Origin of the sequence: Mesorhizobium sp. M0410, assembly GCF_040321435.1 — a bacterium.
GTDB lineage: Bacteria > Pseudomonadota > Alphaproteobacteria > Rhizobiales > Rhizobiaceae > Mesorhizobium.
In genome coordinates this window covers 1-54,762 of record NZ_JAMYRN010000005.1, presented here as the reverse complement: position 1 = coordinate 54,762, position 54,762 = coordinate 1, and the positions used below count along the sequence as shown (strand labels likewise).

At 62.9% G+C, this 54,762-nt stretch carries 59 protein-coding genes, 1 tRNA gene, 1 other RNA gene and 2 pseudogenes (1 of these 63 only partly in view); 20 read left to right on the top strand and 43 right to left on the bottom strand.

Annotation, left to right across the window (positions count from 1 at the left end; translation table 11 throughout):
- Positions 1-336, top strand: partial view of a DUF3857 domain-containing protein gene (locus tag NKI63_RS08320; RefSeq protein WP_352821040.1) — the final stretch only. The gene continues 1,692 nt to the left of window position 1, outside the view; only the last 336 of its 2,028 coding nucleotides appear in the window; its start codon lies beyond the left edge, outside the window; the stop codon is at positions 334-336.
- Between the two features lie 25 nt (positions 337-361).
- Here NKI63_RS08320 and NKI63_RS08315 read toward each other — a convergent pair whose 3' ends face one another.
- Positions 362-2,164: an ABC transporter transmembrane domain-containing protein gene (locus NKI63_RS08315; protein ID WP_352737802.1), complete on the bottom strand. Its 1,803-nt coding sequence runs from the start codon at positions 2,162-2,164 to the stop codon at positions 362-364.
- Positions 2,165-2,368: 204 nt separating this feature from the next.
- Between NKI63_RS08315 and rpmE the strand changes: the two genes are divergently transcribed.
- Positions 2,369-2,590 (top strand): 50S ribosomal protein L31, encoded by a 222-nt coding sequence (gene rpmE, locus NKI63_RS08310; RefSeq protein WP_006327661.1) that lies wholly within the window; start codon positions 2,369-2,371, stop codon positions 2,588-2,590.
- Between the two features lie 267 nt (positions 2,591-2,857).
- Here the strand turns inward: rpmE and NKI63_RS08305 are convergent, their stop codons facing one another.
- Positions 2,858-3,499 carry a TetR/AcrR family transcriptional regulator gene (locus NKI63_RS08305; protein ID WP_352504930.1) on the bottom strand — a complete coding sequence of 214 codons (642 nt, stop codon included), beginning with the start codon at positions 3,497-3,499 and terminating at the stop codon, positions 2,858-2,860.
- Positions 3,500-3,610: 111 nt separating this feature from the next.
- On the opposite strand from NKI63_RS08305, the gene NKI63_RS08300 reads away from it, so the two are divergent.
- Positions 3,611-4,444, top strand: coding sequence for an NAD(P)H-binding protein (locus tag NKI63_RS08300; protein ID WP_352504929.1), 834 nt, complete (start codon positions 3,611-3,613; stop codon positions 4,442-4,444).
- Position 4,445: 1 nt separating this feature from the next.
- Complete coding sequence (locus NKI63_RS08295; protein ID WP_254816440.1) at positions 4,446-4,925, top strand: anthrone oxygenase family protein; 480 nt, start codon at positions 4,446-4,448, stop codon at positions 4,923-4,925.
- A 25-nt stretch (positions 4,926-4,950) separates the two neighbouring features.
- Here NKI63_RS08295 and NKI63_RS08290 read toward each other — a convergent pair whose 3' ends face one another.
- The 4 genes from NKI63_RS08290 to NKI63_RS08275 all read right to left on the bottom strand — a co-directional run bounded on the left by NKI63_RS08290 (position 4,951) and on the right by NKI63_RS08275 (position 7,426).
- Positions 4,951-5,262, bottom strand: coding sequence for an Rdx family protein (locus NKI63_RS08290; protein ID WP_352479629.1), 312 nt, complete (start codon positions 5,260-5,262; stop codon positions 4,951-4,953).
- Positions 5,259-6,053 (bottom strand): RDD family protein, encoded by a 795-nt coding sequence (locus NKI63_RS08285; protein ID WP_352504928.1) that lies wholly within the window; start codon positions 6,051-6,053, stop codon positions 5,259-5,261. Before NKI63_RS08285 ends, NKI63_RS08290 begins: the two co-directional genes overlap by 4 nt.
- Before the next feature lie 66 nt (positions 6,054-6,119).
- Positions 6,120-6,869, bottom strand: a complete 750-nt coding sequence (locus tag NKI63_RS08280; RefSeq protein ID WP_352737805.1) for a YebC/PmpR family DNA-binding transcriptional regulator — start codon at positions 6,867-6,869, stop codon at positions 6,120-6,122.
- A gap of 233 nt (positions 6,870-7,102) precedes the next feature.
- Positions 7,103-7,426 (bottom strand): ArsR/SmtB family transcription factor, encoded by a 324-nt coding sequence (locus NKI63_RS08275; protein ID WP_352821034.1) that lies wholly within the window; start codon positions 7,424-7,426, stop codon positions 7,103-7,105.
- A 52-nt stretch (positions 7,427-7,478) separates the two neighbouring features.
- Between NKI63_RS08275 and NKI63_RS08270 the strand changes: the two are divergent.
- The 3 genes and pseudogenes from NKI63_RS08270 to NKI63_RS08260 all read left to right on the top strand — a co-directional run bounded on the left by NKI63_RS08270 (position 7,479) and on the right by NKI63_RS08260 (position 8,836).
- A pseudogene (locus tag NKI63_RS08270) lies at positions 7,479-7,959 on the top strand (SRPBCC domain-containing protein).
- A 17-nt stretch (positions 7,960-7,976) separates the two neighbouring features.
- Positions 7,977-8,339 carry a VOC family protein gene (locus NKI63_RS08265; RefSeq protein ID WP_352737808.1) on the top strand — a complete coding sequence of 121 codons (363 nt, stop codon included), beginning with the start codon at positions 7,977-7,979 and terminating at the stop codon, positions 8,337-8,339.
- 29 nt (positions 8,340-8,368) lie between these two features.
- Positions 8,369-8,836 (top strand): SRPBCC family protein, encoded by a 468-nt coding sequence (locus NKI63_RS08260; RefSeq protein ID WP_352821031.1) that lies wholly within the window; start codon positions 8,369-8,371, stop codon positions 8,834-8,836.
- A 21-nt stretch (positions 8,837-8,857) separates the two neighbouring features.
- On the opposite strand, the gene NKI63_RS08255 is transcribed toward NKI63_RS08260, so the two are convergent.
- From NKI63_RS08255 to ssrS, 4 genes are all read right to left on the bottom strand, one after another.
- Positions 8,858-9,622: a TerC family protein gene (locus tag NKI63_RS08255; protein WP_254816433.1), complete on the bottom strand. Its 765-nt coding sequence runs from the start codon at positions 9,620-9,622 to the stop codon at positions 8,858-8,860.
- Between the two features lie 70 nt (positions 9,623-9,692).
- Positions 9,693-10,517 (bottom strand): TIGR00282 family metallophosphoesterase, encoded by an 825-nt coding sequence (locus tag NKI63_RS08250; protein ID WP_352821028.1) that lies wholly within the window; start codon positions 10,515-10,517, stop codon positions 9,693-9,695.
- An 81-nt stretch (positions 10,518-10,598) separates the two neighbouring features.
- On the bottom strand, positions 10,599-11,186 hold the full coding sequence (locus NKI63_RS08245) for a 5-formyltetrahydrofolate cyclo-ligase (RefSeq protein WP_352504926.1): 588 nt from the start codon (positions 11,184-11,186) through the stop codon (positions 10,599-10,601).
- A 131-nt stretch (positions 11,187-11,317) separates the two neighbouring features.
- A non-coding RNA gene (ssrS, locus tag NKI63_RS08240) (6S RNA) lies at positions 11,318-11,473 on the bottom strand.
- Positions 11,474-11,649: 176 nt separating this feature from the next.
- On the opposite strand from ssrS, the gene NKI63_RS08235 reads away from it, so the two are divergent.
- From NKI63_RS08235 to msrB, 7 genes are all read left to right on the top strand, one after another.
- Positions 11,650-12,489, top strand: coding sequence for an AAA family ATPase (locus tag NKI63_RS08235; RefSeq protein WP_352821025.1), 840 nt, complete (start codon positions 11,650-11,652; stop codon positions 12,487-12,489).
- 105 nt (positions 12,490-12,594) lie between these two features.
- Positions 12,595-13,041, top strand: a complete 447-nt coding sequence (locus NKI63_RS08230) for a GNAT family N-acetyltransferase (protein WP_352821023.1) — start codon at positions 12,595-12,597, stop codon at positions 13,039-13,041.
- Between the two features lie 61 nt (positions 13,042-13,102).
- Complete coding sequence (locus tag NKI63_RS08225) at positions 13,103-13,297, top strand: type II toxin-antitoxin system HicA family toxin (RefSeq protein WP_126104508.1); 195 nt, start codon at positions 13,103-13,105, stop codon at positions 13,295-13,297.
- A gap of 9 nt (positions 13,298-13,306) precedes the next feature.
- The gene (locus NKI63_RS08220; RefSeq protein ID WP_254816428.1) at positions 13,307-13,711 is read left to right on the top strand and encodes a type II toxin-antitoxin system HicB family antitoxin; all 405 of its coding nucleotides are present in this window, start codon (positions 13,307-13,309) and stop codon (positions 13,709-13,711) included.
- Between the two features lie 9 nt (positions 13,712-13,720).
- Positions 13,721-14,911, top strand: coding sequence for a vWA domain-containing protein (locus NKI63_RS08215; RefSeq protein ID WP_352821020.1), 1,191 nt, complete (start codon positions 13,721-13,723; stop codon positions 14,909-14,911).
- Positions 14,912-15,733, top strand: coding sequence for an MBL fold metallo-hydrolase (locus tag NKI63_RS08210; protein WP_352821017.1), 822 nt, complete (start codon positions 14,912-14,914; stop codon positions 15,731-15,733).
- A 109-nt stretch (positions 15,734-15,842) separates the two neighbouring features.
- On the top strand, positions 15,843-16,247 hold the full coding sequence (gene msrB / locus NKI63_RS08205) for a peptide-methionine (R)-S-oxide reductase MsrB (RefSeq protein ID WP_352821014.1): 405 nt from the start codon (positions 15,843-15,845) through the stop codon (positions 16,245-16,247).
- Positions 16,248-16,250: 3 nt separating this feature from the next.
- Here msrB and NKI63_RS08200 read toward each other — a convergent pair whose 3' ends face one another.
- The 13 genes from NKI63_RS08200 to NKI63_RS08140 form a co-directional block, all read right to left on the bottom strand.
- Complete coding sequence (locus NKI63_RS08200) at positions 16,251-16,565, bottom strand: hypothetical protein (RefSeq protein ID WP_352821011.1); 315 nt, start codon at positions 16,563-16,565, stop codon at positions 16,251-16,253.
- 66 nt (positions 16,566-16,631) lie between these two features.
- A complete protein-coding gene (locus NKI63_RS08195; protein ID WP_254816424.1) occupies positions 16,632-17,072 on the bottom strand; it encodes a DUF4268 domain-containing protein in 441 nt (146 codons plus the stop codon).
- A gap of 169 nt (positions 17,073-17,241) precedes the next feature.
- Complete coding sequence (locus NKI63_RS08190; RefSeq protein ID WP_023719653.1) at positions 17,242-17,502, bottom strand: DUF2312 domain-containing protein; 261 nt, start codon at positions 17,500-17,502, stop codon at positions 17,242-17,244.
- Positions 17,503-17,775: 273 nt separating this feature from the next.
- On the bottom strand, positions 17,776-21,234 hold the full coding sequence (gene pyc, locus NKI63_RS08185; protein ID WP_352821007.1) for a pyruvate carboxylase: 3,459 nt from the start codon (positions 21,232-21,234) through the stop codon (positions 17,776-17,778).
- Positions 21,235-21,468: 234 nt separating this feature from the next.
- Positions 21,469-22,599 (bottom strand): branched-chain amino acid ABC transporter substrate-binding protein, encoded by a 1,131-nt coding sequence (locus tag NKI63_RS08180; protein WP_254816422.1) that lies wholly within the window; start codon positions 22,597-22,599, stop codon positions 21,469-21,471.
- Between the two features lie 138 nt (positions 22,600-22,737).
- Positions 22,738-23,085, bottom strand: a complete 348-nt coding sequence (locus tag NKI63_RS08175) for a DUF6867 family protein (protein WP_352821004.1) — start codon at positions 23,083-23,085, stop codon at positions 22,738-22,740.
- Between the two features lie 18 nt (positions 23,086-23,103).
- Positions 23,104-23,832, bottom strand: coding sequence for an ABC transporter ATP-binding protein (locus NKI63_RS08170; protein WP_352504920.1), 729 nt, complete (start codon positions 23,830-23,832; stop codon positions 23,104-23,106).
- Positions 23,832-24,983, bottom strand: a complete 1,152-nt coding sequence (locus NKI63_RS08165; protein WP_352504919.1) for an ABC transporter ATP-binding protein — start codon at positions 24,981-24,983, stop codon at positions 23,832-23,834. Before NKI63_RS08165 ends, NKI63_RS08170 begins: the two co-directional genes overlap by 1 nt.
- Positions 24,983-26,611, bottom strand: a complete 1,629-nt coding sequence (gene livM / locus NKI63_RS08160; RefSeq protein ID WP_352504918.1) for a high-affinity branched-chain amino acid ABC transporter permease LivM — start codon at positions 26,609-26,611, stop codon at positions 24,983-24,985. The genes NKI63_RS08165 and livM overlap by 1 nt, the downstream gene beginning before the upstream one ends.
- Positions 26,612-26,615: 4 nt before the next feature.
- On the bottom strand, positions 26,616-27,518 hold the full coding sequence (locus NKI63_RS08155) for a branched-chain amino acid ABC transporter permease (RefSeq protein ID WP_254816418.1): 903 nt from the start codon (positions 27,516-27,518) through the stop codon (positions 26,616-26,618).
- Between the two features lie 335 nt (positions 27,519-27,853).
- Positions 27,854-28,855 carry a 4-hydroxyproline epimerase gene (locus NKI63_RS08150; RefSeq protein WP_352687140.1) on the bottom strand — a complete coding sequence of 334 codons (1,002 nt, stop codon included), beginning with the start codon at positions 28,853-28,855 and terminating at the stop codon, positions 27,854-27,856.
- Between the two features lie 28 nt (positions 28,856-28,883).
- Entirely contained in the window at positions 28,884-30,134 is a 1,251-nt protein-coding gene (locus tag NKI63_RS08145; RefSeq protein WP_352687137.1) for an NAD(P)/FAD-dependent oxidoreductase, read from the bottom strand.
- 48 nt (positions 30,135-30,182) lie between these two features.
- The gene (locus NKI63_RS08140) at positions 30,183-31,076 is read right to left on the bottom strand and encodes a dihydrodipicolinate synthase family protein (RefSeq protein ID WP_352504915.1); all 894 of its coding nucleotides are present in this window, start codon (positions 31,074-31,076) and stop codon (positions 30,183-30,185) included.
- A gap of 103 nt (positions 31,077-31,179) precedes the next feature.
- Between NKI63_RS08140 and NKI63_RS08135 the strand changes: the two genes are divergently transcribed.
- The gene (locus tag NKI63_RS08135) at positions 31,180-31,833 is read left to right on the top strand and encodes a GntR family transcriptional regulator (RefSeq protein WP_352751243.1); all 654 of its coding nucleotides are present in this window, start codon (positions 31,180-31,182) and stop codon (positions 31,831-31,833) included.
- 13 nt (positions 31,834-31,846) lie between these two features.
- On the opposite strand, the gene NKI63_RS08130 is transcribed toward NKI63_RS08135, so the two are convergent.
- Both NKI63_RS08130 and NKI63_RS08125 read right to left on the bottom strand, forming a co-directional pair.
- Positions 31,847-32,179: a hypothetical protein gene (locus NKI63_RS08130; protein WP_352479613.1), complete on the bottom strand. Its 333-nt coding sequence runs from the start codon at positions 32,177-32,179 to the stop codon at positions 31,847-31,849.
- 292 nt (positions 32,180-32,471) lie between these two features.
- Complete coding sequence (locus NKI63_RS08125) at positions 32,472-32,768, bottom strand: hypothetical protein (protein WP_352751245.1); 297 nt, start codon at positions 32,766-32,768, stop codon at positions 32,472-32,474.
- 136 nt (positions 32,769-32,904) lie between these two features.
- Between NKI63_RS08125 and NKI63_RS08120 the strand changes: the two genes are divergently transcribed.
- Complete coding sequence (locus NKI63_RS08120; RefSeq protein WP_352820998.1) at positions 32,905-33,093, top strand: hypothetical protein; 189 nt, start codon at positions 32,905-32,907, stop codon at positions 33,091-33,093.
- Positions 33,094-33,269: 176 nt separating this feature from the next.
- Here the strand turns inward: NKI63_RS08120 and NKI63_RS08115 are convergent, their stop codons facing one another.
- A complete protein-coding gene (locus NKI63_RS08115; protein WP_352687131.1) occupies positions 33,270-34,766 on the bottom strand; it encodes a CoA-acylating methylmalonate-semialdehyde dehydrogenase in 1,497 nt (498 codons plus the stop codon).
- A 221-nt stretch (positions 34,767-34,987) separates the two neighbouring features.
- Between NKI63_RS08115 and NKI63_RS08110 the strand changes: the two genes are divergently transcribed.
- On the top strand, positions 34,988-35,869 hold the full coding sequence (locus NKI63_RS08110) for a LysR family transcriptional regulator (RefSeq protein ID WP_352820995.1): 882 nt from the start codon (positions 34,988-34,990) through the stop codon (positions 35,867-35,869).
- Between the two features lie 39 nt (positions 35,870-35,908).
- On the opposite strand, the gene NKI63_RS08105 is transcribed toward NKI63_RS08110, so the two are convergent.
- The 8 genes from NKI63_RS08105 to rsfS form a co-directional block, all read right to left on the bottom strand.
- On the bottom strand, positions 35,909-37,237 hold the full coding sequence (locus NKI63_RS08105) for a D-amino acid dehydrogenase (RefSeq protein WP_352751273.1): 1,329 nt from the start codon (positions 37,235-37,237) through the stop codon (positions 35,909-35,911).
- Positions 37,238-37,303: 66 nt separating this feature from the next.
- Positions 37,304-38,473 (bottom strand): alanine racemase, encoded by a 1,170-nt coding sequence (gene alr / locus NKI63_RS08100; protein WP_352687125.1) that lies wholly within the window; start codon positions 38,471-38,473, stop codon positions 37,304-37,306.
- Between the two features lie 29 nt (positions 38,474-38,502).
- Positions 38,503-39,024, bottom strand: a complete 522-nt coding sequence (locus NKI63_RS08095) for an RNA pyrophosphohydrolase (protein WP_352751251.1) — start codon at positions 39,022-39,024, stop codon at positions 38,503-38,505.
- Between the two features lies 1 nt (position 39,025).
- Positions 39,026-40,222 (bottom strand): divergent polysaccharide deacetylase family protein, encoded by a 1,197-nt coding sequence (locus tag NKI63_RS08090; RefSeq protein WP_352751252.1) that lies wholly within the window; start codon positions 40,220-40,222, stop codon positions 39,026-39,028.
- Between the two features lie 202 nt (positions 40,223-40,424).
- Entirely contained in the window at positions 40,425-41,750 is a 1,326-nt protein-coding gene (locus NKI63_RS08085) for a S41 family peptidase (protein ID WP_023719673.1), read from the bottom strand.
- On the bottom strand, positions 41,751-43,094 hold the full coding sequence (locus NKI63_RS08080; protein WP_352696887.1) for a murein hydrolase activator EnvC family protein: 1,344 nt from the start codon (positions 43,092-43,094) through the stop codon (positions 41,751-41,753). It lies immediately after the preceding gene.
- A gap of 151 nt (positions 43,095-43,245) precedes the next feature.
- Positions 43,246-43,728, bottom strand: coding sequence for a 23S rRNA (pseudouridine(1915)-N(3))-methyltransferase RlmH (rlmH, locus tag NKI63_RS08075; RefSeq protein ID WP_023678067.1), 483 nt, complete (start codon positions 43,726-43,728; stop codon positions 43,246-43,248).
- 61 nt (positions 43,729-43,789) lie between these two features.
- Positions 43,790-44,167: a ribosome silencing factor gene (gene rsfS, locus NKI63_RS08070; RefSeq protein WP_023678068.1), complete on the bottom strand. Its 378-nt coding sequence runs from the start codon at positions 44,165-44,167 to the stop codon at positions 43,790-43,792.
- A gap of 239 nt (positions 44,168-44,406) precedes the next feature.
- Here rsfS and NKI63_RS08065 point away from each other — a divergent pair, with 239 nt between their 5' ends.
- Positions 44,407-45,264: a mechanosensitive ion channel family protein gene (locus tag NKI63_RS08065; protein ID WP_352745856.1), complete on the top strand. Its 858-nt coding sequence runs from the start codon at positions 44,407-44,409 to the stop codon at positions 45,262-45,264.
- A 26-nt stretch (positions 45,265-45,290) separates the two neighbouring features.
- Here the strand turns inward: NKI63_RS08065 and NKI63_RS08060 are convergent, their stop codons facing one another.
- The 5 genes from NKI63_RS08060 to obgE form a co-directional block, all read right to left on the bottom strand.
- A complete protein-coding gene (locus NKI63_RS08060) occupies positions 45,291-46,580 on the bottom strand; it encodes an MFS transporter (RefSeq protein WP_352751255.1) in 1,290 nt (429 codons plus the stop codon).
- Positions 46,581-46,836: 256 nt separating this feature from the next.
- Positions 46,837-47,424: a nicotinate-nucleotide adenylyltransferase gene (locus tag NKI63_RS08055; protein WP_352820991.1), complete on the bottom strand. Its 588-nt coding sequence runs from the start codon at positions 47,422-47,424 to the stop codon at positions 46,837-46,839.
- Between the two features lie 163 nt (positions 47,425-47,587).
- Positions 47,588-48,874 carry a glutamate-5-semialdehyde dehydrogenase gene (locus NKI63_RS08050; RefSeq protein ID WP_352504904.1) on the bottom strand — a complete coding sequence of 429 codons (1,287 nt, stop codon included), beginning with the start codon at positions 48,872-48,874 and terminating at the stop codon, positions 47,588-47,590.
- 13 nt (positions 48,875-48,887) lie between these two features.
- Complete coding sequence (gene proB / locus NKI63_RS08045; RefSeq protein ID WP_352504903.1) at positions 48,888-50,042, bottom strand: glutamate 5-kinase; 1,155 nt, start codon at positions 50,040-50,042, stop codon at positions 48,888-48,890.
- A gap of 2 nt (positions 50,043-50,044) precedes the next feature.
- Positions 50,045-51,076 (bottom strand): GTPase ObgE, encoded by a 1,032-nt coding sequence (gene obgE / locus NKI63_RS08040; RefSeq protein WP_352504902.1) that lies wholly within the window; start codon positions 51,074-51,076, stop codon positions 50,045-50,047.
- A 172-nt stretch (positions 51,077-51,248) separates the two neighbouring features.
- Between obgE and NKI63_RS08035 the strand changes: the two genes are divergently transcribed.
- Positions 51,249-52,118 carry an endonuclease/exonuclease/phosphatase family protein gene (locus NKI63_RS08035; protein ID WP_352504901.1) on the top strand — a complete coding sequence of 290 codons (870 nt, stop codon included), beginning with the start codon at positions 51,249-51,251 and terminating at the stop codon, positions 52,116-52,118.
- A 10-nt stretch (positions 52,119-52,128) separates the two neighbouring features.
- On the opposite strand, the gene NKI63_RS08030 is transcribed toward NKI63_RS08035, so the two are convergent.
- From NKI63_RS08030 to NKI63_RS08020, 3 genes are all read right to left on the bottom strand, one after another.
- Complete coding sequence (locus tag NKI63_RS08030) at positions 52,129-52,716, bottom strand: GNAT family N-acetyltransferase (RefSeq protein WP_352504900.1); 588 nt, start codon at positions 52,714-52,716, stop codon at positions 52,129-52,131.
- A gap of 119 nt (positions 52,717-52,835) precedes the next feature.
- Positions 52,836-53,105, bottom strand: coding sequence for a 50S ribosomal protein L27 (gene rpmA / locus NKI63_RS08025; RefSeq protein WP_023678077.1), 270 nt, complete (start codon positions 53,103-53,105; stop codon positions 52,836-52,838).
- Positions 53,106-53,203: 98 nt separating this feature from the next.
- Positions 53,204-53,911 (bottom strand): 50S ribosomal protein L21, encoded by a 708-nt coding sequence (locus NKI63_RS08020; RefSeq protein ID WP_352471261.1) that lies wholly within the window; start codon positions 53,909-53,911, stop codon positions 53,204-53,206.
- A 337-nt stretch (positions 53,912-54,248) separates the two neighbouring features.
- On the opposite strand from NKI63_RS08020, the gene NKI63_RS08015 reads away from it, so the two are divergent.
- Positions 54,249-54,338: transfer RNA gene (locus NKI63_RS08015), tRNA-Ser, on the top strand.
- Positions 54,339-54,382: 44 nt separating this feature from the next.
- On the opposite strand, the pseudogene NKI63_RS08010 reads toward NKI63_RS08015, so the two are convergent.
- Positions 54,383-54,762 (bottom strand): annotated as a pseudogene (locus tag NKI63_RS08010) (IS481 family transposase); the annotation flags it as partial.

The window sequence follows — 54,762 nt, the reverse complement described above, 5'->3', positions numbered from 1 at the left end:
TCGATGAAAAACGTCGTGACGCCCTACCTGTCTCTCAAGGCGTCCTGGTCCAACACGCCCACCGAATTTCAAGTTGAATGGAACTTTCAGACGCTGGCAAGTGAAGTGCCGGCCAAGGCGATTGCCGATTATCTGAAAACCGTCGATGACGTCGCAGACCAAATTCGCTGGCAGTACGATTTTACCTATGAAGAGCCGCCTGCCGATGTGCAGCTCAGCGATCCGGCAAAGGAGCAGCGACAGACCGTCGCCAGCATGCTTTTGTTGTCGTTGCTTGTCGGCGTTCCCCTGTTCATCGCCTATCGACGCGGCAAACGCCGAGCTTTCGGTAGCTGAAGAATCCCGGCCGTCGCGGGCAGACCTACTCGGCCGCGCCCCTGAAAGCATTCGCACCGGTATCGAACTGCAGCTTGGCCAGCCGCGCATAGATGCCGCCCTTGGCGACCAGGCTCTGATGCGTGCCTTCCTCGACGATGCGGCCGCCATCCATAACCAGGATGCGATCGGCCTTCAGCACGGTTGCCAGCCGATGGGCGATGACGATCGTGGTGCGGCCCTGCATCAGCCGGTCCAGCGCCGTCTGCACCAGCGTCTCGCTTTCGGCATCGAGTGCCGAGGTCGCCTCGTCGAGCAGAAGGATCGGCGCATCGCGCAGAATGGCACGGGCGATCGCCACGCGCTGGCGCTGGCCGCCCGACAGCGTCACGCCGCGCTCGCCGACCTGGCTGTCATAGCCTTTTTCGAGCTTCAGGATGAACTCGTCGGCAAGCGCGTCCTTCGCCGCCGCCTCGATCTCGGCCTGGCTAGCACCGGGCCGGCCAAAGCCGATATTGTCGCGCGCGCTCGCCGCAAAAATGGTGACGTCCTGCGGCACGATGGCGATGCGCGCGCGGATCGCGGCCGGATCGGCCTCGCGCAGATCGACCCCGTCGATGACGATCCTGCCGGCCTCCGGATCGTAGAAGCGCAGAAGCAGCGAAAACACCGTGCTCTTGCCGGCGCCGGATGGCCCGACGATCGCCACCGTCTCACCGGGTTTGACCTGAAAGCTCAGGCCATGGACGGCGGCGCGGTCGGGCCGGGCCGGATAGGAGAAGGAGACATCGTCGAAGCTGACCGCGCCTCTCGCCTTTGCCGGCAGCGGCTTCGGATCGGCGGGCGCCTGGATCGCGGGTTTCTCGGCCAGGATCTCGGTCAGCCGTTCGGCGGCGCCCGCTGCCTGGGACAGTTCGCCCCAGACTTCCGACAGGGCGCCGAGCGCGCCGGCGGCGAACACCGAATAGAGCAGGAATTGGCCAAGCGTGCCCGGCGACAGCGTGCCGTCGAGCACGTCGCGCGAACCGAACCACAGCACCGCCACGACCGACGAAAAGATCATGAAGATGGCGAAGAAGGTGAGAAAGGAGCGGGCAAAGATCGAGGCCCGCGCCGCTTCGAACGCTGCTTCCACGGCGGATGAAAAATACCCGGTTACAAGCTTCTCGTTGGTGAAGGCCTGCAGGGTGCGCACCGCGCCGATCTGCTCGCTGGCGTAGGCGGTGGCATTGGCCAGAGTATCCTGCGCCAGCCGTGACTTGCGCCGCACCGAGCGGCCGAAGGCGACCAGCGGCAGCACGATTAGCGGAATGGCCGCGATAACCAGGCCGGACAGTTTTGGGCTGGTGAAGACCATCATCGCCACGGCGCCGAGGCCAAGGATGACGTTGCGCAAAGCCACCGAGGCGGTGGCACCGACGGCCGATTTGACCTGTGTCGTGTCGGCGGCGAGCCGCGAGACGATCTCGCCCGACTGGGCCGTATCGAAGAAGGAGGGCGACAGCGTAGTGACGTGGGCAAAGACATCGCGGCGGATATCGGCAACGACGCGCTCGCCAAGCGTGATGACGAAATAGTAGCGGCTGGCAGACGCCGCCGCCAGCACGGCGGCCATCACCACCAGCATGGCGAAATATTCGGCAATGAAGCTGGAATCGGAAGCGGAAAAGCCGTGATCTATCATCCGCCGCACGGCCAGCGGCAGCGCCAGTGTCGTCGCCGCCGCGACGGCCAGCGAGGCGATCGCGCCGATGACCATTTTGCGGTAATGCATGATATAGGGAAACAGGCGCTGCAGCGGCCTCAGCGAGCGCCTGCGCTCGTCTGCATCGCCACTGATGTTCGCCATGACCCGTTTCCTTTGGCCCTTTGAGGTTTGCGCCATCAATATGCGCTTGCCGCGGCCTTGTGATTCAATTCCGGCTGATGTATAGGCTCGCCGACCGTTTTAGAAGCCGTGGCTCCTCAATAGCTGCGGCTTCGAGTTTTAAAAAGGGGCGCATCGACGCAGGCTTCAGCCCGTCGGCAGCACCCGGCAGCCAGGAACAGAACCATGAAGACCGACATCCATCCCGACTATCACACCATCAAGGTCGTCATGACCGACGGTACCGAATACATGACCCGTTCGACCTGGGGCAAGGAAGGCGATACGATGAACCTCGATATCGACCCGACCACTCATCCGGCCTGGACCGGCGGCCAGCAGACCCTGCTCGACCGCGGTGGCCGCCTGTCGAAGTTCAAGAAGCGTTTCGAAGGTTTCGGCCTCTAAGCACTGGCGTTTCGCTGATCGAGAAACCCGCCCTCGTGGCGGGTTTTTTATTGATTGGGCCTCAGCGGCAATCATCTCAGGTTTGGCGCTGCCCCTCACCCTTACCCTCTCCTCGTGAAGAACGGGGCGAGGGGTCGCCGGCGCTGGAGTTCCCCCTTCTTCCCGTCTCTAACGAGGAGAAGGTGCCGGCAGGCAGATGAGGGCCAGCGCCCCGCTTCCGGAGTTGATCGCCACCACCTAACGGCCTGTCCCTACGAGCACGGCGGCCTACCCGTCCACCAGCTCGCGCAGCGCCATTCGCTTGTAAGCGGCAACCAGCCTGTCGCCTTCTTCTCGCCCGACCGAGATCGCCAGCCGCATGGCGGCTTCGCCCAGCTGCCAGATGAGAAATGCCGTCGCTTCCAGCGCCGCCGGATCGGCAGACGGCCGCAGCCTTTTCAGCACCGCAGTGAGGAATTCGGCGTTGGCCCGGCTGTCGGCAAGCTCAAGCTCGCGCAGCGCCTTGTCGGCCTGCGTGCCCGACCAGATATCGCGCATCACCGGCTCCGCCAGGAACATTCCGTAGTAGGTATCCACCAGTTCCGAAAACGCCTTCCACAGGCCTTCGGCGTCCCTGACCTCCGCCAATGCCGTGGCAATGCAGGCCTGGCTTTCCGCGGTGTAGCGCTCGGCCAGCGCCCAGATGATTGCCCGCTTGTCCGGGAAGAACTGGTAGAGCGAGCCGATCGACACGCCAGCCCTCTCGGCCACCACTCCCATGCGCATGGCGTCGCTGCCTTGCTCGGCGATCAGCGCCGAGGCGGCGGCCAGCATGCGCTCGACCCGCTCGCGGCTGCGCTGCTGGCTCGGTGCCCGGCGCGGCGATGCGATCTGGCCGTCCTGTGAATCCGATACGGCAGAGCCTTCCATCACTGTCTCCCGACGAACAATCAACAAATTGGCTTGACTCGCAAAATACGAGGGTTTATCACGTTTTGCAAATGTGAGGATTACTCACATTTCAAACTGAGGAAAATCGACATGAACCCTACTGTAACGAGACCAACTTTGATCCTCGGCGGCACCGGCAAGACCGGCCGTCGCCTCGCCGAGCGGCTGACGGCGCGGGGCCTACCGGTACGGATAGGCTCGCGCTCGGGCACGCCACCCTTCGACTGGGAAAACAAAGCCACTTGGGAACCCGCCCTTGATGGTGTCGGCGCCGTCTACATCAGCTACTATCCTGATCTTGCGGTGCCCGGCGCGGCCGACACGGTCGGCGTCTTCTCTCGCCTTGCCGTGCAGTGTGGTGTGCGCCGGCTGGTGCTGCTGTCGGGGCGCGGCGAAACGGAAGCGCAACGTGCCGAAGAGATGCTGAAAGCCTCAGGCGCCGATTGGACGATCCTGCGCTGCGCCTGGTTTTCCCAGAACTTCAGTGAGGGGTTTCTCGTGGATGCCCTGCGCGAGGGCGAGGTGGCGTTGCCGGTCGGCAATGTCGGTGAGCCATTCGTCGATGCCGACGATATCGCGGACGCCGCCTTTGCCGTACTAACCCGGCAGGGCCATATCGGCCAGCTCTACGAGTTGGCCGGGCCGCGGCTGCTGAGCTTCGCCGACGCGGTCGCCGAAATCGGCAGGGCCGTCGGCCGCGACATTCGTTTCAAGCGGATTTCACACGCCGAGTTCACCGCCGCCATCGCCGAGCATGAGTTGCCGGCCGAGTTCGCGTGGCTGCTCAACGAGCTGTTCACCGAAGTCCTCGACGGCCGCAACGAGTCGCTGACAGACGGCGTCGAGCGCGTGCTCGGCCGCGCCCCAAAGGACTTTTCCGCCTACGCAACCGAAACCGCCTCAACCGGCATCTGGAGCAACTGACATGATCATGAAACTGCTTCCCACCCTCACTTTCGTCGCTGCCATTGGCTCAGGCGTTGTCGGCGGCGTTTTCTTCGCCTTCTCCAACTTTATCATGCCGGCGCTCGGCCGCTTGCCTGCCGGAGGCGGCATCGCCGCCATGAATTCGATCAACATCACCGTGATTACGCCGGCATTCATGACCGCGCTTTTCGGCACCGGGCTGGTCTGTCTTGTCCTTGCCGCCGGCGCTCTTATCGGCTGGAGCCAACCGGGTGCATTCTGGCTCCTCGCCGGCGCCCTGATCTACCTCGTCGGCAACCCGATCGTGACGATGATGTTCAACGTGCCGCTCAACAACGCCCTGGCCGCCGTCGATCCGACAAGCGCCAACGGCGCTGCAGTATGGGCCACTTATCTCAGGGACTGGGTGATGTGGAACCATGTCCGCACCATCACCGCCATCGTGGCGCTGGGCTGCTTCATCTTCGCCTGGCGGTGAATGCAGGACGGAAGTGTAAAAGGCCTCAGGCAGGGTCTTTTGACTTATCGCCCTTGCGGTCGGCATGGCCCAGATCGCGATCCGGATCGATGACGTCGCGAACCAGTTGCTTGAGCTTTGCGGCGTCGGGGAAACCGCCGTCCCGCTTGCGGTCCCAGACCAGCGTGTCATTGCAGGAAATGGTGAAGATGCCGCCGGTGCCGGGCACCAGCGTCACTTCGCCCAGATCGGTGCCGAAGGTCGACAGCAGCTCCTGCGCCATCCAGCTGGCCCTGAGCAGCCACAGGCACTGGGTGCAATAGGTGATGCGGACGCGGGCTCTGTCTGACACGTTCATGTCTCGGTCTCATCTGCGCGAACTGTGGTTACGGCAAATCGATCGTGTATCGGATCGTTGCCAAGAGCTATGGATATTGCGATCCAGATCGGCCAGACCATAACCAAGACCAACGCGGCGTATGCACCGACAATCTCCAGCCGGGAGAAGTCCTGCGCGACCCCAGGAGCGCTGCCCCAAGCCTGAACAGTGTACCACCCTCCCATGAACATTATGGGCAAAGCGCCGAGAAATTTCATTCCCTGGCGCCGAACAGCCTTTCGTACGGGTAGTCCGATTCTATTTTTGTCATCCTGGTCATGCACTATGAGCGCCGCGAACCGCTTGCCGATTGGCTGGCCAGAGGTCAACTCCATGACAAGGAGATAAGACGCGAGAACGACCAGTTCGAGGAAACCCAGATCCAATGCTGCCGGTCGGATATTGCCCTGCGAATCCAAATCAAATGAGATGGAGGGATTTCCTTCAGACTGTGAGCCCGAAGCCGTTCCCAGGGCCCATTCGGCGACCGTCAAACCGAACAGCGACGTTCTGCATATCTGCCAATCGTAACGGGCAAATGATGGATCACTTGCTCCGTTTAACGTAGCCGCCTGACATAGTCTCCAGTTCAACCAAAAGCTGCCTTTGACTCCGCCGTCAGTTAGCAGAAACAAACCCGCTACAAGTCCGTAAAGAGGTATCAGGACGATAAGATAGTCGATGATCGAAGCGAACAGCCGGCGCCATATGCCACCCCGGCGAGGCCAGGACATCGCGTCAGAAAAACGAGCCTCGTCAGTGTCAGTCATCCGTCCCCCATCAGTAACTGACAGCTCTAGAAGAAAGATACGTGGTCGATGCGCGGCGTTCTCAACTTACGCCGCGCTGAGCTTCGCCAAGGTCTCCTCGTCGACCTCGAAATTGGCGTAGACGCTCTGCACGTCGTCGTCGTCTTCGAGCGTCGCGACCAGCTTCATCAGCGATTGTGCCCGCTCCTCGTCGACCGCGATATTGGTCTGCGGCCTCCAGATCGGCTTCACTGATTCAGCCTCGCCGAGTGCGCCTTCCAGCGCCTTCGACACTTCGCCGAGATTCTCGAAGGCGCAATAGATCGTGTGGCCTTCCTCGTCCGACTGGACATCGTCGGCGCCGGCCTCGATCGCTGCGTCCATCACCTTCTCGGCGCTGCCGGCCGATGCCGGATAGTAGATCTCGCCGACGCGGTCCCACATGAACGAAACCGAGCCGGTCTCGCCCATCGCCCCGCCGGCTTTGGTGAAGGCAGCGCGCACATTCGACGCCGAGCGGTTGCGGTTGTCGGTCAGCACCTCGACGATCAGCGCGACGCCGCCTGGCCCGTAACCCTCGTAGCGAACGGCTTCGTAGGTCTCGGCATCGCCCATCGACGCCTTGTTGATGGCGCGCTGGATGTTGTCCTTCGGCATCGACACCGCCTTGGCGTTCTGCACCGCAAGGCGCAGGCGCGGGTTCATCGATGGATCAGGCGTGCCGCTCTTGGCGGCGACGGTGATTTCGCGCGCCAGCTTGGAAAACATTTTCGATCGCACCGCATCCTGGCGGCCCTTTCGATGCATGATGTTCTTGAACTGTGAATGGCCAGCCATGGCACCCCTGTCGTTTTCTCGCTAGAGCATCTGCGGCCTGGTGAACCACCCGGCGCCTTGCAAAATGCTCGAATTCAAAACTTCAGAACGTCCTGCTGCGTCCGGACGGACGTACGGCGCTCTCTGTCGGAATGGCCGGCTTATAGATAAATCGGCTCAATTCGTCCAGCCGCGCCATTGCGTCGGACACGCAAGGGTCTCAAGGCCCGAAAGTGGCAGGCTTCGGCAACCTTTCATCCCTCAAGATCGGATTTCAGCCGGTCGAGGATGCTGATCGCGTGCATGGCATATTGACTGATCCAGCGGTCGTGGATGTGCTTGATCGGCAGCGCGTTGAGATGGTTCCAGCGTTCGCGCCCCTCGCGGCGCACCACGACCAGGTCGGCCTCCTCCAGCACCTTCAGATGCAGCATGACCGTGCAGCGGTCCATGTCTGGGAAGGCATCGCACAGCATGCCGGTGGTCTGCGGCGCATCCTTCAGCCGGTCCAGCAACGCACGCCGGCGCGGATGCGCCAGCGCCTTGAAAACATCGTCGTCCTGCGCCGTGCTTGACATGTTATGTTTTTATAACATAATGCCGTTGCATTTCAAGGAAGGAGCTGTGGATATGTCTCTTGGATTCAGGGTTTCTGGCCGCATCGGCAAACCCGTCGCCGAAGTCTTCGATGCGGTCGTCAATCCGAAGAAGCTCAGCGGCTACTTCACCACGATCGGCGGCGCCAGCGCACCGCTGCTGGCGGGCGCCACCGTCATCTGGTGGGGCAAGGTTCCCGTGGAGGTCGACCAGGTGGAGAAAGACAGCCGCATCGTGCTGCGCTGGGATGCGACCGACGCCGACGGCGAGCCCGCCTACAAGACCCGCATCGAGATGAATTTCGAGCCGCTCGACGACGGCGGCACCTTCGTCACCATCGCCGAAACCGGCTGGCAAGAGGACGCGGTCGGCCTGAAGAAATCTTACCTCAATTGCGAGGGCTGGTCGCAGATGCTGGCCTGCATGAAGGCCTATGTCGAATACGGCATCAATCTGCGACGGCTATTACCGCAGCGAGATGAAGGGCGAGCCGGCCAACGAGAACAACATCTGAGAGCAAATGGAGTAAGAATGACCGCGAAGATCACCGGCGGCATCAACATCGCGATGAAAGTCCCGCCGCATCAATACCAGGCAACGATCGCCTTCTATCGCGACGTCATCGGCCTGAAGCCATTCACGGCCAAACCGCCGGCCGTCGGCTTCGAACTCGGTCCCAATCGACTGTGGATCGACGAGGCGCCGATGATGAACCAGGCCGAGATATGGCTGGAACTGTTCACCGATGATTTTCCGGCCGCAGCGGAGCATCTCGCCAAGGCCGGTGTCGTGCGCTGCGACGCCATCGAGGCACTGGGTGAAGGCTTTCGCGGCGGCTGGATCACCAACCCGGCCGACATCATTCACCTGGTGCGCGAACCCGATGCCTGGTGAACAGGCGGCACCGTGGAAAGGAGGACGATATGGAAATCCGCGAAACACCGACCGCCGAAGCCGGCATGCTGATAAGGCGGCCGGTCGCCGACGTATTCGAGGCCTTCGTCGATCCGGCGATCACGACGAAGTTCTGGTTCACCCATGGCAGCGACAGGTTGGACAGCGGCAAGGAAATCCATTGGGAATGGCGCATGTATGGCGTCTCGACGACGGTCAATATCCGTGAGATCGTCGAAAACAAGAAGATCGTCATGCAATGGAGCGATCCGCCGACCACGGTGGTGTGGACCTTTACCGCGATGCCGGGCGCCACGACCTTTGTCGAGGTCCGCAATTTTGGCTTTGTCGGCAGCCGCGATGAGCAGGTCACGCAGGCGATCGACTCGACCGGCGGTTTTGCGCTGGTGCTCGCCGGCGCCAAGGCGTGGCTGGAGCAAGGCGTGACGCTCAAGCTGATCGGCGACCGCCATCCGAAAGGCGTGCCGGGGCATTAGGTCAGCCGCGGTGGGTCATCTTCAGTGCCCGCCGCCCTTTGCCTTCTTCCGCCGCCGCGCCAGCATGTTGAGCCCTTCGACCAGGGCCGAAAAACCCATGGCGGCGTAGATATAGCCTTTCGGCACATGGTAACCCATGCCGTCGGCGATCAGGGTCATGCCGATCATCAGCAGGAAACCCAGCGCCAGCATGACGATGCTGGGGTTCTTGGCGATGAAATCGGCCAGCGGCCCGGCCGCCAGCATCATCACGCTCACCGCCACGATCACCGCGATGTACATGATCGCGATTTCGTCGGTCATGCCGACGGCGGTGATGATCGAGTCGATCGAGAAGACGAGGTCGAGCAGCAATATCTGGAAGATCGCGCCGGCCAGCGAAAGCTGCAGCGTCTCGCCCATCATGGTGTCCTGGTGATCATCGAGATCGACCGTGTGGTGGATCTCCTTGGTCGCCTTCCAGACGAGAAACAGGCCGCCGGCGATCAGGATCAGGTCGCGCCATGAAAACCCGTGGCCGAAGGCGGTGAATATAGGCGTCGTCAGTTGGACGATGATCGAGATGGTGGCCAGCAGGATCAGCCGCATCACCAGCGCGGCGGAGATGCCGAGCCGCCGGGCGCGGGCCCGCTGCGCTACCGGCAATTTGTTGGTCAGGATCGAGATGAAGATCAGATTGTCGATGCCGAGCACGACCTCCAGCACGATCAGTGTCAGCAGCGCGACCCACGCAGTCGGGTCGGAGACAAAAGCGAAATGCGGCGCCAGGAATTCGACTAGCTGCATGGAGGTCGTCCCCTCTACGATCTAGAGCAGTTTCGCCGGCAATTGGGTATTGCAAGCGTCTATATCAATGTCACGACCAGAAGGATGGAGCCGTTTCCTCGAGCCGCGGGCCGCGGCGAAACGGCGCGATCCGTTCTGTCAGGCCGCTACGGTCGGAAATGTCGACGCCGACGCCGCACAATGTCGCCGGTCCGGTCGACGCCTCGAAGCGGCCTTTCGGCACCTTGGACAAGAACCGGTTGAGCGGCTCCTCCTTGTCCATGCCGAGCGAGGAATCGTAATCGCCGCACATGCCGGCATCGGAAATATAACCGGTGCCGCCATTGAGAATCTGGTGATCGCCGGTCGGCTGATGCGTGTGGGTGCCGACAACAAGACTGGCACGGCCGTCGACGAAATGAGCGAAGCACATTTTTTCCGAGGTCGCCTCGGCATGGAAATCGATGACGATTGCATCGGCCTGCTCGCCAAGCGGACAAGCGGCAAGTTCGCGCTCGCCGGCCTGGAACGGATCGTCGAGCTCGGGATGCATGAACACCCGACCCATGATGTTGGCGACCAGCACGCGCGCGCCGTTCCTGGCGATATAGATGCCTGAGCCGCGCCCCGGCGTACCCTTGGGGAAATTGGACGGGCGCAGGAAGCGCTCTTCGCGCGGCGCGAAAATCAGCGCATCGCGCTGGTCCCAGACATGGTTGCCGGTGGTGACGACATCGGCGCCGGCCGAGATCGTCTCGCGAAAAATCTCCTCGGTGATGCCGAAGCCTCCGGCGGCGTTCTCGCCATTGACGATGACGAAGTCGAGTTTGAAATCCGAGATCAGGCCGGGCAGTTGTTCCCACACCGCCGTACGTCCTGTCTTGCCGACCATGTCGCCGAGGAAGAGAAGTCTCATATAAGCGCGATCCCGAACCGAAGGTCAGCGAAGCAAAAAGCTGCATGACTTTCGGAAAAGACCATGCGTCCAGGAACTTATCTACAATTTCGGCGCGAACCGGCGCAACCCGCTCTCGGTGAGTATTTCGGGAATGATCACGTCATGCGGCTCGTCCGGCACCAGGGCCACCTCCTGGCAGTCGAAGGCAATGCCGATCAGCCGCGGCTGCTGGCCCTTGTCGGCCAGCCGCCCGATCGCTCGATCGTAATAGCCTGCGCCGTACCCGATTCGGTGCCCGCGCGCATCGAAGGCGGCAAGCGGCACCAGCATAAGCTGCGGATCGAGCACCTCGGCTTCCTCATGCGGCCCGACTGTGCCGAAACCCATGTCGATCATCGGCGCGCCGCGCACCAGTTCGCGAAAAACGATGGTGGTCTTGTCGAGGATGGCCGGCAGGCAGAGCCTTGCCCCCTTCTCGCGCAGGGCAAACATCAGCGGCCGGACGTCGACTTCCGAGCGCATCGGCCAGAAACCGGAGACGATCTGGCCCGGCTCGACCGTGATCCGGTCGCGCGCCGTCTCGGCCATTTCGAGTGCTGCCTCCACACGCCAGAAAGGGTCGAGCGCATCGCGGCGCCCGAGGGCTTGGTTGCGGAGATTTTTTTTCAGGTCTTTTGGGGATGTCATGCGCCGACGTTAGCAAAGATCCGATTTGGATGGAGTTTTACGAGCGACGTTTTGGAGGAGCGGGGCGAACTTGTCGTTCGAGAGCACCCCGCGCGCGACGACAAGATCCGCCAGATGGCCTTTTCGATAGGTGACGATCCACACAACCGGTGGAGAGAGCGATCCCGGGAACCTACAAAGTAGGTGGGCGCCGTATGAGAAAACCCACGGGTCTTCCCAGGGACAGCTCCCTAGGGATCATTAAGGCCCCGGGGAAAATGTTCTCCTGCCGGGAAGCGCAGACCGTCATGCCCAATATAGGCTGACGCCAGACCAAGCGCCAGAGAGGCGACATGTTTCGACGCGTAATTCGACGCAGGACCCCTCGACGAGGGCCGCGCCGGCAAGATCTCCGCTTCGCCAGCGGCGCCTTGCACAGCGAAGGCCGCGTCCTTAGGGTCGCGCGATGGACTCGGGAGCAAAAATGCGTTTCGAAGGCACGGCGGCCTATGTTGCCGACAAGGATCTGATGGTGGCGGTCAACGCGGCGATCGCGCTTGAGCGGCCATTGCTGGTCAAGGGCGAGCCCGGCACCGGCAAGACCGAACTTGCCCGTCAGGTGGCGGCAGCGCTCGGCCTGGATCTGATCGAATGGCACGTCAAATCGACCACGCGGGCGCAGCAGGGCCTCTATGAATATGATGCCGTCTCGCGGCTGCGCGACAGTCAGCTCGGCGACGAGCGCTTCAACGACATCCGCAATTACATCAAGCGCGGCAAGCTGTGGGACGCCTTCGCCGCCGGCAGGAAGATGGTGCTTCTGATCGACGAGATCGACAAGGCCGATATCGAATTCCCCAACGATCTGTTGCAGGAACTGGATAGGATGGAGTTCTTTGTCTACGAGACCGGCGAGACCATCCGCGCCACCGTCCGGCCGATCGTCATCATCACCTCCAACAACGAAAAAGAGCTGCCGGACGCCTTCCTGCGCCGCTGCTTCTTCCACTACATCCGCTTTCCCGACGTCGAGACGCTGCACAAAATTGTCGACGTGCACTATCCCGGCATCAAGCAGAACCTGGTACGCGCCGCACTCACGCAATTCTATGAAATCCGTGACGTGCCGGGCCTCAAGAAGAAGCCGTCGACCTCCGAGGCACTCGACTGGATCCGCCTGCTCGTTGCCGACGACATCGCGCCCGAGGACTTGCGCGCCGACGCGAGGAACGCGCTGCCCAAGCTGCACGGTGCGCTTTTGAAGAACGAACAGGACGTGCATCTGTTCGAGCGCCTGGCCTTCATGGCGAGACGGCAAGGGTGAGGGGCGGTCGACGAAAGCCGCCGGACAGCGCTTTCCCGTCGTTGGACCGTTGCCGCCAGCGAGGCGTGAAGGCAGCTTCGTGTTGCCGAATTCAGAGGAAATGAAATGACCGAGATCACCGTCCGCCCGCTTGCGCAATCCGACCATGCCGACTGGCGGCGTCTGTGGACTGCCTACCTCACCTTCTACGAAACCAAGCTGCCGGAAGCGGTTTACGCCGTCACCTGGAAGCGGCTGTTCACGGCGGGCGAGTTCGAGCCAAAGGGTTTTATCGCCACCCTCGACGGCAAGGCCGTCGGCCTGACGCACTATCTCTACCATCGCTCCTGCTGGTCGCAGATAAATAACTGTTATCTGCAGGACCTGTTCGCCGACCCCGATGTGCGCGGCAAGGGCGTCGGCGCCGCCCTGATCGAAGCGGTCAAGCAGGAAGCCGGCAAGATCGGCGTCAAGAACGTCTACTGGATGACGCACGAAACCAACACCACCGCACGCAAGCTCTACGACCACGTGGCGCGCAGGACCGGCTTTATCGAATATGATCTGCTCTGATGAAGCCAACGATTGAAATAATCACCTGTGCGCAATATATTGCGCATGATCAGGGGCGACAGTGCCGCTGATCGAGACCAACACGCGCAAGATTGTCACGAGGCTTTTACGTGACGGCTGGGTGAACGTAGGCGGCGGCAAACACGAGAAGTACGAGCATCCGGAAAGGCCGGAGATCATGATCATTGTGCCGCGGCATCGCGAACAATCTCTGGGTGTTGCGCGGTCGATCGCCCGGCTTGCTGGATGGATTTAAGGACGAATCATGACGCACTATGTCGGAATTCTTGACGGCGCAGATGAAGTCTGGGGAGTGCGGGTGCCTGATCTTCCCGGATGTCACGGCGGTGGCGCAAGTCCCGAAGAGGCGATAGCCGATGCGACTTCTGCCGTTCGCGAATGGGCAGAGACACGAATGGCGAAGAACTTGCCCTTGCCCGCCGCGCGCACTGTGGCAGATCTGCTCCGACTGGGCGAAGTCGATAGCGCTGCCGGTGAATCCGCCGTGATGATCCCTGTGCTGATCGATTCCGGACGGCCTGTCCGGGCCAATCTGTCGCTCGACGCAGGTCTTTTGGCGGCAATCGACGAAGAAGCGGGTCGGCGTGGTCTGACGCGTTCCGCCTTTATCGCCAGCGCCGCACGGGAGAAGATCGAGGGACACAGATAAAGTTGGACCATGTTCCTCCCCTTCTTCCTTGAACTGAAAGCCGCGCGCGTTCCGGTCTCGCTCCGGGAATATCTGTCGCTGCTGGAGGGGTTGGAGGCCGGGCTGGTCGACTATGATGTCGAGGGCTTTTACTATCTCGCCCGCGCCGCGCTGGTGAAGGACGAGCGACACATCGACCGCTTCGACCAGGTCTTTTCGCACGTCTTCAGAGGTGTCGAGGCGCTGGCTGGCGAAAAGCCGGTCGATGTCGCAAACATCCCGGAGGAATGGCTGCGGACGCTCGCCGAAAAGCACCTGACCGATGAGGAGAAGAAGCTGGTCGAGGCGCTGGGTGGCTTCGAAAAGCTGATGGAGACGCTGAAGAAACGACTGGAGGAACAAAAGGGCCGGCATCAGGGCGGTTCGAAATGGATCGGCACCGCCGGCACCTCGCCCTTCGGCGCCTATGGCTACAATCCCGAAGGCGTGCGCATCGGCCAGCACGGAAGCCGCAACCGCCGCGCGGTAAAAGTCTGGGACAGGCGCGAGTTCAGGAATTTCGACGATGCCGTCGAGCTCGGCACCCGCAACATCAAGGTCGCGCTGAAGCGGTTGCGCCGCTGGGTGCGCGAAGGCGCCGAAGAGGAATTCGACCTGCCCGGCACCATCCACGCCACCGCCGAGCGCGGCTATCTTGACATCAAGACACAACCCGAACGTCGCAATGCCGTGAAACTGCTGATGTTCTTCGATGTCGGCGGCTCAATGGACGACCATGTCAGCAGTGTCGAGGAGCTATTCTCGGCCGCCCGCGCCGAATTCCGCCAGCTCGAATATTTCTACTTCCACAACTGCCTCTACGAAGGGGTATGGAGGGACAATCGCCGCCGCCATGCCGAGGTGATTCCGACGTCCGATCTCCTCCATAAGTATGGCCCCGACTATAAGGTGATCGTCGTCGGCGACGCCTCGATGAGCCCTTATGAGATCGCCCAACCCGGCGGCTCGGTCGAGCACTGGAACAAGGAGGCCGGCGCCGTCTGGCTCGGCCGATTGCTGCAGCAATGGCCAAACGCGGTATGGCTCAACCCCGAAGCCGAAAAAAACTGGGGTTTTACCCATTCGATCGCCATGATCCGCGATATCTTTGGCGGCCGCATGTTTCCGCTGACGCTCGCCGGCCTCGAAGCCGCGACGAAGCAACTTTCAAGGAAGCACTGAATGGACCCACGCAAAACAGGACGGTCGACCTGTTTCCTTTGCCTGCAATGCGGTGTCCAGTTCGCGGCGACAGCGACGCCGCCGCAACATTGCCCGATCTGCGAAGACGAGCGGCAATATGTGCGCTGGGAGGGCCAGGCCTGGATCACGCCGGAAGAGCTCGCGGCCGGCCATCGGATCGTGATGAGGGACGACGCCGGCGTGCTCGGCTTCGGCATAGAGCCGCGCTTCGCCATCGGCCAGCGGGCGTTGCTGGCGCAAACGCCGCACGGCAATGTGCTGTGGGACTGCATCTCGATGGTCAGCGACGAGGCGGTGGCCGAGATCAACCGCCGGGGCGGCCTGGCCGCCATCGCCATTTCGCATTGCCATTATTATTCGGCAATGGTCGAATGGAGCGAGGCGTTTGGCGGCGTGCCGATTTATCTGCACGCCGATGATCGTCAGTGGATCATGCGGCCGCATCCGGCAATCATCAGCTGGGAAGGCGAAACGCGCGCCATAAACCCGTCGCTGACGCTCATCCGCTGCGGCGGCCACTTTGCCGGTGGCCAGGTGCTGCACTGGAAGCGCGACAGCGGCAATGCCATGCTGGCCGGCGACATCCTGCAGGTGACGCCGACTCGCCGTCATGTCAGCTTCATGTACAGCTATCCGAACTATATCCCGCTCAACGCGACGAAAGTGCTCGGCATCAAGGCAGCGCTGGAGCCTTTCACCTTCGACCATATCTACGGCGCATGGTGGAACCAGAATGTCATCGGAGACGCAAAGGCGGCATTTTCAGCATCGGTTGCGCGCTATCTCGCGGCCATCGCCTGAGGAATTCGTCGCAGCAGGATAGGAAATACGAGCAAACGCCGTAACAAATGCCTATTTCAGGCGAAGTTGGGAAGGCAACCCAAATAGCGACATAAGCTAAGAGGAAAAAATGGACAGCCACACCTACCCCGTTACCCGCACCGATGCCGAATGGCGCGCCCGGCTGACGCCCGAGCAATATGCGGTGATGCGCAACCACGGCACCGAGCGGCCGGGAAGCTGCGCCCTGCTGCACGAGAAGCGCGCCGGCACCTTCTCCTGCGTCGGCTGCGACCAGCCCTTGTTTGAATCCAAGCTGAAATTCGAGAGCGGCACCGGCTGGCCGAGCTTCAACGATCCCGTGCCGGTCTCGGTCGAGACCACCGTCGACCGCAGCTACGGCATGGTCCGTACCGAGTGCCATTGCGCCCGCTGCGGCAGCCATCTCGGCCATGTCTTCGACGACGGCCCGCCGCCGACCGACCTGCGCTATTGCATCAACGGCGTGGCGCTCAAATTCGAGCCGGCCGCCTGACCGTCAGGCCACAACCACCAGGATCAGCCACAACGTGGCGCCAAGCGTCATCAGCGAGGCCTTGGCGCCACTCGATTTTCCGGCAGTTCGCCAAACGGCAAAGGTCAGGAAGATATTATAGGGCACCGGCGCGAAGTGCACCGCCAAGACTAGCGCAAGCGGCAGCTTCAGCCCAAGCAGAATGAGCGCCGCCACCGACAACGCGACGTTGATCGCTGTGCCGACAACGACCATGTCGCGCCAGAACAGCCGATCGAGCGGCACGCCGCCCAGCCAGCGTGGGCGGAAGAAGGCGGCAACGCGCGACATGATCGTCATCGATCGACCGGCTCCCTCGCTCTGCTCACCAGAGCGGTTCTAAGGATTGCGTCTGGAAATCCTGCTTTATTCCTGACCCAGAACTTCGGCAATCGCGCGCTCGAAACGTGAGGCTTCCGTAACCAGCCAGTCGGTCATCGCCGGCCAATTGTCTTCGGCAAAACAATTCACCCGCCACATCGAATTGATGCCTAGGCCGTCGCAACTTTGTTCTGGCCTGAGCTTCAGCCTGTCTTCGATGGCCGGCTGAAACGGCTTCAACCGCGACCAGGCTTGCGTGGCACCGAGCTTCTCGTTGCGGCCGAAGAAGACGCCGACATGATTGTGCGCAGGCGCGACATACATGGAAATGACCAATGCGAAGTCGGGCAGCCCACGCTGCCAGAACCACGGTCCGCGCCTCGCCAGCAGAGCCCTTTCATCCGGATGCCGTTCCGCGAACAGCGTCCAGAAGCTGCGTTGGCGGAATTCAGAGGCGCGGCGGGCGCCAAAATCGAATTCGCTCATGGTTCGATGCTCGCTCCAGCATCAGGCCGAGGTTGTTTCGAAATTCGCTCTGGCGAGTCATATGGCGGTGGTTTCGAAAACCGGAGCGCGGCGGACTTTAGGTCCGTGAGCGCTGGAAGCGCAGAAAACACCATCGGATTGCCGCCGGAGTAGAATTTCCAGACAGTCTCTACACCATTCCAAGCGCGGCCTTGTAGAGGTCGAGAATGGATTCCTCTTCCTGCCGCTCGGCCTGGTCTTTCTTGCGCAGCCGGATGATCGACCGCATCGCCTTGGTGTCGAAGCCGGTGCCCTTGGCCTCTGCAAACACTTCCTTGATGTCGTCGGCAATCGTCTTCTTCTCTTCCTCGAGCCGCTCGATGCGTTCGATAAAGGCGCGCAGCTGGCCGGCGGCAACAGTCTGGCTGGTCTCGGTGATGTCGTCGGCCATATTCTTCTCTCCGCGTCGTTTCTCGCCGCGACTCGGGGTAACCCGAGCGGCGAATTGCAGCGGTTCGATGCCCGACCGGGCGCGGCGGGTCAAGGTGCTATCGATGCGGCATGAAGGGGTTGGGCACGCCTTAAGGTATGTTGAGATTCAGGTCAGGCCGAGCCGAAAACGATGGCTGCCGAGAACCGGAGCGGAGCGTACCCGAGTACGTGAGCACCGGAAGCGCAGGAAGCCGGCGTTTGCAGGCCGGCATCACCTGAATATCAGCACACCTTACCCGAATGCGATCAGCAGATCCTTTGCATCGATCTGGTCGCCGGCCTTGACCAGCACCTCGGCTATGGTGCCGTCGCGTTCGGCATGCAACGCCGTTTCCATTTTCATTGCTTCGATCGACAGCAGCACGTCGCCGGCCTTTACCGCCTGGCCGGCAACGACCGCAAGCGCCGAGACGACGCCAGGCATCGGCGCGCCGACATGCGCCTCATTGCCCGGCTCCGCCTTGCGCCGTACCTTGGCAGCGGAGGCGCCATGCGCCCGGTCCGGCACCTTCACCCGGCGCGGCTGCCCGTTGAGTTCGAAGAACACGGTGACCATGCCCTTTTCGTCGACATCGCCCATGGCAAGGCAGCGCACCACCAGCGTTTTGCCTTTTTCGATATCGACGAAAATCTCGTCTTCCGGCTTCATGCCGTAGAAATAGGTCGGCGTTGGCAGCACGCTGACCGGCCCGTAGGTCTCCTGCGCGGCGGCAAAATCGGAAAACACCTTCGGATACATCAGCCACGACGCGAACTCGAACTCACTGAGCTTGCGCTCGAGTTTTTCCTCGACCTCCGTGCGACTGGCCTTGAGGTCCGCCGGTTTGAGCAGCGAACCTGGCCGCACCGTGATCGGCTTTTCGCCCTTCAGCACCTTCTTCTGCAATGGCTTTGGCCAGCCGCCCGGCGACTGGCCGAGATCGCCGCGCAACATCGACACCACCGAATCCGGGAAGGCGATGTCCCTCGCCGGATTCTCGACGTCGGCGACGGTCAGGTCCTGGCTCACCATCATCAGCGCCATGTCGCCGACGACCTTGGACGACGGGGTCACCTTGACGATGTCGCCGAACATCAGATTGACGTCGTGATAGGTCTGCGCCACTTCATGCCAACGTGTCTCCAGCCCGAGCGAGCGCGCCTGTTCCTTGAGGTTGGTGAACTGCCCGCCCGGCATTTCATGCAGATAGACCTCCGATGCCGGCCCCTTCAGGTCGCTTTCAAAGGCGGCGTACTGGTTGCGCACCGCCTCCCAGTAGAACGAGATGTTCCTGATCCATTGCCGGTCGAGGCCCGGGTCGCGCTCGGTGCCTTTCAGCGCCTCGACGATCGAACCCAGGCACGGCTGCGAGGTGTTGCCCGATAGCGAATCCATCGCCGCGTCGATGGCGTCGACGCCGCTCTCCACCGCCGCCAGCACGGTTGCCGACGACAGGCCGGATGTGTCGTGGGTGTGGAAGTGGATCGGCAGGTCCGTCGTCTCGCGCAGCGCCTTGAACAGCACGCGGGCCGCCGCCGGTTTCAAAAGCCCGGCCATATCCTTGACGGCGATGATATGGGCGCCTGCCGACTGCAATTCCCTGGCCAGGCCGACATAATATTTCAGATCGTATTTGGCCCGCGCCGGATCGAGTATGTCGCCGGTATAACAGATCGCCGCTTCGATCAGCTTGCCCTCGGCGCCGACCGCATCCATGGCGACGCGCATGTTCTCGACCCAGTTCAGGCAGTCGAAGACGCGGAACAGGTCGATGCCGCCGGCAGCGGCCTGGCGGACGAAATGCTGGACGACGTTGTCGGGATAGTTGGTATAGCCAACGCCATTGGCGCCGCGCAGAAGCATCTGCAGAAGAAGGTTGGGTGCCGCCTCGCGCACTTTGCTCAGCCGCTCCCATGGGTCTTCGGTGAGAAAGCGCATGGCGACGTCGAATGTGGCGCCGCCCCAGCATTCAAGCGACAAAAGCAGCGGCAGAGCACGCGCATAGGTGCCGGCAATTCCAGCAATGTCATAGGTGCGCACACGCGTCGCGAGCAAGGATTGATGCCCGTCGCGCATTGTCGTGTCGGTGACCAGCACCTCTTTTTGCTCGCGCATCCACGCGGCGAATTTCTCCGGCCCGAGCACGTCGAACTTCTGCTTGCTGCCTTGAGGCACATTGCCGTTGAGATATGGCACCACCGGCGGCGCCGCATCGGCCTTTGGCTGCGGCCGGCCGCGCGTCTCGGGATGGCCATTGACCGAAACATCGGCAAGATAGTTGAGCAGCTTGGTCGCGCGGTCCTGCCGCTTCACACTGGCGAACAGTTCCGGCGTCGTGTCGATGAACTTGGTGGTGTAGGAATTGTCGGCGAAGCTCGGGTGATTGATGATCGCCTCGAGGAAGGTGAGATTGGTCGCCACGCCGCGGATACGGAATTCGCGCAGCGCCCGGTTCATGCGGGCAATGGTCTCGGCCGGCGTCGGCGCCCACGCCGTCACCTTTTCCAGCAGCGGATCGTAGAAGCGGGTGATCACCGCGCCCGAATAGGCGGTGCCCCCATCAAGGCGGATGCCGAAGCCGGTGGCACCGCGATAGGCGGTGATGCGGCCATAATCGGGGATGAAATTATGTTCGGGATCTTCCGTGGTGATGCGGCACTGCAGGGCGTGACCGTTGAGCCTGATGTCCTTTTGCGCCGGCACGCCCGATTCCGCCGTGCCGATGGCAAAGCCGTCGAGGATATGGATCTGCGCCTTGACGATGTCGATGCCGGTCACCTGTTCGGTGACGGTGTGCTCGACCTGGATGCGCGGATTGACCTCGATGAAATAGAATTTTCCGGTGTCGGCATCCTGCAGGAACTCGACCGTGCCGGCGCCGATATAGCTGGTTTGGCGCGCAATTCTCAGCGCGTAGCCGCAAAGCTCTTCGCGTTGTGACATTTCGAGATACGGCGCCGGCGCCCGCTCGACGACCTTCTGGTTGCGGCGCTGGATCGAACAGTCGCGCTCGAACAGGTGCACGGCGTTGCCTTGGCGGTCGCCCAGCACCTGCACCTCGACATGGCGGGCGCGCTCGATCAGCTTTTCGAGATAGACCTCGTCCTTGCCGAAAGCCGCCTTCGCCTCACGCTTGCCCTCCATGACCTCGCGGGCGAGATCGGCCTCGGAGCGGATGGCGCGCATGCCGCGGCCGCCGCCCCCCCAGGATGCCTTGAGCATCACCGGGTAGCCGATCGTCTTGGCGAGTTCCCTTACCGCCGCCATGTCGTCCGGCAAGGGATCGGTAGCGGGAATTACCGGCACGCCGACTTCGATCGCGAGATTGCGCGCGGCGACCTTGTTGCCCAGCCTGCGCATCGTATCGGGTTTTGGCCCGATGAAGATGATGCCGGCCCTGGCGCAGGCCTCGGCGAATTCCGGGCTCTCCGACAGCAGCCCGTAACCCGGATGGATGGCGTCGGCGCCCGACAGCCTGGCGACGCGGATAACCTCCTCGATCGACAGATAGCTTTCGATCGGCCCCATATCCCTGGCCAGATGCGGCCCGCGCCCGACCTGGTAACTTTCGTCGGCCTTGAAGCGATGCAGGGAGTATTTGTCCTCCTCTGCCCAGATCGCCACGGTTTTAAGGCCGAGCTCATTGGCCGCGCGGAAGACCCGGATGGCTATTTCGGAGCGGTTGGCGACAAGGATCTTCGAAATTGCCAAGGACAGGGCTCCGGACGCGGGGAAGGGAACTGCCGGACATGATTAGCGCGAAAATGCTGCAGTGCAAACAAAATCGAAAAGAGGGATTAAACCGATTTAGTATGATCTATCGCGTTGACGCATTGCGTGTCGACCCGGACAACGCCTGGGGCACTCCGGGTCCAGGCATTTGGGAAACCCCATGAAAAATGCCCGGCGCGAGGCGCCGGGCATTTTTCATATAGCAACGTCCGGTTATTTGCCGGGTTCGTTCTCGACATAGGTGTACTTGCCGTCGTCACCCTTCTTCCAGGTGTACATGACGTAGTCCGGACGGGTGATATCGCCCTTTGCGTCGTAGCCGATCTCGCCGATCGCAGTCTTCCAGGGGCCGGCCGACTTGATGGTCTCGGCTACCTTCTGAGCGTCATCGGCTGAGCCGGTCTTAGTGATAGCGGCCGCGATGATTTCCATCGCTGCGTAGGAGTAGAGCGTATAAGCCTCCGGCTCGAAGCCGGCCGCACGGAACTTCTCGACGAGTTCCTTGGCGTTCGGATTCTTGCGCGGATCCGGAGCGAACGTCATCAGCGTGCCCTCGACGGCGTCGCCGGCGATGGAGGCCAATTCGTTCGAGACGATGCCGTCGCCGGACATGAAGGTTGCCTTGAGGCCCTGGTCGGCGAGCTGGCGTATGATCAGGCCGGCTTCGGTGTGCAGGCCGCCATAGTAGACGACCGAGACGCCCGCATCCTTCATCTTGGCGATGAGGGCCGAGAAATCCTTGTCGCCGACATTGATGCCTTCATACATGGCCTCAGTCACGCCGTTGGCTGCGAGCGCCTTCTTGGTTTCGTCGGCGAGGCCCTGGCCATAAGGCGTCTTGTCATGGATGACAGCGATCTTGGCATCCTTGAAATTCGCGGCGAGATAGTCGCCAGCGACCTTGCCCTGCTGATCGTCGCGTCCGCAGGTGCGGAAGGTGTTCCACATGCCACGTTCGGTGAACTTCGGATTGGTCGCGGCCGGCGTGATCTCAAGGATGCCGTTCTCGGCGTAGACTTCCGATGCCGGGATCGAGACGCCGGAGTTGAAGTGGCCATCGACGTACTTGACGCCGTCGGCGACGAACTTGTTGGCGACCGAGATGCCTTGCTTGGGATCGGAGACGTCGTCGCCGACTTCAAGCTTGAGCTGCTGGCCAAGAACGCCGCCCGCCGCATTGATATCGGCGACCGCCTGTTCGGCACCCTTCTGAAGCTGGGCACCGAACGCTGCGTTCGGACCGGTGATCGGACCGGCAACGCCGATCAGGATGTCAGCCCACGCGTTGCCGCTGAACGCGACAAGCGCGGTCAGTGCGACGGCGGACAAAAGTGACTTTTTCATTGAAACGCTCCCATTTACCGAGTGGGCGTGGATGTTGCTTTCATGCGATGCCCACTCTTGCTCGCAGAAAGAGTACTTTGCCGATTTTCAGGCACTTGTCACGCCGATTCATCCCTGAAACGCCGTTAATGATAAATGTCAACCTTTCGGTTTCCAGCTCAAAAGAGAGGCTCTTTCGTAAAGCCAATTATACTGCGTTACCATCTGGTTCGTGCGCGTGTATTGGTAGCCAATGAAGCCCAATATTATCAGCACGATGGTATCGACCACGTAGTAATGCAGCGAAAACATCGTTCCGCCGAACAGCGCATGATGGATGAATCTTACGCCGATGCCGAGCCCCAGCATATAGGCGAATAGCTGGGCGAAGCTGCGCCATGTCTGGGCACACGCCTTGCCCGTCATCCAGGCCGCCCAGCCGCCGAGCAGGCAGGTGACGAAAAAGAACTGCCAAATCGAGGGTTCCTCATAAAGAATGCCCTGCATGATGAAGACTCCTGAAACTCAGTGATGGCCGCCCTCGAGATAGGCGGCGCGCACTTCCGGATTGGCGAGCAGTTCCTTGCCGGTGCCGCTCATCGTCACATTGCCGTTGACCATGACATAGCCGCGCGTGGCGAGCTTCAGTGCGCCGAAGGCGTTCTGCTCGACCAGGAACACGGTCAGTCCCTGCGTGCGGTTCAGCTCGCGAATGGCGTCGAATATCTGCTTGACGATCAGCGGCGCCAGGCCTAGCGACGGCTCATCCAGCAAGAGCAGCTTCGGCCTTGCCATCAGCGCGCGGCCGATCGACAGCATCTGCTGCTCGCCGCCCGAAAGCGTGCCGCCACGTTGGCTGACGCGTTCCTTGAGCCGCGGGAACAGCGTAAAGACCCTTTCGACATCCTCGTCGTAATGCTTGAGACCGTCGAGGCTGGCGCCCATCTGCAGGTTTTCCATCACCGTCATGCGCGGAAAGATGCGCCGGCCCTCCGGCGACTGCGCGATACGCATGCGCGCGATCTCGTGGGTTGGCATCTGGGTGATATCGGTGCCGGCGAAGGTGATAGTGCCGGCACGAGCGCGCGGAGCACCGAAGATGGTCATCATCAGTGTCGATTTGCCGGCGCCGTTGGCGCCGATCAGCGCCACGATCTCGCCCTGTTTGACGGTGACGTCGACGCCGTTCAGCGCCCTGATGTTGCCGTAGTAGGTCTGGACGCCCTTGATATCGAGCAGCGTTGTGCCGGCCATTATTTCCGCCCCCCACGCCGATTAGAGGTGCCGGGAGTTTTCGACTTCGCCGGAGCCTTGCCCGGCTTTGCCGTGGAAGATTTCGCGGCCGATTTGGCTTTGGCCGGCGATCCGGACTTTGCAGCAGCAGCGCTCGACCTTGCATCGATCTGCCCGGCCTTCGAAGCGCCCTTTGACACTGTGACGCGTTCGCCCTCGCTATGGCCGACCGTGTCGGCCACCGGTCCGGCAAGATAGGAAGACGATGTGCCCGGTCCATGCGCGGCATCCGGACCCGTATCCAGTTGCTCGATGACGTCCTCGTCGCCGACTTCGGTCAGTACCGTCTCGACGTCCTCGTCTTCGACGCCGAGATAGGCGGCAATGACGCGCGGGTCGGTTCGTACCGATTGCGGGTTGCCGTCGGAGATCTTGCGCCCGTATTCGAGGACGACGACATGGTCTGAAATCTGCATGACCACCGCCATGTCGTGCTCGATCAAAAGGATCGAGGTGCCGGTGTTGTCCTTGATGTCCATCAGCAGCGCATTGAGCGCCGCCGATTCCTTCGGATTTAGGCCGGCGGCCGGCTCGTCTAGGCACAGAAGCTCAGGGCCGGTGCACATGGCGCGAGCAATTTCGAGCCGTCGCTGCGCGCCATATGGCAGATCGCCGGCAGGATCGTCGGCGCGGTCGACGAGATCGGCCTTCTCCAGCCAGTGCTCGGCGAGTTCAACGGATTCCGCCGAAGCCTGTCTGTATCCGCTATAACCGAACAGGCCGAGAACGGTATAGCCGGACGCCTTCATCAGTTTGTTGTGCTGGGCCACCAGCAGGTTCTCCAGCAGCGTCATGCCCGAGAACAGGCGGATGTTCTGGAAGGTGCGCGCCACCTTGGCCCGCGCCGGGATCTCATGGTTCGGCAGGCGTTCGAGCAGGAAGGTCGAGCCGTCGCGCCGGTTGAGCGTGATCATGCCTTCCGACGGCTTGTAGAAACCGGTGATGCAATTGAACACGGTGGTCTTGCCGGCGCCGTTGGGGCCGATCAGCGCGGTGATCTCGCCACGTTTGGCCTGGAATGACAAATCGCCGATGGCGATGAGACCGCCGAACTTCATCGACAGATGCTCGACCTGCAGGATGGCATCGTTCACGGAGGGGCTCGCGTTCATCAGCCGTGTCCCTCCTTGGTGAAGGACCCGGACACCGCCCTGCGCACCTTGAGGAAGGCTGTCGGCTCGCGGCTGCCGACGAAGCCACGCGGCTTCCACAGCATGACGATGACCATGGCCATGCCGAACAACAGCATGCGATAAAGCTCCGGCGTGAAGTCGGGGCCGAACCCGGGTATGACCTTGATGTTGCCCCAACTCAGGCCGGTCTTGAGGAAATCCAGTTCGCGCAGGATTTCCGTGCCGCCGATCATCACCATGGCGGCGACGGCAATGCCGACCAGCGAGCCCATGCCGCCAAGCACGACGATGGCAAGGATGATCGCCGATTCCAGGAAGACGAAGGATTCCGGGCTGACGAAGCCTTGCCGCGCGGCGAAGAACGAGCCGGCAAAGCCGCCGAACATCGCGCCCGTGGCAAAGGCCGTGAGCTTGGTGGTGGTGGTGTTGATGCCGAGCGAGCGGCAGGCGATCTCGTCCTCGCGCAGCGCTTCCCAGGCGCGGCCGACCGGCAGGCGCCTGAGCCTCACCGTGACGAAGGCGGTCAGCAGGCAGAGTCCAAGGATCAGGTAGTAGAGGAAGATCTTGTAGTAGGCACCGGACTGCGCGATGCCGAGCACCTTGGAGATGTAGTTCGGGTCGGAGACGTTGAACGACATCAGGCCGAAGAACGAGACCTTCGGGATGCCGGAAATCCCGGCCGAGCCGTTGGTCACTTCGCGCCAGTTGATAATCACCAGCCTTATGATCTCGCCGAAAGCGAGCGTCACGATCGCCAGATAGTCACCGCGCAGGCGCAACACAGGGAAGCCCAGCATCACGCCCCAGAATGCAGCCATCAGGCCGGCGGCGGGCAGTAGGATCCAGAAGGAAAGGCCGTAATGCGTGCCGAGCAACGCATAGGCATAGGCACCGACGGCGTAGAAGGCGACATAGCCTAGGTCCAGCAGGCCGGCCAAGCCAATAACGATATTCAACCCCCAGGCCAGCATCACGTAGATCAGGATCTGGATGCCGAAATTGTCGACATACTTCAGCGAACCCTGGAAACCGGCCGCCATGGACCCGGCATATAGCGCCAGCACCAACACCACGATAATCGGGTAGAGCGCCAGTGCGGTTATGCCCAATGCCGAGAAATGAGAATGAATGAAGGCCCGGAACCGATATATCAGCCAGGCTAGCGCATAGATGATTGCAAGTGCCCGCAGGAACCGCACAAAATCGGAAAGTTCCGGCCCTAAAGCCTCGGTCAGGAAGCCCCTGAGCGCGAGCAGAATAACGGCGACGGCGAGCGCCACGATGAACGCGGGAAGGCGGAAGAATCGCGAAGCCAGGCTGACCGGCAGCAGGCCGGTAGCGACGTCGACGATCTTCTGGTTCGCCAGGAAGGGCTGGCCATAGGCGACATAAAGGAAGCGTCCGGCCATGGTGGCGATCACGACGCCGGCGAGCAAGCCCCAGCGCTGCACCAGGATCAGTTCGTTGGAGATGTTCTGGTCGGTCTTCAGGCCGATGAACAGCACGAACAGGCCAAGCGAGATGGCGCCGGCATAGAGCGCTTCGCGAAAAGCGCGCTGGACCGGGGTGGCGACGACGGTGCTTTCCGGAGACACGGTAACCGCCATGATCTCAGACCTTTTCGACTTCTGGCCGGCCGAGAATGCCGGAAGGCAGGAAGATCAGCACGATCGCCAGGATGGAGAAGGCGGCGACGTCCTTGTAGTCGATCGAGAAATAAGCCGACCACATGCTTTCGATGAAGCCAATCATCAGGCCGCCGAGCACGGCGCCGGGCAGTGAGCCGATACCGCCGAGCACCGCGGCAGTAAACGCCTTCACACCCGGCGTAAAACCGTCGGAAAACACCACCACGCCGTAATACATCAGGAACAACGTGCCGGCGACGGCGGCGAGGGCGGCGCCCATGATGAAGGTGATCGAGATGGTGCGATCGACGTCGACGCCGAGCAGTGCGGCCATCTTGCGATCCTGCTCGCAGGCGCGCTGCGCCCGGCCGAGCGAGGTCTTGTTGACCAGGTACCAGAACACCGCGAGCAGGACTATGGTGACCAGGACGATGATGATCTGCTTCAGCGAGACGCTGATGCCTTCGATGTTGTAGACCGTGGACACCATTGGCGGGACCGGCTTGTTGCGCGGCCCTTGCGTCACCTGGACGAAATTGGACAGCGCAATCGACATGCCGATCGCAGTGATCAGCGGCGCCAGCCGGAATGAACCACGCAAAGGCCGGTAGGCCACCTTCTCGATCGTCCAATTATACAGGCTGGTCAGCAGCATCGCGACGATCATCATGATCAGCAGCGCAACGACGATCGGCAGCGAATAGAACAACGCACCGAGGATAAGGAAAACGATGAGTGCGGTGAAAGCGCCGATCATGAAAATGTCGCCATGGGCGAAATTGATCATGCCGATGATGCCGTAGACCATCGTATAGCCGATCGCTATCAGCCCATAGATCGATCCCAGCGTCAGCCCGTTGATAAGCTGCTGGACAAAATACTGCATGCTGTCGTGGCTCCCCTGGAATGTCGCCCATGCAGACGCATTCCTTTTCGTATTTTCCCTAGTCGTAAAGTTTCGAGCCCGGATTGCAACGTGATTTTTCGATCATTACGCGTGTTTTCGCCGCACGCCGTCCGATTGCCCGTTTTGTTCCCGTCCGCCCCCTGGACCATCGCGGACCCTACCATTGGCCTAACGCAATGTCTTTGACGATTCAATCGCTCTATGCGCCCCATGTCGAAGAAATCGCCGTCAAAATAAGTTGATGGGCGGGATCGTTGCGCCGTCAAAGGCAATCCGTTTGCGCTCTCTGTCTTTCCCTAACGTCAGCGTTTTCTCTATTTGACGACGAAGCCGTGTGCAAACGGGTCGCGGTCGTCGATGAAGATCGTGTTCAATCCAGTCATCCGCGCCCACCCGCCGATCGACGGAATGATTGCCGGCTTGCCGGCGACGGTGACCTCTTTCTCCACCCTGCCCTTGAACAGCGACCCGATGATCGATTCATGGACGAAGTCGTCGCCGACCCCAAGCTTGCCCTTGGCGTGAAGCTGCGCCATCCGCGCCGAGGTGCCGGTGCCGCAGGGCGAGCGGTCGATTGCCTTGTCGCCGTAGAAGACGGCGTTGCGGGCATCGGCTTGCGGGTTGGCCGGCGCGCCGGTCCACAATATGTGCGACAGCTTGTCGATGCCGGGATTCTCCGGGTGGACGAAGGAATATTTCTCGTTGAGCCGCTGCCGCACCACCGGGCTCCAGGCGATCAGCTCGCCGGCCGAATGGTCGGCCATGTCGCGATAGTTCTTTTGCGGTTCGACGATGGCGTAGAAATTGCCGCCGTAGGCGACATCGACGCTGACCTCGCCGAGCCCGGGGCATTCGACCGTCAGGCCCTCGGCATAGAGGAAGGAAGGCACATTGGTGATGCGCACCTCCTCGACATAATCGCCGACTTGGCTGTACTCGGCGACGACCACGCCCGCCGGCGTATCCAGCCTGAGCACGCCCGGCGTCTTCGGCTTGATCAATCCATTTTCGACGGCAAAGGTCACCGTGCCGATGGTGCCGTGGCCGCACATCGGCAGGCAGCCCGAGGTTTCGATGAACAGGATGGCGATGTCGCAATCCTCGCGCGTCGGTGGATAGAGGATCGAGCCGGACATCACGTCATGGCCGCGCGGCTCGAACATCAGGCCGGTGCGGATCCAGTCGTATTCGGCCAGGAAATGCGCTCGCCGCTCCATCATCGTCGAGCCGTTGAGCAACGGTCCGCCGCCGGCAACCAGCCGCACCGGATTGCCGCAGGTGTGGCCGTCTATGCAGAAGAAGGAATGCTTGGCCATGCCGGCTCCCAACTGAATGTCTTCGATCTCAAAATCGTTGCGGGCTGAACGGACCGAGATCAAGCGATGGACTCTGCCCGAGAACGAGCTCGCGGATCAAGCGTCCGGTCGCCGCGGCCTGGGTCAGGCCGAGGTGACCATGGCCGAAACCGTACACCACCGACGGCGTTTTTTGCGATTGCCCGATCACCGGCAGCGAATCCGGCAGCGACGGCCGGAACCCTATCCATTCGCGCCCATTGGCCGGATCCAGTCCCGGCAGGAATTTCTGGGCCTTTTCGAGCAGCGCTTTCGAGCGCGCATAATTGGGCGGCCTCTCAAGGCCGCCGAGTTCGACCGCACCACCGACGCGCAGGCCCGTCTCGAGCGGCGTGATGACGAAGCCATGCCCGGAAAAGATCAATTGCCGCCTTACGTCGAAGGCAGTCTTCGGCAGCGTCGTGTTGTAGCCACGCTCGGTCTCCAGCGGGATTCTGTCGCCGAGATGTCTCGCCAACAGGTGCGACCAGGCCCCGGCAGCGATGACGAGATGCTTCGCCCGTCGCCTCGTGCCGTCGGCCATGGTCAGGATCGCGCCGTCCTGTCCTGCCTCGACACGCTCGATCCGGGCCCTTTCGAACCCGGCGCCCAACCTCTCGGCATAGGCCCATAACGCCTTTCCAAGCCGCTTGGGGTCGGCGACGGTTTTCCACCCCGGAACGAAAGTTCCCTTGACGAAGCGCGGCGACAGACCGGGCTGCAAGGCGGCGAGAGCGCTCCCCTCGACATGGCTGAAGCCGATGCCGAAGCGCTGCCTTGCCGCCCAGCCGGGCAGTGAGGCCTTGAACTCGGCTTCGCTTTCGTAGAGTTCGAGCGAGCCGTCCTCGTGCAGCATCGGCCGTGTGCCGGAACGGTCGAGCAAACCCATCCATTCCGCCTCGGCGAGCTTCATCATCCCGGCCTGTGCGGCAAGGCCGGCTTCATAGCGGTCGCTTCGGCCGGCGCGCCAGAAGCGGACCAGCCAGGGCAGCAGCTTCAGCAGATAGGCTGGTGGGATGCTGAGCGGGCCGAGCGGGTCGGCGAGCCATTTCGGCAGCTGCCTGATCATGCCCTTGTGGGCGAGCGGCAGCACGTCGGAGAAGGCAAAGGCGGCGGCATTGCCGGAACTGGTCTCCTCGCAGATCCCCGTCCGATCGAAGATCGTGACGTTTCGCCCCGCCTCGGCCAGAAATGCGGCAGCGCAGATGCCGATAATGCCGCCACCAATGATGGCGACATCGAGCGTAGCATTGTCATTCATTGGCATGCGCCGCGCTGCACATCTGCAAACACCCTCGAAGGCACTGGATCAGAATGCCGGCAGTTGCGGCCGCACGGCCAGCGCATCCCTGACGACCTTTTCGACTGCCTTGCGCCGCTCGCCCGACAATGGCTGGCGCGGCATGCGCACGCGGTCGTTGGTGTTGATCGCCAAAACTTCGGCGAGCTTGATGTTCTGCACCAGATAGGTCGAGACGTCGAGGTCGAGCAGCGGCCGGAACCAGCGGTAGATCTTCAACGCCTCCTCGCGGCGGCCCTGTCTCATCAACTGATAGATGGCGACGGTCTCGCGCGGGAACGCGGTGACCAAGCCCGCCACCCAGCCGATGGCGCCGACCGACAGCGCCTCAAAGGCGAGATTGTCGACGCCGGTGAACAGGTCGTAGCGGTCGCCGAGGCGGTTGATGATCTCGGTCGAGCGGCGGATGTCGTCTGAGGACTCTTTTATGGCGACGAAGCGCTGGTCCTTGGCCAACTCCTCCATCTGGTCGACGGTGACATCGACGCGATAGGCAAGCCGGTTGGAGTAGATCATCACCGGCAGGTCGCCGGCCGCGGCGACGGCGCTGAGTGCCGCGACCGTCTCCTCGGCATTGGTATGGTAGATCGGGCTCGGCACCACCATCAAACCGTTGGCGCCTTCCTTGGCGGCGCGGCGTGCGATCGCCGCCGCCTCGCGTGTACCGGCCTCGTTGACCGTCAACAGCACCGGTTTTTTGCCGGCGATCTTCTGGGCGGTCTTCAGCACCGCGATCTTCTCGTCATGCGACAGCATCGGGCCTTCGCCGAGCGACCCGCAGACGATGATGCCGTCACAGCCGGCCTCCATCTGCAGCGCAAAGCAGCGCTCCATCTCGGCATGGTCGAGGCCGTCGTCCTCGGTGAATTTGGTCGTAACGGCGGGGAAGACTCCGGCCCACATGTCGATCGCTCCATCTGATATATCAGTCGTATATTTCTTAAGAAGCCGGCTGTCAACGTTGAATCTGATATGATATATCAACAATATATCAGGAGAAGCCGCATTGGTATATGAGAGCCCGGGCTCCGAGCCGGCAACTGCGAAGGCCTACCGCAGGCTCGAGCACATGATCGTAACTCTCGAGCTGGCGCCGGCGAGCTTCATCACCGAGGGGGCGCTGATCGACAGGCTCGGCCTCGGCCGCACCCCGGTTCGCGAAGCGATCCAGCGGCTGGCTTGGGAGGGGCTGCTCGAGGTCCGGCCGCGCGCCGGCATTGCCATTGCCCCGCTGCACCCCGGCGACTGGCTGCGTGTCCTCGACGCCCGCCGTGGCGTCGAGGTGGTGCTTGCCCGCTCGGCCGCTCGCTTCGTCACCCGCGAGGCCGCCGACCTGTTCCATGACGCTGCCCTTGCCATGCAAAAGGCGGTGATTTCGGAAAATGTGTTTTACTTCATCCAGGCCGACAAGGCGCTCGACGAGGCGCTGGCGCTGGCTGCCGACAACCCGTTCGCCGCGCGCCTGGCGGCGCCCTTGCAAACCCACAGCCGCCGTTTCTGGTTCCGCTACAAGGCCGATACCGGCTTGGCCGAATCCGCCGAGCATCATGTCGCGCTGATCCGCTCGATCCTAGCAGGCGACGAGGAGGCCGCAGCCAAGGACGCCAAGCGCCTGATGGCACTTTTGCGCGGCCATGCCGAGGCAGCTGCCACACGCTGAGCCTGTCATTTCGTCATGCGCCCTGGCCGGGCAGGGCCATCACGTTTTCCCAATTGTCGCCGGCCGCGACGATGCAGCTTCTGCCGGCGATATCGGTGACGACGATACTCCAGGTTCCGGTCTCGGCGACAAAGACTTCCATGACCGCCTCATGACCGATCAGCCCCAAAGCAAACTGCCTTTCCTGGAACTTCTCGCTCAAATGGGCGACGAGCTCGCCATGTTCAACGCAGTATTGATATTGCGCGCTTGCGGTGTTCGTACCCACCGCCAATGCGCCAGCAAGAACCAGGGTTTTCACCCATCCCAACAGCGATTTGTGTGCCATAGGCACCTCCTTTGCCATCGCGTTCCGGCAAAGGAGGGGTTTGACAGCCTCACTTTGCCGGAGCGATCCAGGCCGGTTCCGACGTCATCATCATCGCGTCGTTCCTTTCTGTGTTCCGGTCTGCCATCGGTGGGAACGATTCCAGATGTTCCCATTATGTTCCCGATATATGGTATCGGCAATGGAAAAGCGCAAGCAGGCGCCCAAGCGGGCGCCTGCAGATCCGTTTTACGGTTGTCGCCGAAGAATGGGGCCACCCAGGCTGCGCGGCCATGCCGAGGCCGCTGCTACGCGCGAGCGTGGAACCTCATCAGGTGCCTGGCAGCGCCGCTATCGTCATCGCGCTCTCCCAGCCTTCGCCGACTGAAATCACGCAGCTTTGGCCTTTTGTGTCGCTGGCGAGGATGGTCCATGTGCCCTTGTCGGAAACGAAGACTTCAAGCACCACATTCGGATTGACGACGCCGACCGCGCTCGGATTTTCATGAAACTTCTCGCCGAGCGCCTTGACCATATCCGCGCGTGCCGCACATTGCTCGGCAGCCATTGCCGGGACGGCGGAAAGGGCCATCGCAGCGCAAGCTACAGTCGCCACGAGACGTGTCATCTGACACCTCCTTTGCGCCGGACGATATCCCCGGAGCCGTCACCAGCGCCGTTGGTTGATCTGCCAGCGTCTGCTTCGCGGCAGGACTGCAACCTAAGAAGATTGCTGCCTTCTTGGTTCCATCACATTAGTGTTCATGCCGATGAAGATCGCGACAAAAAAGACCCGGGTCGAGCCCAGGGCTTCTTTTGCTTTCCGCGATCTGGATCAGTTCATCGTCGGGATGATGAACTCGGCGCCATCCTTCACGCCGGCCGGCGCGCCCGAAACCGAAGGGGAGGACGCGCAGACAGAAAACCGTCCGGCTAATTCATCGTCGGAATGACGAACTCGGCGCCATCCTTCACGCCGGCCCGCGCCCCCGAAGCCGAAGGCGAGGACGCGCAGACAGAAAACCGTCCGGCTAATTCATCGTCGGAATGACGAATTCGGCGCCGTTCTTCACGCCGGCCCGCGCGCCCGAAGCCGAAGGCGAGGACGCGCAGACAGAAAACCGTCCGGCTAATTCATCGTCGGAATGACGAATTCGGCGCCATCCTTCACGCCGGACGGCCAGCGCGACGTCACCGTCTTGGTCTTGGTGTAGAAGCGGAACGCGTCCGGCCCGTGCTGGTTGAGGTCGCCGAAGGAGGACGCCTTCCAGCCGCCAAACGTATAGTAGGCGATCGGCACCGGGATCGGCACGTTGATGCCGACCATGCCGACCTGAACCCGCGAGGCGAAGTCGCGCGCCGCGTCGCCGTCGCGGGTGAAGATAGCGACGCCATTGCCCATCTCGTGCTCGTTGGCGAGCTTGATTGCGTTCTCGTAGGTCGGTGCGCGCACCACCGACAGCACCGGCCCGAAGATCTCTTCCTTGTAGATGCGCATGTCGGGGGTCACATTGTCGAACAGGCAGCCGCCCATATAGTAGCCGTTCTCGTAACCCTGCATGGAAAAGCCGCGTCCGTCGACGACCAGCTTGGCGCCTTCCTTGACGCCGGTGTCGACATAGGACTTGACCCGCTCCAGCGCCTGTGCCGTGACCAGCGGGCCGAAATCGGCGGAAGAATCGGTCGACGGACCGACCTTCAGGCTCTCGACCCGCGGCACCAGTCTTTCCATCAGCCGGTTGGCGGTGTCGTTGCCGACCGGAACGGCCACCGATATGGCCATGCAGCGCTCGCCGGCCGAGCCGTAGCCGGCGCCGATCAGCGCGTCGACGGTCTGGTCCATATCGGCATCCGGCATGATGATCATGTGGTTCTTGGCACCGCCGAAGCACTGCACGCGCTTGCCGGCCGCGCAGCCGCGCGAGTAGATGTACTGGGCGATCGGCGTCGAGCCGACGAAACCGATGGCCTTGATGTCGGGATCGTCGAGGATGGCGTCGACCACTTCCTTGTCGCCATTGACGACATTGAGGATGCCCGCCGGCAGGCCGGCCTCGATGAACAGTTCGGCAATGCGCATCGGCACGCCCGGGTCGCGCTCGGACGGTTTGAGGATGAAGGCATTGCCGCAAGCGATGGCCGGCGCGATCTTCCACAGCGGGATCATCGCCGGAAAATTGAACGGCGTGATGCCGGCGACGACGCCAAGCGGCTGGCGCATCGAATAGACGTCGATGCCGGGGCCGGCGCCATCGGTGAACTCGCCCTTCATCATGTGCGGCGCACCGATGCAGACCTCGACCACTTCGAGGCCGCGCTGGATGTCGCCCTTGGCGTCGGCGATGGTCTTGCCGTGTTCGCGCGCCAATATCTCGGCCAGCGCGTCATACTCCTTGGCGACCAGCTCGAGGAACCGCATCAGGACGCGCACGCGCCGCTGCGGGTTGGTCGCCGCCCAGCCGGGCTGTGCCGCCTTGGCGTTTTCGACCGCCGCGCGCAATTCCGCCTGCGAAGCCAGCGCCACCGTGCCGCGCACCGTGCCGTCCATCGGCTGCATGACGTCCTGCTTGCGGCCGCTGGTTCCGGCGACGCGCTTGCCGCCGATGAAATGACCGTATTCGATCATGGTCTCTCTCCCTGGTTCGTGATGAGGCATTGTCCGCCTTTGCGAGAGCGATGGCAACGCGAGCGAAAACGCAACCGTTGTGCAGAAAATAGATAGCAGTGGGTGTCTGTGCATCAAATCGCGCAAATGATAGAGATGTGTGGTGTACGCCATGGGATAGAGAAAATTGAGTTTCTTCGCCGTCGAGCGCTGCCGTAATCGTCATCATCCGGACCCTCCCGATGAACTGGGATGATGCCCGCATCTTCCTTGCCGTGGCGCGCGCCGGTCAGATCCTCGGCGCCGCCAGGCGGCTGGAGCTTAATCACGCGACCGTCTCGCGCCGCATCGCCGCCCTCGAGGATGCGCTCAGGACAAAACTGTTTCGCCGGCTTACCACCGGCAGTGAGCTGACGCCGGCGGGCGAGCGTTTCCTCGAGATCGCCGAACGCATGGAGGGCGACATGATCGCCGCGCGCTCGACTGTTTCAGGCGAAGGCGACGACGTGTCGGGCACCGTGCGGATCGGCGCGCCGGACGGTTTTGGCGTCGCCTTCCTGGCCAGGCGCCTCAGCGTGCTGACCGCTCTGCACCGTGAACTCACCATCCAGTTGGTGCCGGTACCACGCTCCTTCTCTTTGTCACGGCGCGAGGCCGACATTGCCATCACCGTCGAGCGGCCGACGGAAGGCCGCCTGGTGGCGGGAAAGCTGGTCGACTACACGCTCGGCCTGTTCGCGTCGCGTGCCTACGCCGACACCCATGGCTTGCCCGGAAGCGCCGCCGAGCTAGGTCAGCATACGCTGATCGGCTACGTGCCGGATCTGATCGTCAGTCCCTCGCTCGACTACGCGGCCGAATTCAGCGCCGACTGGCGCACCAGCTTCGCCATTTCCTCCGCGCTCGGCCAGGCCGAAGCGGTGCGTTCCGGCGCCGGGATCGGCATACTGCACACCTTCGTTGCCCGCTCGATGCCGGAGTTGGTGCCCCTCGATATCGTCGCACCCATTCGCCGCGCCTACTGGCTGGTCTATCACGAATCGGTCAGGCCGCTGCGCCGCGTCCAGGTCGTTTCGAGCTTCATCACCAAGGCCGTCGAACGGGACAGGGGTTTGTTCGCGTGAAGCCTATCGGCCGGCGGCTGTCTTAAGTTGCCGGGGGTCTTACTTGGCATATCGTCCCGGCCCGAGATCGCCGACGTCGATGTCGGGCACCCGGCTGGAGATGATGTCGGCTAGAACCTTAGCCGAGCCGCAGGCCATGGTCCAACCGAGTGTGCCATGGCCGGTATTGAGATAGAGATTGGAGAAATCGGTGCGGCCGATCAGCGGCGGCCCGTCCGGTGTCATCGGCCGCAGCCCGCACCAGAAGGTCGCCGATCGCATGTCGCCGCTGCCCGGAAACAGGTCGCCGACCGAATGTTCGAGCGTGCGGCGCCGCGATTCGTGCAGCCGCAGATCGAAGCCGGAAATCTCCGCCGTGCCGCCGACCCGGATACGATCGCCGAGCCGGGTGATCGCTACTTTGTAGCTCTCGTCCATCACGGTCGAGACCGGTGCGGCGGTGGCGTCCTTGATCGGCAGGGTGATCGAATAGCCCTTGACCGGGTAGACCGGGATGGGGCGCTTCAGCATGCGCATGAACCGCGCCGAATAGCTGCCCATCGCCATCACATAGGCATCAGCGACCATCCAGCCCTTGCTGGTGCTGATGTTGGTGATGCGATCGCGCTTCTTGACGACGCGCCGTATCTCCGTGTCGTATTCGAAGGTGACGCCGCGTGCCGCGCAAAGCTCGGCAAGCCTGTCGGTAAACATCTTGCAGTCGCCGGTTTCGTCGCCGGGCAACCGCAGGCCACCGACGAATTTTTCGCGCACGCCAGCCAGCGCGGGTTCGGCCGCAATGCAGCCGTCGGGGTCGAGAACCTGGTAGGGGACGCCATAGGTCTTCAGCACCTCGACATCGCCACCGACGCCGTCGAGCTGCTTTTGCGTTCGGAAAAGCTGCAGCGTGCCCTTTGCGCGCTCGTCATAGGCGATGCTGGTCGCCTCGCGCAGCGCCTTCAGCGTGTCGCGGCTGTACTCGGCCAGCGGCACCATGCGCGCCTTGTTCAGCGCGTAGCGTTCAGCCGTGCAATTGCGCAGCATCTTGACCAGCCATATCCACATATGCGGATCGAGGGCCGGTCGCACCACCAGTGGGCCGTGCTTCATCAAAAGCCATTTGATGGCCTTCAGCGGAACGCCGGGCCCGGCCCAGGGCGAGGCATAGCCAGGCGAGATCTCGCCGGCATTGGCAAAGCTGGTTTCCAGCGCCGGGCCTTTCTGGCGATCGATCACAGTCACCTGATGGCCGGCCTCGGCAAGAAAATAGGCGGTGGTGACCCCGATCACACCGCCGCCCAGCACGAAGATCTTCATCGTTTGGTTCTCCGCGGCGGCATCTCGTCGGGATTCGAGACCGGGATCATCGCCGCCTTCTGTCTGCCGGATTCTGTGGCGTCAGCCAAGTGCCGATGCTCAGGGAAAAGACATGCGTGAGGACAACAAGCTTGCGTCCTAGCGATTCACATAGCGCCGGTGGAAACGGTGGCCGAGGCTGGTCAAGACCTCGTAGCCGATAGTGCCGGCCTGGCCAGCTACCTGGTCCACCGTCTGCGATGACGGCCCGATCAGTTCAACGAGGTCGCCGGCCTTCAGCTTGCCGGGCGGCAGTGCGGAAATGTCGAGGATGATCGTATCCATCGAAATCCGGCCGACGAAGGGCAGCCGCACATTTTCGAACCAGGCAGCGGAAGCGGCGCGACGATGCCAGCCATCGCCGTAGCCGAGCGAAATCGTCGCCGCGGCAAGCGGGGCCTTGGCATGAAAAGTGTGGCCGTAGCCGACACCGGCGCCGGCCTCCAATATCCGCGTCTGGATGACCTTGGCCTGCAATCGCACCACCGGCAGCATCGGATTGTCCTTCGCCGGCGTCGGATTGACGCCATAGAGAGCGGCACCCGGACGAACGAGGTCGTAGTGATAGCGCTGCCCGAGAAAAATGCCTGATGAATTGGCAAGGGAAGCCGGCGCTTCCGGCAGCATTTGGCGCAGCCGTTCGAATTCCAGCCGCTGCCGCTCGTTGGCCAGTTGCTCGGGTTCGTCGGCGCAGGCGAGATGGCTCATCACGAACGTCACTTCGACACCGTCGAAGGCGTGCGTATCCTGCGCGACTGCCTTCACCTCCGCGGGCGTCATGCCGAGCCGCGACATGCCGCTGTCGACCTGGAGGGCGGCCGGCAACTTACGGCCCACCCGCCCGGCCATCTCGCGCCATGCCGCGAGTTGGCTGGCGCTGTTGAGTACGCTGCAAAGCCCTGCCGCAACCGCTTCCCTTTCCGCACCCGGCGGAATGCCGTTCAGCACATAAATGGCCGGGCCTGAGCCGAGCGCCTTGCGCAGCAAGATGCCGCCGGCCAAATGCGCAACAAAGAAGGTATTACAGCCCTCAGCCATCAGTGCCGCCGCCACCGGCGCCGCGCCAATCCCGTAACCGTCGGCCTTGACCACTCCAGCACAGCTGACGCCGCCCAGCCGCGCCTTCAGCCGCCGGTAATTCTCACGGATGGCGCCGAGATCGATAGTCAGGATTGCCCCCGCCGCCGCTTCGCTGATCGGCTCGCTCGGGGCGCCAGCCTGCCGTGGGGCAACGGCCTGCGGAAGAGATTTGCTGGAGATGTCGTTCATGCCGACCTGTTTTAGCGGAAGGCCAGTGGCTACGCCACCAAATGCCGGAACGCCGCCACCACGTCTTCGTAGACCTTGCGCTTGAACGGCACGATCAGGCCCGGCAATTCCAGCATCGGCCGCCACGCCCACCGGTCGAACTCGGCCTTGTGGCCACCCGGTGGCGGATTGATCGCGATCTCGCTTTCGTCACCGTGGAAGCGGAAGGCAAACCATTTCTGCGTCTGGCCGCGATACCGTCCCTTGAAGGCGACGCCGACCAGATGCGCCGGCAGGTCGTATTTGATCCAGTGCGGCGCCTCGGCCAGCAGCGACACCGAGCGCATGCCGGTCTCTTCGTAGAGTTCGCGCGACGCCGCGGGCAGCGGCTCCTCGCCATCGTCGATGCCGCCCTGCGGCATCTGCCAGAGCTGCGTCGTTCCAGCGAATTCGCTGTCCGGCTCGGCAATGCGACGGCCAACCCAGACCAGGCCGTCGCCATTGAGGACCATCACCCCTACGCAGGGCCGGTAGGGCAGTGTCTCGGCGTCAACGAGCTTGTTCTTTGCCATCTCAGCCTTTTTCCGGATCTATGGCCACCGCTGAAACCGGCACGATCTCGATGCCGCGCTTCTTGGCCTCGGTCACCCAGGACGATACGGTATCGACCGTCAGGTCGAAGGCCGAGCCGATGCCGACGGCAAAGCCTTTCGCTCGCGCCGTCGCTTCCAGCCCATCCAGTTTCTTCAATATGGCGCCGCGGTCCTGCACCGCGTCGATCGCCGTATCGCCGCCGACGAACGGTACGCCGTCCTTCAGCGCCAATTCGGGTGCCAGGCTGCGCGCCGACGAACCGTCGTCGATATAGGCCAGACCACGCTTGCCAAGTTCGGCCATCAACGGCCCCATCGCCGTCGCGTCGGCTGAAAAGCGGGCGCCCATATAGTTCATGACGCCGGTGTAGTTGGTCGTTCGCGACAGCGCCCAGCGTAAATTCTTTAAATTCTCGTCCGGCGTCGCAGCTACGGTCAGGGTGTTACGGCCGGGATTGACGTTCGGATAGTCGAACGGCTCGAGCGGCACCTGCATGATGACCTCATGGCCGCTCTGCCGCGCCACCTGCATCCAGCGGCCAATGCTGTTGCCTTGCGGCGCGAAGGCCAGCGTCACCTCCGCCGGCAGCTTGGCGATGGCTGCCTGCGTGCCGGTCTGCGACACGGCAAGACCGCCGATGACGAGCGCCACGCGTGCACCGCGTGCGCCGGACCACGGCCGCGCATAGACATCGAACGGGCGCCGGCCGTCGGCGGCGCGGATCGGCAGCGGACCGGTCTCGCTGGCCTCGATCAGTGCCTTGTCGGGAATGTGCGCGATCCTGAGGTTCTGGCCGATCGTCGAAGGGTCGCGGATGACGATGGCCGCCTCGGGTGGACCATCGCCCTCCTCGGTCTGGACATGGATGATCTGCGGACCGCCCGTCTTCGGCCCGCTTATGTTGGCCCCGCTTGCGTTGCTTGGCGCTGCCGTTTCGGGCGTCGCCTTGGCAGGCGCAGCGGCGGTATCCGCCGCCGGCGTCTTCGGCGTCGAGACCGCTACTTCCTGCAGCTTCCGGAACGGCTTGTCGCGCAAGGCGATCGCGCTGGAGACGCCGACCACCGACAGCACGACAAGCGCGGCCGCGACCGCACCGGCGCTGATCCCGCTGCCCGAGCGCGACGGCCGGATCGCCTGTCCGAGAGGTCGTTCTATGTCCTTGCCGATATCAGCCAAGCCCGCACCCCCGGCGTGCATCCCCGAAGTAAAACCTTCTCCGGAGGCGCAAGATCCAAAATGTCGGCGCGTCCCCTTGCTTCACTGGACGCGCAGCATGCCGGCCGCAGCCCCGAATCAAACTGCCGGAGCCTCGCGGCCCCGGCAGCATCGCATCGCTTCGCTCAGGCAGCCAGACCCGTTTGGCCCGGCTTGCCCGCCCTTACTGGTTCAACACGGCCTTTTGCGGATTCGGCGGGAACGCCGGATCGGTCTTCTGGCCGCGCAGCAGCTGCTCGGCATAGATGAGCTGCAAATCGTCCTTCGGCTCCGGCGGCACATAGGCTGCCGAACCCGAACCGGTCGTGCCTTCGTCGGCGCCCTTGATATGGCCCTTGAGGTCGGATTCGCCGCGCGTCAGGTCCCTGCCCTGCAGTTCCGCCGGCAGCGGCTGGTCGACCTTGATATCGGGCGTGATGCCCTTGCCCTGGATCGACTTGCCGGACGGCGTGTAATAGAGCGCCGTCGTCAGCCGCAGCGCCCCGTTCTCGCCAAGCGGGATGATGGTCTGCACCGAACCCTTGCCGAAGGACTGCGTGCCGACCACCGTGGCGCGGCGCAGATCCTGCAGCGCGCCGGCGACGATTTCCGAGGCACTGGCCGAGCCGCCATTGACGAGCACGATCAGCGGCTTGCCGCCGATGTCGTCGCCGGCCCGCGCGTCGAAGCGGGTGACGTCCTTCGGGTCGCGGCCGCGCGTCGAGACGATCTCGCCGCGGTCGAGGAAGGCATCCGACACGCTCACCGCCTGGTCGAGCAAACCGCCCGGATTGAGGCGCAGGTCGAGCACGTAGCCCTTGAGCTTGTCGTTCGGCACCTGCTTCTTGATGGTGTCGATGGCATTCTCGAGGTCGTCATAGGTTTTTTCGGTAAAGGAGGTGATCTTCATGTAGCCGATGTCGTTTTCGACCCGGAACTTGACCGCCTTGACCTTGATGATATCGCGCACGACGGTCAGTTCGATCGGCTTGTCGGCGCCCTGGCGCAGGATGGTGAGCTTGATCGGCGTATTGACCAGCCCGCGCATCTTCTCGACGGCGTCGTTGAGCGTCAGGCCGCGAACCTCCTCGCCGTCGATCTTGGCGATATAGTCGCCGGCAAGCACGCCTGCCTTGGCGGCCGGCGTATCGTCGATCGGCGTGATCACCTTGACCAGGTCGTTCTCCATGGTGACCTCGATGCCGAGGCCGCCGAATTCGCCCTTGGTCTGCACGCGCATGTCCTGCGCTTCTTCGGCATTCATGTAGGAGGAGTGCGGGTCGAGCGACGACAGCATGCCGTTGATGGCATTTTCAACCAGCGACTTGTCGTCGGGCGGCGTCACATAATTCGCCCGCACCCGTTCGAAGATATCGCCGAAGATCGCCAGTTGCTTATAGGTCTCGGAGCCCGCAGCTTTCGCTGTCGAGCCGGGCGCGCCATAGACCAGGCTCATCGCCGATGCACCCATCAGCGCACCGGCAAACAGAAGCGACAGTTTCCGCATCATTCACGTCCTTCCAGAAAAACGGTCCGCCCACCATGGGGCCGGATCGACGGGTTTTCCATCCTTGCGGAACTCGACATAGAGCTCCGGCGTGGCATTTCCATTCTTCGATGCCGAGGTGCTCGCCACCCGGGCCTCTCCCATCGCGCCGACCGGCTCACCTGCGAGCACCGACTGGCCAGACGCGACGCTGATTCTGCTCATCCCCGCCAGGACGACATGATAGCCGTCACCCGCATTCAGGATCAAGAGTTGACCGTAAGAGCGGAAAGGCCCCGCATAAAGCACATTTCCATCCGCCGGCGCTGTGACGATGGCTCCCGATTGTGTCGCAACCATGTCACCGAGCATCACCGCGCCGTTACCGTCGTCGGCCCCGAAGCGCCGCTTGATCCTGCCGGTGACCGGCAGCGCGATCTGCCCTTGAAGCGCGGAAAACGGCGCGGCAGCGGTGAGCCTGTTGCTCTCCGGCACCGGCAGCGAGGCCAATTCCGTCGGCGCCGCAGCCGATGCCGGGCCCTTGTCGGCGTCGGCCGTCTTTTGCTCGGCTGCCTTGGCCGCATCCGCCGCCTTGCGGGCTCTGTCGGCCTCGAGCGAGGCGATCAGTTCTTTCAGGCTGCCGGCCTTGGCCGCCAACGTCGCGGACCGCTGCTTTTCGGCGGCCAGCGCGGTTTGCGTATCGGCGGCGAGCTTCTGCTTGGCTTCGAGCAGCATGCCGAGCCGCTTTTTTTCCGCCGCCTGCTCGCCGACAGCTGCCGTCAGCCGCGCCCGCTCGGCCTCGATCGAGGCCGTCACCCGCGACTGCTCCTTGAGGTCGGCCAGCAACATGTCGGTCTGCTGGCGCAGTTCCGGCACCACGGCACCGAGCAGGATGGCGCTGCGCACCGACGACAATGCGTCCTCCGGCTTGACCAGGATCGCCGGCGGCGGATTGAGCCCCATGCGCTGCAGCGCGCCGAGCACTTCGGCCAGAACGTCGCGTCTGGCGGCCAGTGAGGCGCGGATCTTCTGCCCCTGCGCCTTCAGCCCTTCCAGCTTGCCGCCAATGTCCTCGATGTCCTGGCCGAGCTTCTGCTCGGTCATCGCCGACTGGATCAGCGCCGCGGTGATCGAGGCGTGGTCCTTCTTGACAGCCGCTATGTCGGCGGCGAGCTTGGCCAGCCGCTCGGACGACAGCGTGATCTCTTTCGATACTTTTTCGTATTCGGCGCGGCTCTGGTCCGGGTCGGGCGCCAGGTCGAGCGTGTTCTCGGCCCGCGCGACGCCGAGCGAAAGCGCGATCGTCGCCACGGCGATGCCGTAGCGCACGCGCCAGGAGCCCGTTCGTGATTTCCAGTCTTCAGACATTGAAGCCCAACTCTATGCGCGGCTTCGTTAACGAACCATCAACCATGTTCGAGCCCCGGCCGTCATCGACAAACCCCATGAGGCCAAACTGTCGATGAGCATTGGGGCAAAAATCCGGGCGGCTGGCATCAATTCGCCGACGGAGCCGACTTCATGAACGATGGTAGGGGTGACCGGAAAGGATCGTGGCCGCCCGGTAAAGCTGCTCGCCCAGCATCACGCGGACCAGCTGATGCGGCCAGGTCAGCGCGCCGAGCGACACCGTCAGATCAGCCAGGTCGCGCAGTGACTGGTCATGGCCGTCGGCGCCGCCAATGGCGATCACCAGCGCCTTGCGCCCGCCATCGCGCAGCGAACCTATGCGGCCGGCGAAATCCTCGGAGGAAAGGTTCTTGCCGCGCTCATCCAGCAGCATCAGCGCCGTGCCCGGTTGCAAGTGCGTCTGCAGCTTCTGGCCTTCCTCGCGCCGGCGCTCATTGGCCGTCTGCGCGCGACCTTCGGCAATCTCGACGATCCCGGCGAATTCGAGGCCTACGGCAGGACCGCTCCTGGCAAAACGCTCGAAATAGCGGTCGGCCAACTGCTTCTCGGGGCCGGCTTTCATTCGGCCCACGGCATGAACCGTAATCTTCATCCCTGCCTCGAAGAGCCGCTGATGCATGTCGGACAACGACATGCATCAAGACGAATACGGCTCAGTGGAGGGTCTCCTCCTCGAGATCGGGCGCCTGCCACATCTTTTCGAGATTGTAGAAGTCGCGGACCTCGGGACGGAAGACATGGACGATGATGTCGCCCGAATCGATCAGGACCCAGTCGGCGCCAGCCAGCCCCTCGACGCGCGCAGTGCCGAGCCCGGCATCCTTGAGCGCCTTAAGGAGATGATCGGCAACAGCCGAGACATGACGGTGCGATCGGCCAGACGCGACGACCATGTAGTCGCCGAGGCTCGATTTCCCCTGAATGTCGATTGAGACGATGTTTTCGGCCTTGGAGTCTTCCAGACTGGCAAGGACTGTCTTGATGGCGCGGGACACGGCGTCGTTTACGCTGATCCCGGCCGGCGAAGGCACGATGTCGGCCTTCTTCCGCAGTGCTGTTCTCAGTGTATTTCCTTTCGCAGCAAGAACAACCAAATCACCTCTGAAATCAGGTGACACTGCTTAGATAGGCAGAGTTAGGTTGCAGTTTCAAGACACCGCTCGCAAGCAGGCACCCGGCAGCGGCCGAATATCCGGCTTTTCGGGCCAGAAAATCGGAACCGCCTCGCCCCGCAGCGGTTATCGGCTCATCCACGAACCGGAATCCCGACATGCCGATCGATCCCCAGAACGCCCTCCTCACCGTGCAATCCGGCCTGGCGCAACTCAGCACGCTGATCGTCTCCTACTCGCTTTCGGCGGTCGGCGCCGTCATCCTGCTGGTCATCGGCTACATCGTCGCCGGCCTCGCCGAGCGTTCGATCTATGCCGGCCTCGGCCATATCAGCGGCTTCGACGAAACGCTCCGCCATTTCTTCTCGCAGGTCGTCCGCTACGCCATCCTGGGACTGGTCGTGATCATGGTTCTCGGCCAGTTCGGCGTGCAGACGGCTTCGATCATTGCCGCTATCGGTGCCGCCGGCCTGGCCATCGGCCTGGCGCTGCAAGGCACGCTGCAGAACATTGCCGCCGGCATCATGCTCCTGGCGCTGCGGCCGTTCCGCATCGGCGAATATGTCGAAGTCGGCGCGATATCCGGCACCGTCGAGGAGATCGGGCTGTTTGCCACAACGCTGAGGACGGTCGAAGGCGTCTACGTGCTTGCACCCAACTCGACCCTGTGGAACCAGCCGGTCCGCAACTTCACCCGCAACGGTGTGCGCCGCGGCGACATCACGCTCAGCATCGGCTCCTGGAACGACATCGATTTTGCGCAGAAGACCATGCTCGGTGTCGCCGCCGCCGACCGGCGCGTCAGGCGGCAGCCGGCGCCGATCGCCTTTGTCGCGACTGTCGGCGACAGCACCGTCGCCATCACCTTGCGCTACTGGACGGCGGCTGCCGATTTCTTCGCCGCCCAGATCGACCTCACCAAGAGCGTCAAGCAGGCGTTCGATGCCGAGGGCCTTTCGGTCCCGGCGCCGGCACCGAAAGCGCCTCAGCCGGATGCCTCGGCCACGCGGCAATAGAGCATTTGAAACCAGCTGGAGGGTGTTCAAAGTCCTTCGCGCCGGCGCTGATCTTCGGGCGCGAAGGCGAGATCGACAGGCAGCGGCGCCTGCGCCGTCATTGGCGCGAAACTGCCGGTCTCGGTGGCGGGCACCGGCCGGACCATGACGACGCGCCAGAGAACGAACAGGCAGTAGGCGGCGGCAATGACGATTGCCACATAGATGAAGGCCTGCGTGCCGTAGACGGCGGAAAGCCCAGTCACAATGCCGGGTACGACGAAGCCGGACAGCGACCAGGCAAACAAAAGCGAGCTCGACAGCGCCACCATGTCGTCCTTGCCGGCGCGGTCGCCGGCATGGGCGCTGGCCAGCGAGTAGATCGATTCCGAGGCGCCGTCCCAGACCACATAGATGACAAGCAGCGCCGCCAGCGCGCCGCCGTCGAAACCGAGGGCAAACAGGCCCGCCGCGGCGGCAAGCGCCGACGCCGCGATCAGCACAAAGCGCCGGTCGGTGCGGTCGGAAATCCAGCCGAGCGGAATCTGCAGGATCAGCGTGCCGGCCGGCATTGCCGAAAGCAGCAACGCGACGTCGGCCTGGCTGTAGCCCTTGGTCGTGGCATGGATCGGCGCAAAACCCGAGATCGTCATCGACAGGCCGCCGACGGCAAGCATGCCGGCAACGCCGACCGGGGAGATCCGCCAGGCGCGGCCGAGCGCCACGGACGCCGCTTGCGGCGCCGGCGGCTGCGCAAGCCGCGTCAGCCCGACGGGAAGGATCGACAGCGCGGTGAAGGCGATGCCGATCAGCGGCGCATCGGCCGCGCGGATATCGATCAACGCCAGCGTCGAATAACCGACGCCGAGCCCGGCGACATAGGCAACGTAGAAGATAGCCATGACCCGGCCGCGGATGGCGTTGGCGACGACATCGTTCAGCCAGCTCTGCGCGACAATGAACAGGCCGCATATGGCAAAGCCGTAGAGCGCCCGTGCAGCGATCCATGGCAATGGGTGCGGCCCGGCGCCGACCGCGGCGTTGGACAGCACGATCAGCGCCGACAGCACCATGAATACGCGGGCATGGCCGACACGCCGCACCAGCGGCCCGGTCAGGATGCAGCCGGCGAGGCCGCCAGCCGAAAGGCCGGTGACGATCAGCCCCGCCCATGTCGGATCGAAGCCCTCGGCGCCGAGCCGGACTGGGATGTAGGCGAACATCAGCCCATTGCCGACGGCGATCAGCGCCATCGACAACAGGATGCTGGCAATGGCGATCGACGGCGCCGGCTGCCCTAGACCGTTCTTGTCCTGGTCGCGCTCGAGAATCGTCATGACCGAGGATCGCCCATCAAGCAGGTCAAGGCAGCGGCAAAAGCGACATCACCGGACTTGCCTTCTCCCCTTCTTGTGGGAGAAGGTGGATTGCCGCGTAGCGCCGAGACGGATGAGGGGTGCTGGAAGAAATGCAGCGTAAAAAGACCGAGGGATTTTAAGTGCTTAGTTCTTCAAGCTAGCGATCATTCCAGCACCCCTCATCCGACCGAGCTTCGCTCGGCCACCTTGTCCCACAGGGGGGAGAAGGAGACTCCTATCCCTTTGCCACCTTGCGGATCGCGCTCGACGACAGCGACGAACGCGGGCCGTGGATGAAGGTCCAGGCCGGCGCCGTCATGCGGGCGAGCCGCGGTGCGTCGTCCTCGTCGACGCGAGCATAGTCGAAGGTCTTGGCGACCACCGACGACAGGAACGACAGCGTCGCACCTGGCCGGTCGACCACCGCGATCGGGAACGTCATGACGATGCGGCGCCAGCGCTGCCAGCGGTGGAAGTCGCGAAGCGAGTCGGCGCCCATGATCCAGACAAAATCGACGCCCGGGTTACGCGCCTTGACCAGCGCCAGCGTGTCGGCGGTGAAGCGGACGCGGTGGGCTGCCTCGAAGGCGGTGACCTTGATCTTCGGGTTCTTGGCGATCTTTTCGGATAGCTGCAGCCGCTCAGCCAGCGGCGCCAGGTCTCCGGCGTGCTTGAGCGGGTTGCCGGGCGTCACCATCCACCACAATTGGTCGAGCGCAAGCCGTCTGAGTGCGATCTCGGCGACCAGCGCATGGCCGGCATGCGGCGGGTTGAACGAACCGCCGAACAGCCCGACCGCCACGCCTTTCCCGGCATGCGGCATGTGCAGATAGTGGGAGGATACGGATTCCTTACCCTCCTCCTTGTGAGGAGGGTCGATCCGCGAAGCGGAGCAGGGTGGGGGTGTTGCAGAGTTCAGCGTCGCACCCCCACCCGGCTCGCGATGCTCGCCACCCTCCCCACAAGGGGGAGGGTAAGACCGGCGCTCAAGGCCTCACCTGTCCCGACCCGCGTACGCGGTATTTGAACGAGGTCAGTTGCTCGACGCCGACCGGCCCGCGTGCATGCATCTTGCCTGTGGCGATGCCGATCTCGGCGCCCATGCCGAACTCGCCGCCATCGGCAAACTGGGTCGAGGCGTTGTGCAGAAGGATCGCCGAATCGACCTCGTTGAAGAACCGGTCGACCGCTGTGGCGTCCTCGGCGATGATCGCCTCGGTGTGATGCGAGGAAAACGTCTCGATATGCTCGATGGCGCCGGCGACGCCGTCGACCAGCTTCACCGCAATGATCGCGTCCAGATACTCGGTCACCCAGTCTGCATCGGTCGCGGGCTGGGCATCGGCATAAAGCCTCAGCGCCTCGGCATCGGCATGGATCTCGCAGCCTGCCGCCCGCAAGGCCTCGAGGATCGGCACCAGATGCGTGCCGGCGGCGGCACGGTCGACCAGCAGCGTCTCGGCAGCACCGCACACCCCGGTGCGCCGCATCTTGGCATTGACCGCGATCTTGACCGCCATGTCGAGATCGGCCGATCGGTCGATATAGAGATGGCAGATGCCCTCGAGATGCGCGAAGACCGGCACCCGCGCCTCGCTCTGCACACGCTCGACCAGGCTGCGGCCGCCGCGCGGAATGATGACCTCGAGATTGCCGGAAAGTCCTTTCAGCATTTCGCCGACGGCGGCGCGATCGGTGGTCGGCACCAATTGTATGGCATCCTCCGGCAGCCCGGCTGCCTTCAGCCCCTCGACCAGGCAGGCATGGATAGCGGCGGAAGAATTCGCCGAATCCGAGCCGCCGCGCAGGATCACCGGATTGCCCGCCTTGAGGCAGAGCGCGCCGGCATCGGCGGTCACGTTAGGCCGGCTCTCATAGATGACGCCGACGACGCCGAGCGGCGTGCGCACCCGTTCGATATGCAACCCGTTCGGCCGGTCCCATGCGGCAATGACATCGCCGACCGGATCGCGTAACCCGGCGATCTCGCTGATACCGTCTGCCATGGCGCGGATGCGGGCGGGATCGAGCTTCAGCCGATCCATCGACGCTGCCGATAGGCCAGCCTCCCTGCCATTTCTGATGTCGATGGCATTGGCGTCGAGGATGTCCTGCTCATGCCGAAGGATCGCCTGAGCCATGCCGAACAGCGCCGCGTGCTTGCGCTCGGCCGCAGCTATGGCCAGCGGGCGGGCCGCGGCACGCGCGCGGCGGCCGATATCGGCCATCAGCGCCACGGTATCATCCCGGGATTTTTCATGCAGCGTCAGCATGGCTCATCCTCCGCTATGTAACCTGGTCACCGACTACTTGCTCGCCACCGGCATGGCTCACCACAAGATCGTCGCGGTGGATCATCGCCGAACGCGCCTCGTAGCCGAGCACGGTTTCGATCTCGGCCGTCTTCAGGCCAGCGATCCTTACGGCATCGGCGGCATCATAGGCAACCAGCCCGCGCGCGATCTCGCGGCCCTCGGGCGACAGGATCGCCACCGTGTCGCCACGCGCAAAATTGCCGCTGACCAGTTTGACGCCGGCCGGCAGCAGCGACTTGCCGGAGAGCAGCGCGCCGATGGCGCCGGCATCGACGGTCAGCCGTCCTGCAGGTTCGAGCTGCCCGGCGATCCAGGTCTTGTAGCCCTTGACCGGATTGGCGCTCGGCCGGAAGAAGGTGGCACGCTCGCCGCGCTCGATTGCCAGCAGCGGCGACAGCCGCGTGCCCGATGTGATGATCATGGCGGTGCCGGCGGCGGTCGCGATCTTGCCGGCGTCGAGCTTGGTGCGCATGCCGCCGCGCGACAATTCCGAAGCAGCGGCACCCGCCATCGCTTCGATGTCGGGAGTGATGCGGTCGACGACCTGAATGAATCGAGCTTGCGGGTCACGCGCCGGCGGTGCCGTGTAGAGCCCGTCAACGTCGGAGAGCAGCACCAAAAGGTCGGCGCCCATCATAGTGGCGACGCGCGCAGCCAGCCGGTCGTTATCGCCATAGCGGATTTCGGAGGTGGCCACCGTATCGTTCTCGTTGATGACCGGCACCGCCTTCATCTTGAGCAGTGTCGAGATCGTCGCCCGCGCGTTGAGATAGCGGCGGCGCTCTTCGGTGTCGCCGAGCGTCAGCAGGATCTGGCCCGATTTCAAGCCATTCTTGCCGAGCGCATCCGACCAGGCGCCGGCTAAGGCGATCTGCCCGACGGCAGCAGCAGCCTGGCTCTCCTCGAGCTTCAGCGCCCGCTTGCCGAGGCCGAGGATGGTGCGGCCGAGTGCAATCGCCCCGGAAGACACGACGAGAATTTCGGCGCCGCCACTGGCCAGCACGGCGATGTCGTCGGCAAGCGAGGCCAGCCAGTCGCGCTTCAGGCCCGTCGTGCGGTCGACAAGCAGCGCCGAGCCGATCTTGACGGCAATGCGCCGATAATTTTTCAGCGATTGCGCGGCCATGGCTATGCGTTCCAGCGCGTCTCGACCGGCGCGGCGACGGCTTCGCGTGCCTCCGCCACCACCCCCATCAGCGCGCGCAGCACCGCCTCGACGCCCTCGCCGGTGACGGCGGAAAGCAGCATCGGCGCGCGGCCGGCGGCGCGTTTCAGCGAGGCGGCTTTCGCCTTGCGCGCGGCGGCATCGAGTATGTCGACCTGGGAAAGCGCGACGATCTCGACCTTGTCGGTCAACCCGTTTCCATAGGCGCCGAGTTCGGCGCGCACGGTCTTGTAGGCCTTGCCCGGATTTTCTTCCTGCGCCGAGACGAGGTGCAGAAGGACGCGCGTGCGCTCGACATGGCCAAGGAAGCGGTCGCCGATGCCGACACCTTCATGCGCGCCTTCGATCAGGCCCGGAATATCGGCAATGACGAATTCGCGACCGTCGATGCGGGCCACGCCAAGGCCCGGATGCAGCGTGGTGAAGGGATAGTCGGCGATCTTCGGCTTGGCCGCGGTGACCGCCGCCAGGAAGGTCGACTTGCCGGCGTTGGGCAGCCCGACAAGGCCGGCATCGGCGATCAGCTTCAGCCTGAGCCAGATGTTGAGCTCTTCGCCCGGCAGTCCGGGATTGGCGCGGCGCGGCGCTTGGTTGGTCGAGGTCTTGAAGTGCTGGTTGCCGAAACCGCCATTGCCGCCCTTGGCCAACAGAAAGCGCTGGCCGACGACCGTCAGATCGCAGATCAGCGTCTCATTGTCCTCGGCAAAGACCTGTGTTCCGGCCGGCACTTTCAGCGTTACGTCGGCACCCTTGGCGCCGGTCATGTTGCGGCCCATGCCGTGCGTCCCGGTCTTGGCCTTGAAATGCTGCTGGTAGCGATAGTCGATCAGCGTGTTCAGCCCATCGACCGCCTCGACCCAGACATCGCCGCCGCGACCGCCGTCGCCGCCGTCCGGGCCGCCGAACTCGATGAACTTTTCGCGCCGGAACGACACCGAACCGGCGCCGCCGTCGCCGGAGCGGATGTAGACCTTGGCTTGATCGAGAAATTTCATCGGATTGTATGGTTTCTGCTATTGGCTTTGCGGGATTGCTCTAAACCAAGGCGGGTCGAAGGGCGAGGGCCGTTTTTGCTACTGTAACGTCGCGCGTAGCTCTGGACGCGTACCATTTGGTTGACCCTTGCCGAAAAATCGATCCTCGGCTTTCCAAGCGCGAGATGTCGGAATGAAGCTGGTAACTTACAATATCCATTACGGCGTCGGCCTCGACGCCCGCTATGATATCGGCCGTATCGCCGATGCCGTGCGCGGCGCCGACGTGATCGCGCTGCAGGAGGTCACCCGCGCTAACCCGAAGAATGGCGGCCGCGACATGGTGGCCGACCTCGGCGAGGCGCTGCCCGACTATTTTGCCGTCTACGGCAGCAATTTCGAAGCCGACGCTGGCTCGCGCCTGGAGAACGGCCGCGCCATCACGACCACCTTCCAGCTCGGCAACATGGTGCTGTCGAGGACGCCGATCCATCTGTCGCGCAATCTCCTTTTGCCGCGCAGCCGCAGTGTCGAGGCGATGAACTTCCAGCGCGGCGCGCTGGAGGCGCTGGTCGAAACGCCGCTTGGTCCGATCCGCTTCTATTCCACCCATCTCGACCATCGCAGCCCGGTTGAACGCCTGAGCCAGATCCGCTTTCTGCGCCAGCGTCTGTTGAAATACCCGCTCGAGGGCGGCGGGCTCTCCGGCGTCGCCGAGATCGGCTTGCCGGAGCTGCCTTCTCCCGAAGCCTTCGTCGTCATGGGCGACTTCAACATGCTGGCCGGATCGCCGGAACATGTCGAACTCGCCGGCCAGCCTGACCACGAATTCGGCATGCCGGTGACCGCCGACCTCGCCATCGATGCCGCCGCACGCCTCGGCGCTGCCGGCGCCGATCTCGTCACCTGGGTCGACCCCAAGCAGCCGGGCGATACCAGCCGCTACAAGCGCATCGACTACATCTTCACCAGCGCCTCGCTTGCCAAATCGCTGAGGCGCCTGTGGGTCGACCGGCAAGCGGCCGGTTCGGATCACTTTCCGGTCTGGCTCGAGATGACGTGAGCCGCATCCATCAAAAATGCACCCAGTTCCGCAGGCTGGTCCAGGTCTTGCGATCGAGGCGGTAGCGTTCGACCGGCACCTGACCGGCAACGATCGAATTCAGCATGCCCTGGCCGGCATACTGGAAGCCGCATTTGTGGATGACCCGGCGCGAGGCCGGATTGATAACCCGCGTCGAGGCGTGCAGCACCTGGATCGTGGTTCTCTGGAAGGCAAGGTCGACCAGTGCGTGCGCTGCTTCCGTCGCGTAGCCGCGCTTCCAGTACGGCTCGCCGATCCAGTAGCCAAGCTCCAGCCCGCGATCCGTGGTGTTGAGCCCGGCACAGCCGACGAAGGTCTCGGTGCCGGCCAGCGTCAACGCATAGGCGATTCCGGCCCGGCGCGATGCCGTCATGGCCAGGAAAGCGCGTGCCTCCGCCTCGCCATAGGGATGCGGCATGCGAGCCAGCATTTCCGCGACATGGCGGTTGTCGGCGAGCGCCACCAATTGCTCGATGTCGCTTTCACGCGGGGCACGCATGACCAGCCGCTCGGTCGCGAGCACCGGGCAATCTATCGTGTAACTTTCGTCGTCTGTCACTTCCGCTTCGGCAACCATATCAAAGTCCTCCAGGCACAAGAAAAAGGGGAGATGGAAACCCATCTCCCCTGATCCATTTCCTGGCTTGGCCAGACACCGGTCCCGAGATGGGTGCCGGTGTTCTCGTGCGGAACCGGCTACTCCGCTGCCTTCGTCATCGGGTTCACCGATACGTAGGTTCGGCCATTGGCTTTTTTGTTGAAGGTGACTGCGCCAGCTTCGAGCGCAAACAGCGTGTGGTCCGTGCCAATGCCGACATTGGTGCCGGGATGCCACGTCGTGCCACGCTGACGAATGATGATGTTGCCCGGAATCACGGCTTCGCCGCCGAACTTCTTCACGCCGAGCCGCTTGGAATGGGAGTCGCGACCATTGCGCGACGATCCGCCAGCTTTCTTGTGTGCCATCTAACTACTCCGATGCGCCGCGAGGCGCCTAAACGATCTTATGAACGCGTTCGCGTTCCGTTTCAAGTCCGATCCGGCGACGATTGCGTCGGTTCGTTCTACTTCTTCGCCAATTCCTTGGCCTGCTCACGCCAGTCCTTGATCTGGTCGGCGCTGAACGGCATGTGCTCGTCGATCTTGGCGACGTCCTTGTCGGACAGCTTGGCGATCTGGGCAAAGGTGGTGATGCCCTGTTCGTTGAGCTGGCCGGCGGCGACCGGGCCGATGCCCTTGATCACGGTCAGGTCGTCCGGCTCGCCCTTCGGCGCCTTGAACAACGGTGCGGCGGCTTCGGCAGCCTTGTCCTCGGTCGTCTCGGCCTTGGCTTCCTTCTTCGGCGCAGCCTCTGCCTTCGCTGCTGCCTTCGGCGCGGCTTCAGCCTTCGCCTCGGTCTTGGCTGCAACTTCAGCCTTCGCTTCGGTCTTGGCGGCGGCCTTCTTCGCCGGCTTGGCGCCACCCAGCAGGATTTCAGCAATCCTGACGGTGGTCAAAAGCTGGCGATGGCCGATCTTGCGGCGCGAATTCTGCCGGCGGCGCTTCTTGAAGGCGATGACGGTGCGGTTCTTGCCCTGCTCGACGACTTCGGCGGTGACCATCGCACCATCCACGAACGGTGCGCCGAACGTGACGTTTTCGCCCTCGCCATGCGCGAGCACACTACCGATCTCGACGATGTCGCCGACATTGGCTTCGAGTTTTTCGATCTTCAGGAGATCGTTGGCGGCAACGCGATACTGCTTGCCGCCCGTTTTGATGACTGCGAACATTTTTTGCCTTTCGCTGTTCGGTCGGCCTTGATGAACCGCCACAGGCGGTTCGGCCGTCTTTTTGTCAGTCTGCGGGTTCAAAAAACAAGCGGCGCGGAAGATCCCTCCACGCCGATTGCGCGCTGTCCCTAACCGAAGGTTCGGCTTGAGTCAAGGCAAGCGCCGCGGGCAAGCTGCGAATGGGTTGAGCCCAGACCTTGCAAATATCGAGCAACGGCCACCGGAGCCTCGAAGAAGCATGGACAGAAGCTGCGGCGCCGGGGCAGATTGGCCCTTGTAACCTGCCTGTCCAGCCGTTATCTAGTGCGCCGCGCCGGCAACGGCGGACCATGACCGCGGAGAGGTGGCAGAGTGGTCGAATGCACCGCACTCGAAATGCGGCATGGGTGCAAGCCCATCGGGGGTTCGAATCCCTCCCTCTCCGCCACTTCGCAATGGGTACGACCCGGAGACATGGGTAACAGAATGTACCTAAGACATGGGTGACAACCTCGTGCCGAACGGGTTGTCGATGGTCTGCAAGGTTCTCTGTTCCAGGTCGATATATCCCAGATCATAGTGCATGAAGCTTACGAGCCAAATGCCGTCGTCGACCTCCTTTATTCCGAGCCTCTGACCGGCGAGCACGGTCGAGACGTTGATCTTCTTCCTCATCATGCAGATGCGGCCGCAGGCGGTGACCAGGATGTCCTTGTCATGGAGGGGATAGGTCAGCTCCGGCAGGCCGGAATACGGCCGTGAAGAGGGCGTGTAGAGTTCCGTCGGCAGCTTCATGGCCAACGCCTCATGCGGCCTTTCCTCGTTGAATTCGCTGATGAAAGCGTCAAATCTGGCCTGCTGTTGCAGGGCAT

Excerpts from the sequence above, each read along its gene's own strand:
- NKI63_RS08315 (WP_352737802.1), bottom strand. The coding sequence starts at position 2,164 with ATGGCGAACATCAGTGGCGATGCAGACGAGCGCAGGCGCTCGCTGAGG.
- rpmE (WP_006327661.1), top strand. The coding sequence starts at position 2,369 with ATGAAGACCGACATCCATCCCGACTATCACACCATCAAGGTCGTCATG.
- NKI63_RS08305 (WP_352504930.1), bottom strand. The coding sequence starts at position 3,499 with ATGGAAGGCTCTGCCGTATCGGATTCACAGGACGGCCAGATCGCATCG.
- NKI63_RS08300 (WP_352504929.1), top strand. The coding sequence starts at position 3,611 with ATGAACCCTACTGTAACGAGACCAACTTTGATCCTCGGCGGCACCGGC.
- NKI63_RS08295 (WP_254816440.1), top strand. The coding sequence starts at position 4,446 with ATGATCATGAAACTGCTTCCCACCCTCACTTTCGTCGCTGCCATTGGC.
- NKI63_RS08290 (WP_352479629.1), bottom strand. The coding sequence starts at position 5,262 with ATGAACGTGTCAGACAGAGCCCGCGTCCGCATCACCTATTGCACCCAG.
- NKI63_RS08285 (WP_352504928.1), bottom strand. The coding sequence starts at position 6,053 with ATGACTGACACTGACGAGGCTCGTTTTTCTGACGCGATGTCCTGGCCT.
- NKI63_RS08280 (WP_352737805.1), bottom strand. The coding sequence starts at position 6,869 with ATGGCTGGCCATTCACAGTTCAAGAACATCATGCATCGAAAGGGCCGC.
- NKI63_RS08275 (WP_352821034.1), bottom strand. The coding sequence starts at position 7,426 with ATGTCAAGCACGGCGCAGGACGACGATGTTTTCAAGGCGCTGGCGCAT.
- NKI63_RS08265 (WP_352737808.1), top strand. The coding sequence starts at position 7,977 with ATGACCGCGAAGATCACCGGCGGCATCAACATCGCGATGAAAGTCCCG.
- NKI63_RS08260 (WP_352821031.1), top strand. The coding sequence starts at position 8,369 with ATGGAAATCCGCGAAACACCGACCGCCGAAGCCGGCATGCTGATAAGG.
- NKI63_RS08255 (WP_254816433.1), bottom strand. The coding sequence starts at position 9,622 with ATGCAGCTAGTCGAATTCCTGGCGCCGCATTTCGCTTTTGTCTCCGAC.
- NKI63_RS08250 (WP_352821028.1), bottom strand. The coding sequence starts at position 10,517 with ATGAGACTTCTCTTCCTCGGCGACATGGTCGGCAAGACAGGACGTACG.
- NKI63_RS08245 (WP_352504926.1), bottom strand. The coding sequence starts at position 11,186 with ATGACATCCCCAAAAGACCTGAAAAAAAATCTCCGCAACCAAGCCCTC.
- NKI63_RS08235 (WP_352821025.1), top strand. The coding sequence starts at position 11,650 with ATGCGTTTCGAAGGCACGGCGGCCTATGTTGCCGACAAGGATCTGATG.
- NKI63_RS08230 (WP_352821023.1), top strand. The coding sequence starts at position 12,595 with ATGACCGAGATCACCGTCCGCCCGCTTGCGCAATCCGACCATGCCGAC.
- NKI63_RS08220 (WP_254816428.1), top strand. The coding sequence starts at position 13,307 with ATGACGCACTATGTCGGAATTCTTGACGGCGCAGATGAAGTCTGGGGA.
- NKI63_RS08215 (WP_352821020.1), top strand. The coding sequence starts at position 13,721 with ATGTTCCTCCCCTTCTTCCTTGAACTGAAAGCCGCGCGCGTTCCGGTC.
- NKI63_RS08210 (WP_352821017.1), top strand. The coding sequence starts at position 14,912 with ATGGACCCACGCAAAACAGGACGGTCGACCTGTTTCCTTTGCCTGCAA.
- msrB (WP_352821014.1), top strand. The coding sequence starts at position 15,843 with ATGGACAGCCACACCTACCCCGTTACCCGCACCGATGCCGAATGGCGC.
- NKI63_RS08200 (WP_352821011.1), bottom strand. The coding sequence starts at position 16,565 with ATGACGATCATGTCGCGCGTTGCCGCCTTCTTCCGCCCACGCTGGCTG.
- NKI63_RS08195 (WP_254816424.1), bottom strand. The coding sequence starts at position 17,072 with ATGAGCGAATTCGATTTTGGCGCCCGCCGCGCCTCTGAATTCCGCCAA.
- NKI63_RS08190 (WP_023719653.1), bottom strand. The coding sequence starts at position 17,502 with ATGGCCGACGACATCACCGAGACCAGCCAGACTGTTGCCGCCGGCCAG.
- NKI63_RS08180 (WP_254816422.1), bottom strand. The coding sequence starts at position 22,599 with ATGAAAAAGTCACTTTTGTCCGCCGTCGCACTGACCGCGCTTGTCGCG.
- NKI63_RS08175 (WP_352821004.1), bottom strand. The coding sequence starts at position 23,085 with ATGCAGGGCATTCTTTATGAGGAACCCTCGATTTGGCAGTTCTTTTTC.
- NKI63_RS08170 (WP_352504920.1), bottom strand. The coding sequence starts at position 23,832 with ATGGCCGGCACAACGCTGCTCGATATCAAGGGCGTCCAGACCTACTAC.
- NKI63_RS08165 (WP_352504919.1), bottom strand. The coding sequence starts at position 24,983 with ATGAACGCGAGCCCCTCCGTGAACGATGCCATCCTGCAGGTCGAGCAT.
- livM (WP_352504918.1), bottom strand. The coding sequence starts at position 26,611 with ATGGCGGTTACCGTGTCTCCGGAAAGCACCGTCGTCGCCACCCCGGTC.
- NKI63_RS08155 (WP_254816418.1), bottom strand. The coding sequence starts at position 27,518 with ATGCAGTATTTTGTCCAGCAGCTTATCAACGGGCTGACGCTGGGATCG.
- NKI63_RS08150 (WP_352687140.1), bottom strand. The coding sequence starts at position 28,855 with ATGGCCAAGCATTCCTTCTTCTGCATAGACGGCCACACCTGCGGCAAT.
- NKI63_RS08145 (WP_352687137.1), bottom strand. The coding sequence starts at position 30,134 with ATGAATGACAATGCTACGCTCGATGTCGCCATCATTGGTGGCGGCATT.
- NKI63_RS08140 (WP_352504915.1), bottom strand. The coding sequence starts at position 31,076 with ATGTGGGCCGGAGTCTTCCCCGCCGTTACGACCAAATTCACCGAGGAC.
- NKI63_RS08130 (WP_352479613.1), bottom strand. The coding sequence starts at position 32,179 with ATGGCAAAGGAGGTGCCTATGGCACACAAATCGCTGTTGGGATGGGTG.
- NKI63_RS08125 (WP_352751245.1), bottom strand. The coding sequence starts at position 32,768 with ATGACACGTCTCGTGGCGACTGTAGCTTGCGCTGCGATGGCCCTTTCC.
- NKI63_RS08120 (WP_352820998.1), top strand. The coding sequence starts at position 32,905 with ATGCCGATGAAGATCGCGACAAAAAAGACCCGGGTCGAGCCCAGGGCT.
- NKI63_RS08115 (WP_352687131.1), bottom strand. The coding sequence starts at position 34,766 with ATGATCGAATACGGTCATTTCATCGGCGGCAAGCGCGTCGCCGGAACC.
- NKI63_RS08110 (WP_352820995.1), top strand. The coding sequence starts at position 34,988 with ATGAACTGGGATGATGCCCGCATCTTCCTTGCCGTGGCGCGCGCCGGT.
- alr (WP_352687125.1), bottom strand. The coding sequence starts at position 38,473 with ATGAACGACATCTCCAGCAAATCTCTTCCGCAGGCCGTTGCCCCACGG.
- NKI63_RS08095 (WP_352751251.1), bottom strand. The coding sequence starts at position 39,024 with ATGGCAAAGAACAAGCTCGTTGACGCCGAGACACTGCCCTACCGGCCC.
- NKI63_RS08085 (WP_023719673.1), bottom strand. The coding sequence starts at position 41,750 with ATGATGCGGAAACTGTCGCTTCTGTTTGCCGGTGCGCTGATGGGTGCA.
- NKI63_RS08080 (WP_352696887.1), bottom strand. The coding sequence starts at position 43,094 with ATGTCTGAAGACTGGAAATCACGAACGGGCTCCTGGCGCGTGCGCTAC.
- rlmH (WP_023678067.1), bottom strand. The coding sequence starts at position 43,728 with ATGAAGATTACGGTTCATGCCGTGGGCCGAATGAAAGCCGGCCCCGAG.
- NKI63_RS08065 (WP_352745856.1), top strand. The coding sequence starts at position 44,407 with ATGCCGATCGATCCCCAGAACGCCCTCCTCACCGTGCAATCCGGCCTG.
- NKI63_RS08060 (WP_352751255.1), bottom strand. The coding sequence starts at position 46,580 with ATGACGATTCTCGAGCGCGACCAGGACAAGAACGGTCTAGGGCAGCCG.
- NKI63_RS08055 (WP_352820991.1), bottom strand. The coding sequence starts at position 47,424 with ATGCCGCATGCCGGGAAAGGCGTGGCGGTCGGGCTGTTCGGCGGTTCG.
- NKI63_RS08050 (WP_352504904.1), bottom strand. The coding sequence starts at position 48,874 with ATGCTGACGCTGCATGAAAAATCCCGGGATGATACCGTGGCGCTGATG.
- proB (WP_352504903.1), bottom strand. The coding sequence starts at position 50,042 with ATGGCCGCGCAATCGCTGAAAAATTATCGGCGCATTGCCGTCAAGATC.
- obgE (WP_352504902.1), bottom strand. The coding sequence starts at position 51,076 with ATGAAATTTCTCGATCAAGCCAAGGTCTACATCCGCTCCGGCGACGGC.
- NKI63_RS08035 (WP_352504901.1), top strand. The coding sequence starts at position 51,249 with ATGAAGCTGGTAACTTACAATATCCATTACGGCGTCGGCCTCGACGCC.
- NKI63_RS08030 (WP_352504900.1), bottom strand. The coding sequence starts at position 52,716 with ATGGTTGCCGAAGCGGAAGTGACAGACGACGAAAGTTACACGATAGAT.
- rpmA (WP_023678077.1), bottom strand. The coding sequence starts at position 53,105 with ATGGCACACAAGAAAGCTGGCGGATCGTCGCGCAATGGTCGCGACTCC.
- NKI63_RS08020 (WP_352471261.1), bottom strand. The coding sequence starts at position 53,911 with ATGTTCGCAGTCATCAAAACGGGCGGCAAGCAGTATCGCGTTGCCGCC.